Raw genomic sequence first — 52,182 nt, 5'->3', positions numbered from 1 at the left:
CTTTGGCACAAACCGAAGAAACTCTGGCACAAACCGAAGAAAATTTGGAGAAAACGGAAAAAGATCTGCAGAAAACGGAAAAAGATTTGCAGAAAACCGAGAAAGATTTGCATAAAACCGAAAAAGCCCTGGCCCAGGAGAAGCGAGAAAAGCAGGAACTGCTGCAAAATCTTGCTGCCAGCGGTATGTCGCCGCAGCAGATCGCGCAGGCCAGCAAGCTGCCGCTGGAAACTGTGAATCGGTATCTGAAAGACTAATCTATACGATGCAAAAACAAAAGCTATGGATCTGACAGACAGTTTCATCAGACCCGTCTGGGCCGCTCACCACGGCCAGTATCACATAACTTGTAAAACAAGCGAAAGGATAGTTCCTCCTGGATTGCCGATTCAGTTGTCCAGGATAGTACTCAGGCTATCCTTAAGCTTGTCCAGCTGCCGCTGATTTTTGATGACAATCAGCTTCTCTTTATACTGCTCTGCGATTCTGCTGAAATGTTCCTTGTTGTCTTTGTTTCTCTGCTCGATCAATACCCATTTGACGAACTCCCAGTCCAGCTTTTCTTCGCAGCCCGGCGCCATACTTTCCCTCACAGCTCCCCGGTTTTTGAAAAACCGCCTGCACACACGCGCAAAACAGGCTGCTCTGGAAAAATTCAGGAAAAAGATCAGATCCGACTGGCAGAGCCGCTCCTCCTGCAGGAAAAACGTGTAATTTCCCTCAATGATCCAGTCATCCTGCTCCATGAACGTTTTCACCATTGCCAAAGCTTCTTCTCTGTTCCGCTCCTGCCAGTGGGAAGTAAACTGAACCGTATCCAGAAAGAGGACGGGCAGTTGACGCATCTGCCCCATAAGGGCGGCCAGTGTGGATTTGCCGCTGCCGCTGTAGCCGATAATGCTGATCTTCATGCCCTGCTTTCCTCTTTCCCGCACAGCTTTCTGGCAAACTCCCGGGCATGCCGTTCTTTTTCCTCATCCATGAATACCGTCTGATAGCCCATATGCCGTTCCGCCAGCATACCCAAGTATCGGAGCTGCGAATGTTTGCAATAGCGCCTGATCCCTTCTTCAAGAAGGTCGGCGCCCTTTTCCGGAGGGTAGCCGCAGGTGGTGATAAGCGCCGCCGGTTTTCCCTTCCAAAGTGAAGGGCCCTTTTTTTCTCCGTAATACTTGTTCAGTCCGTACACCATCCGGTCCAGCAGAGCCTTCATGGGCGGCGTACAGTACCAGGAATACACCGGCGTCGCCAAAACGATCACATCGCAGGCCAGCAGTTTTTCCGCCAGCTCCGCCGCATCATCCGAAAAGCGGCAGGCAAAAGCCGACCAGTCGGCCTGACAGGTCCGGCAGGCTGTGCAGGGCTTTATCTCTTTATCATAGAGATGGATCAGATCATATTCATGGCCGCAGGCCGCAAGCTCTTCTGTGAAAGGCTTAAGCAGCGCGGCCGTATTTCCGTTCTTTCTCGGGCTTCCCATCAAAATACAGTATTTCATGACTCCCTCCGTTGTTTTTGTCTATTGTACCACACTTCCGGGCAGAGTTAAAAGCCTACTGTTCCTGCCTGCGAAAACATTGCACGGCCAGGAAAGTGCCCAGTATGCCGCAGACTATAATCGAGGCCAGACAGATCCCAAAATAACCGCTGAAAACAGGTACCATCCCTGAAATCGCTACGGCTGTCCAAGGACAGATACTGCCTGGTAAAATATACTCAGCGGAAACCTGACTTCCCGCCATCTGGATCATAGCCATAAAAAGCGCTGTCAGCACGGCCGGATAAAAGATTTTTCGCTGCCGGAAGGCGACGGCCAGAACAGGAATTCCCGCCAGAAAACTGAGAATCCCATTGCGGGCCAGCAACCCGGCCGCATAGCTCACTTCCCCGCCGTGCAGCATCAGATATCCACAAAGGCTTATGGACAGCGATACGACCAGAGTAATCAGATACCAGAAAAACCAGACTGCCAGCTTTGCCAGGGGAAAATCAGTTTTGGAAACCGGCGCAGTGAGGACATTTCGCAGGGTGCCGTCCTGGTATTCCTTCTGCACCAGGCTGGTAACAACAAAGCCGCTCACACAGGGAAGCATCAGCGTGTTTAACATGACCACTGTATTCAGCCACTCTGCCGGCGGAGTCATTCCTTTATCGAGCGTAAAGGCTTTCACGATGAGCAGCGCCGGAATCAGCCAGAGAACAGCAGACCCGACCAGAACCATTTTATTTTTCCTCAGCTTCATCAATTCCGAGCAAACAGCATTAAGCAATGCCCTCACCTCCTGTCAGTTCTTGAAAGTGTCTTTCCAGGCTGCTGTGCAAAATCCAGATCTGCGAGACTTCCAGCCCGGCCTGAAAAAGTCTTTTGTTAATTTCCAGGCTGCTGCAGGTTTGATCCCGGACTTCAATTTCATTGTTTCCTAGGATGACGCACTTTTCCAGTCCCATTTTTTCCGTGAGAAAGCGAATGACCCGATCCCTATTTGCCGTGCAGATACGGACGCCCGATCTTTCTTTCTGCTTTAATTCTTCATAGCTGCATTCTTCTAAAAGTTTGCCTCTGTGGATAATCCCAATCCAGTCCGCCAGCTGTTCTATCTCAGACAGCTGATGACTGGAAACCAGAACGGTCTTTTTGCACTCGCAGCTCAAGGTTTTGATTAGCTGCCGCATTTCAGCAATTCCAATGGGATCAAGACCATTGGTAGGCTCATCCAGAATCAGCAGTTCCGGGTCATGCATCATGGACCGCGCCAGAGCCAGCCTTTGCTTCATTCCCAGAGAATATTCAGCGAACTTCTTTTTATTTTGGGGCAGTCCCACCAGGTCCAGCACCTGCGATATGGCTTTTTTGTTTACCTTTCCCCGCAGTCTGGCAAATACAGAAAGGTTTTCCGCAGCTGTCAGTTCCGGGTAAAAGCCCGGTGTTTCGATACTGCTGCCGATACGCAGATAAGAACTCTGATCGCTGTTTGCCAGTTCCCTTCCAAAAAGCTTGATTCGCCCTGACGTAGGGGCTGCCAGCCCCAGAATCAGCCTCATAGCCGTAGTCTTTCCGGCTCCGTTTCTGCCCAGCAGCCCGTAAATTCGTCCGCAGGGTATGTGCAGACTGACATTTTCCAGGGCAAAACTTTCGCCGTACTTCTTTGAGAGATTTTCCGTTTCAATCGCATAGTTCATCGTATGACTCCTTTCAAAAAACAAATGTACACTCTCTGTTTAAAGAAAGTGTACATACAAAGGTTCAACTTTTTATCTGGTTCTGCGATTTTTGTATTCGCATGGTTACACAGCATCCCACCTGACGGTTTTCAATCTCCAGCGTTCCCTTGTGTATCCCGCACAGCACGCGGCTGGTATAAAGGCCCAATCCCATATGCCGGCCTTGTTCCCGGCTGCGCTCCGTATAAAATGGTCTTTGGGCATTTTCGAGAGCAGTCCGCGAAAACCCTTTGCCATCATCCAGGACCCGGATCAGCAGAGACGCCGCTGTCTCTTCCAGCAAAACGGTCACTTGTGATCTTGCGTGTTCCGCAGCGTTGTCCAGCAAATTTTCAAAAACCCGCATGAGAATTTCCAGGTCCAGCTCATAGGTCTTTTCTGTAAGCTGCGAATGAAGGGTAAACGTTCGCCCTCTGCTGCCGCAAAGAAGCTCCCCAATCTGCATCAGTTCTTCTTCCAGCAGCCGGCGCTCTACGATTTTGGGTTTGAAAGGAAGCTCCTCCATTTTATGCAGATTGTTGATTTTTTCTACATACTGACTGATTCGTTTCAAATGCTTTTCCATGACTGCCGCTTTTTCGCGAATTTCTTCCGGCTCTATAGTGTCGCACTCCAATTGCAGCATTTCAAGATGGCCGCTCACAATAGACAGCGGTGTACGCATGTCGTGGGAAAAAGCAGCATTGAGGCGTTTGCGTTCCTGCATGGTTTGCCAGACAAGGCGCTGATTGTCCAGCAATGCCTGCCGCATCTGCTCAAACGCATGACAGAGCCTGCCCATCTCATCCGCGGAATCATAATTTATGGAAAAATCCAGATCGCGTTTCCCAATGCGCCCCGAAGCCTGTTCCAGCAGACGCAGCGGTTTTTTGATCTTTGTTTCATAAAAAATCCCGGCGGCGGCGGCAAGGCACATCAGCGAATACACCAGGACCATGGCCAGCATCACCGTATTGCGGGCCGGTATCGTCCACAAGTCCAAAAAACGCGAGGTCAACAGGCAGAGCAATATATCCGCTGCCAGAAAAAACACTACATAAAAAACAAAACTCCTGCGGATCGGCAGATCACGCAGTTTCCCTTTTATTCCATCCATTTATATCCTACTCCCCACACCGTTTCGATCATCTGCCCGCAGCCATAGTCCGCACAAATCCTGCGTATCTTGCGCACATGCTCGGCCACCACGGAGCTGCTGCCTTCGCTGTCATATCCCCAGATCCTCTCATAGATCGTTTCCTTATCAAAAACCAGCCGCGGGTTTTGGGAAAGCAGTTCAATGATGGCAAAATCCTTCTTGGCAAAGGGCAGGGAGTTTCCCTTGTAAAAAATTTTATGCTTTCCGTAATCAATGGACAGGTCTCCGGCAAAGCTGACCTCTGTTCTGCCGCCTGCCCGTTCTTCTCTGCGCAGATGGGCCGCCACCCGGGCTTCCAGCTCCGCCAGGGAAAAAGGCTTTAAAATATAGTCGTCCCCGCCTGCGGCAAAGCCTCTCACTTTATCCATATCATCGTCCTTGGCCGTAAGAAAAAGGATCGGGCAGGAAAGGAAAGGTCTGATTTTTTCGCAGACTGAAAATCCGTCCGCCTCCGGCATGTTCATATCCAGAAGGATCAGATCCGGCTTCTTTTCGGTTTCCCTGACTGCCTGCTCCCCGTCGTAGGCGGTCAGAACCCGGTAGCCCCTTTCCAGGAAAAAGTCTTTCAGCATTTCCACAAGATCGTATTCATCATCTGCAATGAGAATTTTCTTTTGCATGACAGCTATGCCCCCTTTGTCAGCCGCTCGTTTTCTTGGCTTCACTTAGTTTAGCGCACAAAGTTCAACTTTTTATCTGCTTTTTTGATCTTCCGGCAGAATCAGATGGGCTTTGCTGTCTTTTTCTGTGATGGGGCGGATGGGACGACAGGGATTTCCGTAGGCCAGATAGCCGTCCGGGATATCCTTTGTCACCACGCTTCCGGCGCCGATCACTGCGTCCTTTCCAATATGAACGCCGCCAATAACCACCGTGTTGCAGGCGATCCAGACATTGTCGCCGATGTGGATTTCCTCTGCGTATTCGGCCATTGTCGTGTTTCCCTGCTCATCGATACCCATGCGCTCACCGGCTATGAGGGGATGATTTGTCGCCATCAGGGAAACGTTGGGGCCAAAACAGACGTTATCGCCGATATAAATGCGGGCGTCGTCCATAACGGTGAGATTGAAATTGGCGAAGAAATTTTCACCGATAAAGGTGTGGCTGCCGTAATTGAATTGGATGGGGCCCTGAAAATAGTAGGTGCTCCCGATGCTGCCGATAAACTCCCGGATGATGGGCAGCCTGTCCGGGTCGTATTCGTCCATGGCATTATATCTCTGGCAGGCCTGGTGCGCCTTATGCTTGATATCCTTCAGCTCTTTTTTTCGGGGATCAAACATATAGCCTGCGAAGATTTTTTCTTCTTCCTTCATATCGCTCAACTCCTTTTCCTTACAGCCCAAAGAACCAGTATCAGCAAAACCGTACAGCCCACACTGATGAGAAATCCCATCAGCTGTTCTGTCCTGCGGCCCTGCCATTTTTCAAACCCCTCTTGTGAAATGCTTTCTTCTGTGATTTTCACTATATAAGCATGCCAGCCGCCTGCCAGTACGATGTGATCTTCTTGATCCAAGGGCTCTTGCATTTCAATTCCATATCGTTTTATGAGGGGCAGCTTTTCAAAGGCAGCATAATGCACCGCACCGTCTTCCGCCGGGTACACCGCCACAATGGAATCGCCTATTTGTTTTACAGTGCTCCGGCCCACAACTCCGCCGCCTTCTTCAATGATCTTCTCAATTCCGGCCTCCGTCACACTGGCCTTATAGCTGTAAAAAATGGCTCCTGCGGTTAAAAGCATCAGCAGACACAGGAAAATCAGCAGCCCGGTTCTGAGGCGCGTTTTTACTGTCCCTTTTTGCTCCGCGGGATTTACAGATTTATCTCTCATGGCATTACCTCTCATCTGCGTCCAGGGATATCATTATTCCGCTACTTTTCCGCACCCATTTTGGATTTAGCTGAAATCAGACGACTGCGGCCTTCCACCTTCACCAGGTTTTCCAGTTCTTTCAGCGCGTCTTTGGCGATCCAGACCTGGGTTTTATCGCCACTGGCCTTTAATTCGTGGGCCAGTAGAATAGCCTTTTCGTTGTAATCAAAATCCCGTTTTCCGATCTCCCGCAGGGCCCAGGAAACAGCTTTCTTCACGTGCTCCCGCTCGTCAGCCGAATGCTCCGAGATTAATTCCAAATAGTGGTCCAGCGTCTCGCCTGCAAGCTTTTTTTCGTGGATAGCTGCCGAAGCGATCAGCGTAAAGGCAGCCCGTTTTTCATAGGTCTTTTCCGATTCACCCCATTGAGGGATCAGGCATTCATAGCCCTTAAGCTTGATAATTAAATTCTTGCAGAGGTGGTCGCAGAGATCCCAGGAAATCACATCCTCCATCAGCGCCGCAGCTTCCTCCAAAGAAGTCTGCTTCTTATCAAAGAGGAGCACGGCTAAAAGTTTTGCTTCGTGGTATCCTGTTTCCCATAGCTCATGGGCCAGCTCATTGGATTTTGGCACGTCTTTAGCCAGCTTGCGCACATCGCCCGTAGAAACGCCGATGCTGCATTCTTCGGGAATTCCCATTTTCACAACATTGGCCTTATACTTCTCCGACGCCATTCCTTGCAGCTTCTCTATTATTTCCTGTGTTTGCATCTGTTTTACCTCCTGCTGTTAAATCATATTTCATGATATATTCTTCTGTATTTTCACCGACAATCTGAAAGCCCAGAAGTCGGTACATATTGAAAGCGTAATTATCCTTTTGCACGGCCAGCGAAACTTTCGTATAGCCGGCGTTTTGCAGAACAGCGAGCATCCGCCTCATCATGGCGGTGCCGATCCCCTGCCCGCGGTAAGGCTTGTAGAGGGAAATCGCCAGTTCCGGGACAGCATCGTCGATGCTCCCATATCCCTTGATCGTTCTCGCCCACACAGCGCCCACTAGACGGCCTTCGGCCTCGGCGCACAGACAGTAGTCATCCGGCCCTTTTCCGAAATTTTCAATATATATTTGAAGCTCGGGTTTTTGGATAATATCCTTCGGCGCCGGATTTTCCCCATCCCGCTGGAAGATGGCTTCGTACAAAAAATCGGCAAGCCTGGGATATTCGCAGGGTTTCATATTTCGTATTTTGTAATTTATTTTTTTCTTTGCTGTCATCGCATTATTTCCTTTATTCATGTGGCGATTTCTCCTGCGCCTTTTGCGACCCAACCCGCTTTTCTCCCTAAAATCCCGCAACCATTTTCCGAAAAAAAGGCTCTTGGTCGCAAAAACAGCTTCCTTTTCATTTCGTCAAATCATAGCTCAGATCGATCAAATCGCAGATTTCTCCCTCAGGAACCGGGCCGTTGAGAAGGATCGTGATCCAATGCTCTTTGTTCATGTGATAGGCGGGCAGGTAGCCCTCCTGATTTCTCAGGGTGCCGATCAGGAACGGATCGCATTTTACATTCAAAACATCGACCATCCGGCTCCCGGCAAGACCCAGCTTGTCCTGAGGCACGTTCATAATCAGGCCGAACCATTTGCCTGCTGCCTTATGCCGCAACACCGCATGTTCAGGCCACTTGCCCCACGGATAGTCCGGCTCGACCGCGTAGGTTTCTTTTACATATTGAAAAATTTCATTTCGATTCATGATGTATCACCGCCTTTCTTGCGCTACAGCCATATGGCAAAATCGCCGTACTTGAATGATATGGGTGTCCCCATCAATTTGTTCTATTGTAAACCAATCATTCATATTTTTTCTCGTCCTTTTTCATCAAATAGTTGGTCAGCTTGATTTCGTCCAGCTCTGCTTCCTGTTTGCTTATCGTTTCATAGCCCCGCTTCTCAAAAAAGGTCCTGGCTGTTATGGATGCGTGGACAGTAATGGCTTCGATGCCTTTTGTGTACACATGGCGTTCCAGTTCATCACAGATCGCCGTAGCAATCTTTTTCCTCTGGTAATCTTTATGAACAAACAACTGATCCAGGTATCCAGTGTCATCAATGTTGCCGTATCCGACAATCCGATTTTCTTCTGCGGCCACAATCGTATATGTGTCCATAAATTGCTGTCTGTTTTGCAGCAGCCTGTCACACCGTCCCGACCATGCCTTGATTTGTTCCTGGGAATAATCTTTTTTATTGACACTGCTGATCGTCCCTGAGAAAAGCCTGGCAATTTCCTGCAAATCATCTGCTCTGAATCTTCTTAATTTCATATGATATTCTCCGTATTCGTAGGTTACTAGCCTCGATGGGCCCGGGTATTCCTACAAGTGTGCGGTAACTTTTCATAAAATTGATGTAAAGTTACGCAAAGTTGTGGGTTTACGGACGCCCGGAGCCGTACAGAAGTGAAAATTTGTGCTATCGGTCGTTCTAGGGGCTGCGGGATCGTTGAAAAATGCGTAACTTTTCGCAAAACCCGGGATAAGTTACCGAAACCGCCTTCTTCCAGTTTCGCCAATCCGACCGGCTCTGCCAATCCGGTCAATCCCGCCAGTTGGGCCAAGGGGAAACGTCTATCCGCTTTCACATTGTAATGCGCTAAACCATTTCCGGATCTTTTATATGAAAAAACAGGGCAGAGCGGATCTTTTTTCAACGTTTCTTGCTCCTATCGGTCAATTTCAGGTGGAAATTTCAAAAAAATAAATCCATAATCCCCGCAAATCCACATATTTTGTCCGCTTCAGTTCAGTTTCAAAGCAAAAAGCGCCAGGCCATTTTCTTGCCGCAAAGTAGAAAATAGTGAAAGCTTCTCCCCCCGGCCCCCCTGCGGCCGTCACCTCGTTTCCGCCATATACATTCTGCTTTCTTCGCCTCCGTCACAGCAAACCATGGTAAAAAAATCCCAGCCGCATTTTTCGTAGAATTCTGTGTGATCGGTTATCAAATACAGCTTTGAGAATCCCAATCGGCTCAAATCCCTGCGGGCAAAATCCAAAATGCGGCTGGCAATCCCCTGGTTTCGATAATCTTCTTCCACATAGAGCGCACAGAGATTGGGAGCCAGATCTTTTCGCTGGTGAAAATCATTGTCAATCACACCTGCACCGGCGATGATTTCCTGCTCTTCATTTTCTACGATATACCACTGAGGGATTCCTGTCTGCTGGCTGATGCAGGCTTCCATACTTTCCCGGTACGCTTCTTCCGGAACGTCCCACTTGCGGCTGAACCAGCAGGAAGCCTTCTCCAGGGCCTGCGCATAATCTCTGATGGGCTCTATTTCAAACCCGTATCTGTTTTTATACTGCCGCTTGGCCATATTCGTGTAAGTTTCCACCAGGTCCGCCTTGCCCTCCGTGTATCCGTCACGATCGTATTCAAACTGCTCCCAAAGCTCCAGCTTTCGAGCTTCATACATCTTGGCGATATCGGTATGCTCTTTCAAATAATCGCGAAAATACAGCTCATCATGATCTCCGGCCCGCCGCAAATGCAGGTGGAACACCTTCTCCGCAAATCCGGCTTTCGTATAGCCTTTATTGAACGAAATCCGCCGCCTGTCCTTTGCCATACAGATGTAGCCGTTGGCTGTCAGACGCCTTTCCATGGCTTCCCAATCGCAGGAGGGATCTGTTTCCACCAGAACGTCGATAGTCGGTTTCGCCCATATCGTTTCAATGGCCGTGCTCCCGATGTGTTCGATCCTGACGATTTTTTCTTCCGGCAACGCAGCCTCAAGGCAGGCCTTTTCCTCCTCATACCAACTTTTCCAGCATGGCCTGTGCTCCGTCAGGGCGATGGGAAACATCTGCCACAACTCTTCCAAAGTCAGTTCAGATAATTCCTTTTCCACGATTTCCCCCTTTTTCCAGTTTACATTCATTTTACCATTATACCATCTATCAGCCGGCCCCGCACCTGGTTATTGCCGCAAAATCCAGGGCCACATCTTCCACCCTCTTTCAAATCAGACGGCGGTTTTTCCATTTTCCTTTGGCAAAATAGATTAGGCCGATCAAGGCGGGAAGTAGCGGGGAAAGAGCCTGGCCGACACAAATTCCAACAAAGCCATAGCCAAGAATACTGCTGAGTATCCAGCCGAAAAGCAGACGTACAATTACCGAATCAAGCAGCGAGTTGGTCATCGCCAGCATAGCGTTTCCTGCTCCGATGGCAAAGGAGTCGCAGGTATACATAACACAATAAACCAGCGAATTGAGCGAACAGCACACCCGCAGATACAGCACTCCGTTTTCCAAGACCAGCCGGCTGGACGGATCAAACAGAGAAATAATCGGGGCCGCAAAAAACTGCACCAGTATCACAACTACTGCCGTGACCGCCAGATTCAGCCACAGCCCGGCAGTTCCGGCTTTCTTCGCCCGCCAGAAATTTTCCGCTCCCATATTCTGACCGACAATAGCTGTCACAGCCTGACCGATGGCCCAACAGGGCATAGCAGCAAAGGTATTCACCTTCAGACCGATTCCGGCGGCTGCCGCCGCATCTACGCCATATACATTTATCATCCCTGTTATGATCAGATAGGAAAAATTTACGATTACCATTTGCGCAGCTGAGGGCAGGCCTGTCCTCAGAATCTGTTTTAGGGAAAGACGGTCGATGCGAAAACTCCTGAGTCGAAAGTCAAAGAGGAAGCTTTGTTTTTTCAACAGCATGGCTGCTGCCAGAAAGGAGCCGCCCTGTGCCAGGATCGTAGCCCAGGCCGCGCCTTTTGTTCCCAGGCCCAAGGGTCCTACCAGCAGAACACCCAAACCAACGTTGAGCGCTGCGGCAACCGCTGCGAAGATAAGGGGATTTTTCGAATCACCGAGGCCTTTCAATACGGAGCAAACCGCATTATAGCCAAAGACACAGATAGTCCCCAGCAAATAGATCCGCATGTAGTCATAGGCATCCGCCATGGCCGCCTCCGGGACGCGAAGCAGCGATAGCACTGACCGGCAGCTGAACAGGCCTGCCGCTATAACCAGCAGAGCTGTAATTGCCGAAAGAGTGAACAAAGTTCGGGCAGCTTGTTGCTGTCCCTGCTGATTTGCCGCTCCCTTATATTGGGCAATAATAACCGTACCTCCCATTGTCAGACCTATGCACAGGGAACTGATTACAAAACCGATCATCGATCCGTTGCTGATGGCCGCAAGCCCTGTCTTTCCCACTATCCTTCCGACTACCAGCATGTCCGCTATTCCGTAGAGAGATTGCAGCAGATTTGCAAAAAACACCGGCAGGCTGAATCGGATCAGATGCCCGGCAACGCTGCCTTCTGTAAACGATTTTTTATCTTTCATATGAATATATCCTTTCATTTCATAACAATTTTGGCGATTTGTGTTCCAGAATCGCGATTTATCGGCTCATGCGGAACGCAGGATTCCTCCAAAAGAAAAAGGCAGCAGGCCATCCGCGGACCTTCTGCCAATATAAAAAGTTTAGCACAACGCAAAAGACCGCAAAGCAAACACCTGCGGTCTCTTCATCACAGTTCTTTATTTTATCTCAGCGGCACACAAATAAGGCGTTTTATTACGCCCTTTCGCTGTTGTCTGCCGATGAGAAAATGAGCAGGTTCTCTGCTCTTCGCTGCCCCGCATAATGTCTCATCTTATCCATTTATACGGAGCCTTTGCTATTGTGAGTTTCATAAAGTTTTCCTTTTATCTGTTTATTATACTGGGGCCGCACATACCCAGTCAAGAGCCTTTCATCATGTATAATCTCAGAGAGTAAATATTGCATCCATCCACAGCTTCAAAATTCTCCCCCTCATATTTTAAACTGGCTGACCAGCTTTTCCAATACCTGCGCCTGAGAGGAAAGATCTTCGCTGGCAGCCGCCAGTTCTTCTGATGTCGCAGAATTATTCTGCACGACATTGGATATCTGTTCCACTTCATCTGTAATATGTGAAATGGACTCACTTTGATATTGGGTTGCGCTGGCTATCATATCCACGGTCCTTACAACCTGCTTTGTGCTTTCCACGACATCGGCCAGCGCCTCTGCCGTTGTGTGAGCAACGGTTTTCCCTTTATCAACCGCTGCCACTGTTTCCTTTATCAACGTTGTTGTATTTTTAGACGCAATAGATATTCTGTCAGCTAAATTGCGAATCTCCTTTGCCACTACAGCAAAGCCCTCTCCGGCTTCACCTACTCGTGCAGCCTCTACAGAAGCATTTAAAGCCAGGATATTCGTTTGAAAAGCAATGTCCTCTATTGTTTTTATGATCTTGTCAATTTGATTGGACTTTTCACTGATTTCTTTCATTGCTAGGATCATCTTCTGCATCTGCTGATTACTCGTAGCAACCTGTGCGCCGGCCTGATCCGTCTGCACGCGTGCATCATTTGCATTTTCCTCTGTTTCTTTTACATGCTGTGATATATTATTTACGGCGGCAGCAAGTTCTTCGACCGAACCGGCCTGTTCCGCCGCCCCTAAAGCAAGTGCCTGCGCTCCCGAGGATATCTGTTCGCTGCCGTCAGCAACCTGTTTTGCCGACTGGTTAATCTGCAACAGGATACTGCTGAGGCTGCCGCAAAGACCTCTCATTGATATTAAGATGCGATCGTATTGACCCCTATAATAATCTTTCACTTTGGATTTAACCCTAAAATCTCCTTCAGACATGGAGCCAAGCATATAGTCGATATCTTCAATAATCGTCTTCTGGTAGTTGATTAAATCCTGTATACTGTTCGACAGTCTGCCTAATTCATCCTTCGATGTATAGGTAATGAGCGCGCCGTCCAATTCTCCCTTTGCCAGTTTCTGGGCCGCATCCTCAATCTCCTTTACAGGCCTTCTGATACTTTTAATAATATAGAGGCCAAATAATAATGCTAACATGATACTCAAAACCAGGACCACAGAAACGATAATGATTACCGTTGTCTGGGCGCGCTCTCCCTCTTTCACCATAAGCAGTGCGTTCTCGCCCGCTACATCTGCTATCGCTTTCAGAGTATCTGCCATCTGGTCCAAAATTGGAACATAACTGGATTCCAGAATTTGATAAGCTTCCTCGCGCTTTCCTGCCTCTATCAGATCAAACACTTGGTCGCGGTGTACGATCGCCTGCTGCAAAAGGGAATCAACCTGATCCACCATTGCCAGATCCCCTTTGAACGATTTACGAATCACAGGGAATGTTTTCCGCATATTCCCAAGACTATTGCTCGCTTCTTTAATGGAATTCTCCGCTTCATTCTTATCCGGAGCCATTATGGCACTCAGGATATCCGCCCGTGCGGCCTGCATTTCCTTCCTGGCCAGCCATACATTAACCGTGACCGTGTAATTATTATCATAAAAGGAAGCCATGTTATTGCCAATTTTATTAAGCATGAATAATGCAGTGATGCTTGCAGTCAGACATATTACGACTATCACTGCATATGACAATAACATTCTGGATTTCAATTTCATATTCCGTATATTTTCTAACATAATTCCTCCAAGCTGTAGCCAAATAGTTTTCCTTTTATGTATATTACTTCTCTTTGTCATCCGTTGCTTTTAAATAGCTCGTTTCGTATTCCTCCATGGGCAGAGGTTTGCTGAATAGAAATCCCTGGGCCAAATCCACGCCGCAGGAACGGAGGGCCGCAAACTGTTCCTCATTTTCAATTCCCTCCGCAACCAGGTTGACTCCCAGGCTGCGGCAGACATCGGAGATAAGCTCTACAATCGTTTTGGTTTTAGGATTGCAGGCAATATTATCGATCATGCTCTTATCCAGCTTGAGTACGTCAAAATCAATCTCCGAGAGAAGCGCCAGGCTGGCATACTCGGTTCCGAAATCATCGATTGCGACTGCGAAGCCTGCATCATGCAGACTGGAAATCAACGCCTTTATATCCAAGCCCTCCATATCATGTATTTTCTCCGTAACCTCTATTTCCATATAATGCGGAGAAATGCCATACGTCTCACAGATAGTCGTGAGATGTTCCACAAAAGAAGGCTGCATCAATGAGGACATAGAAAAGTTTACCGATACCGGGTAAGCCTGTTTTCCCTGATCCATCCAGTCTTTCAGCTTCGCGCAGACAAACCGGAATACATAAAAATCCACCAGACTGATCGACTCGTTTTCCTCCAGCAATGGAAGAAAGTTGCCTGGGAGCACCAGAGTATCGGATTTCGAGCGGTACCGGATCAGCGCCTCGGCGCCGACGGCCTCCTGATCGGATGAGGACACCTTGGGCTGGAGATACACTTCAAAGCGGTTCTTTTGCAATTCCTCCTTCAGAACACTGGGATCGGCGAGGCGCAGAATTTCATCGCTGTGATGGCGGTAACGCTGTGAAACAGGATGCAGCTGGTAAAATTCTTTCTTATCCTCGTACATCTTTGCATCTGCGTTGGCAATCGTCTGTTTTAAATTGCTGACAGATTCGGCCCACTGGGAACCGATGGCCGCCCGATAAAGCGGGTCCTTGTGGAACTGGGATCTCAGTTCGCGCAGCCTGCTGTGAAATACATCCTTTTTGATATCCGGGCAAATAATCACGAACTCATCACCACCGATGCGATAGAAATCCGCTCCCTCAAAGACCTGCTTCATTCGCTTCGCACACTCAACCAAAACCATATCGCCAAACTCATGGCCGTACTGATCGTTGATGTCCTTTAAGCCATTGACATCCAGATAAACAACTCCCACCGGGCTGTTTGGGTGAGCCGGAGCATTGGTGTCTTCGATATAGCGGTTTCTATTATAAAAGGAAGTGAGGGTATCAAAGTAGCTTAAATGCAAAAGCTCGCGCTGGTTCTCTGCATTGTTGCGCGCAAGCAGCAGAAAATAGCACAAGGTTTGAAGCAGAGAAGCAACATTCATGATTTGTTCGGCCGGCGGGTTGTCGACGGCCAGATAGCCCTGCAATTTTCCGGCGCTTGCCAGCGGCGCTGCCACAAGGCTCGTGATGGACTGTCCGCGCATGAGCTGGTATTCAGCCGGACTCAGCTCTTTAATCTCTTCCAGGTCCTGGATTACAATACATTCCTGCTGTTCAAAATATGGAAGCCAGCGTTCAATCAGCGAAAATTTAATGCCCTGCATTTTATCTTTATGGGCAGGCACACCGTCGGCGCACCATTCAAGCCGGTTGTACAGCTTTCCATCTTCAATATCAACAATATAGGTGCGGTCCGCGGAAAGAAAAGATCCGAATTTTTTCAGAACCTGTGAAGTTGTCTTAACGATGTCATGCTGCCGATACAGCATACTTACACATTCTGTAACCATTTTTTCGGCTTCCAGAGTGAACTTTAAGATTGTTTTTTCCCGTTCAGCCTTGGTAGTATCAAAGGCAATCTCCATTTTTGCCGGCCGGCCGTTCCATTCAAGCAAACGGTCCTTCAATATGTAATGACGTCCGGTTATGGGGTTTGTATGCTCCCATGTATAGTTTTCACCTTCCCGCAGCATCTGAATGGGACAGAATTCACAGGGTGCATCCTCCCCTTGGATAACGCGGTAACATTTTTTCCCCTCCAGCGAATCCACATGAAAGGATTCCATACCGGCCTGATTTAAAAACAGCAAATCATAATTTTCCGTATCCGTCACATACATCATTTCAGAGATCTCATTCATGGGCGCCTGTAAGCTCTCCTCCAATTGGGACAGCTGCTGCATCTTCCTTTGATTTTCCTCCCCGGCTTTCTCAATCTCCCTCCGAAGCCGTGCCTGCCTCGCGTTATAAATGCAGATCAGGATGACAAGCAAGGTAAACGCACAGTTGAGAATCAGCAGGCTTTGTGCTGCGGAGCGCACTCGTTTTTCGGAAAACTGCTCCGCAGAAGCTACCGTCCTGTCCGCCAGGTCAAAAAAGGATTCACTGTCGGCAAACAAAGCCCCGGCATCCTCTCCGCCGCGAACCCGGTAGATCTCTTTTTTCAATTGTTTCCATTCCTCCTGCATTTGGACAAGCAGATCCTGAAACTCATCGCTATCCAGGCGCGTAAGACCATAATCGCCTTCTCCGGTGTACAATTCCTTTAAAATACCGTCGATTTTTGCAATCAGAGCATCATTTGGCTGATGATTCAGCTCCTGTTTTATCAGCCTCTGAGTCGCTCCTCTTACAACGCCTGTATAATTGATCACTTTGGCATTTCCCTGAAGACTGTAAATGAAAAAGAAGGAAATCAGGCTCGATGCCAGCATGGCGATAACTAAAATAATTGGAAATACTTTTTTTTGCACAGCAGCCTCCTTCTCTTTAATACCGTCCTGTGCCGGGAAAGGTGTCTTCACCTTTTCCACTGGCCGCTTCACAGCGAAAAATTCGAATAGAAAAAGTTCGTTCTGTCCTCAATAAATGACTGCCATTTTTCAGCAAATGCGGTCAAATGATCGGTCTGTAAATCCCTTTCTAACTGACTGATAAAATCAGTTAGATCCATATCCGGCTGTCTTCCTGTACCCCTCAAGACGGCAAAGAAAATGTAGCCCCATGCCGCCAGCTCACTCAGCTTGCCATAGCATTCCCGTATGAAGGCAGACGGGCATTGGCGGGAAATAAACTTTAAAAGAACATCTATGCAAAGGATATTGTTGTTTTTTCCATGGAGTTTACTGATTTCCTGTAAAAGGTTTTCCCTCTTATCTTTCGCAGCCGATTCCAAAGTGTAAAGTGTTACATTGCGGACCGTCAGGGCCAGAAGCTGCATCGCTTCTCCGTGCAGCCGCAGATTTTCCTGGATTTCAGACTTGTTGATTATATCTGGGTCTATGGGCTTTAGGCAGACCTCAGTGCCGACTCCCATGTGGGTTTGGGTCACTCCCAGAGCTTGCAGCACTTCCAATGTCCGGCGCACCGTGCTTAGGGAAACCTGATATTGCTCTGCCATTTTAGGCAGGGACGGCAGATAACTGCCTGGCGGATAACGTTCCCACAGAATCTGACGGATAATCGCAGAGGCCAGGGTATACCGCACCTGGGGCCGCCTGCGGTAGATTATCCATGTAAAGGGAATCTGATCGACCTTTTCCAGGCCCTGTTTCCCATACATTGACTCGGCAAAGTCCAGCACTTCCCACAAAACCCGCTCATAATAGACATCCGTTTCCTGCTTGAGTCTGTTGGCTTTCTCCTCCGACAATAAATCCTCCGTCACATAATTGGCCTTTCTGTCATTTCTTTTGGGGTAAAAATAGCTGAGGTAACGCAGGCACTGCCAATAAAGGCCCCGCATTAAATCATTGTCAAAGCTGTTCAGAACATCCATATATAACTTCGATGGTTCTGAGGGGACTGCATCCCCTTTTCCGCAGACAGCATTTTGCCTGTTCATTTTTATATTCCGCAGACCCTTCTCCCATATCGGTAAAAACATCAGATTGCCGGCATGGCGAAAATCCAGGAATCCCTCTTTACGCGGCGCAAAATACTTTGCGGCGTTTTCCCTGAACAGATCCTCCGTTCCCTGATAAACAACCCTGGCAACTTTCCGTTTTTCTGTTTTTATATATCCGTTTTTCTCTAATTTTCTTAAGGCGGTCTGAACTGTATTGCGCGCTAATCCAAAAGAAGCGCAGATTTGCGGCACCGACTTCAATTGTTCACCATACCGGTAAATGCCAAAGAGGATACGCGATTCATAGTATTCGTAAATCAGTTCATTCAGCCCATTGTTTTCTTCCATTCCCGCCCTCCGATCAGAAACCATCCCAAACCCTGTTCACGTTGGGTATTGATTTGATTGTACCACTCTTTATACCGGCATGCAATAAAATTACCTGCATATTGTTGCCAACTTATAATTGGTATTTTAAACATAATTTGCGGGCTGTCTGGCAAGAAGATGACCTGGCGCTTTTTGCTTTGAAATTGGGCCAAAGCGGACAAAATATGTGGGTTTGCGGGTTTCACGGATCTATTTTTTTGAAACTTCCCCTTAGAATTGACCGGCAAGGGGAAGAAACGTTGAAAAAAGATCCGCTTTGGTCTAATTTTTTGGATAAAAGATCCGGAAACGATTTAGCACGTTATAATGCGAAAGCGGGTCGGCGTTTCTTATCGAGCGAAAGATGCCCGCCGCTCACCAAAAATGCAGGTCCGGTAACTTATCCCGATTTTTTCAAAAAGTTACGCACTTTTCAACGATCCTGCGGCCTTCGGAACGGCCGGCAGCACAAATCTTCATTTTCCACAGTTTCGAGCCCCCGCGAACCCACAACTTTGCGTAACTTTGTATGATTTTTTTGAAAAGTTACCGCAATACCCCATGGCGCGCAAACCACAGAAAAGACCACCGCCGCCGGTGGTCTTAATGAAAATCATATAAATGGTAATTACGAAGTCTTCCCTCCCTCAGACTCTCTTCCTCCGCGAAAGATTGACAGCCGCAAGGACAAAGAATAAAGCGCCAAAGCAGAGCAGAATAAGCAGGCTCAAAAGTGCCGATATTTCATAATCTCCAAACCAGAAGTGAATTCCCAGCATCTCCTTAAAGTCGGCCGCATGGGCGTCCGAAGCTCCCGCAAGGCTTTCGGCCATAGGCGCCGCCATCATCGTCTGCCGCATCAGAGCGGCCGCATGGGAGGTTGGAAACAGTCGCACGAGCCACTGCACCCCATCGGGAAGGATACCGATCGGCAGATAAATCCCTGTGATGAAACCGATCAGCGTGCCGATAATCGTACTGGCTGTGGAAAAGGCATTGTTGCTTTCAAAGAACGAGGTGATAAAAAAGATCATTGCCGTGTTAGCCAGATCAGCTGCCAAAATCAAAAGCAGCAGCTTGAAGAGCGCGGGCAGCCCCAGAAGCTCACCGCCCCGCGCCGCGATATAGATTTCTGCTGCGATCAGGGTAATGATGGAAAGTATAAAGCCCACAATGGCGGCGCTCAGCACATATCCGCCCGCCAGATCCCTTCGCCTCATGGGGGAAACGTAAAAATCCTTGCTGATTTTCTGCGCCCGGTCGCCGACCATGATGCCGAAAGCGCCCAGGGTAGTTGTCACAGAAGTGACAGACAAAAGCCCTGCCATCACCCAGTTGTCCATCAGCTGCTTTACATTTTCCAGGCCTTCAAAGTTGGAGGCCCAGGTATCGCCCAGAAACAGGACATATAAACCTACAATAATCAGGGAAGCCAGCAGCGAGAAGAAAACCGCCGACCGATCCCGGAAAAACACGTATAAATTCCTTTTAGTAAAAGCGATCATTCCCTCAGCTCCTTTCCGGTGATTCCCATAAAGGCATCGTCCATGGAACCGGCCGTCACCTCAAAACTTTTGATATATGGCCGGCACTGATCGAGGATCGGCAGCGCGTCGGTCGTTTTCCCCAGCTTTACGATAATTTTGCCTGAGTCCTTTGCGTAGTCCGCATCTAGGGCGGAAAGCATTTCCGCGGCTGCCGCCTCATCGCTCAAAACCATCTTGAGCCGATCAGCCGCATAGGTTTCCCGCAGCTGTACAGGGATCCCCTTGGCCGCGATTTTGCCATCATCGATCACCAGCACATAATCGGCGGCAGCAGCCTCCTCCATATAGTGGGTAGTCAGAAAAACCGTCATGCCCCTCTCCTTTTGCAGCCTGCGTATGGTTTCCCAGACCACCGTCCTGGTCTGCGGGTCCAGGCCGGTAGTCGGCTCATCCAGGAACAAAATTTCCGGCGTATTGATAAGCGCCCGGGCAATATCACAGCGGCGGCGCTGGCCTCCCGACAGCTTGCCGTAAGGACGCTTTCCATACTCCTGGACACCTACGGAGTCCATGGCCTTATCCACCGCCTGAGCAAGGGCCCTGCCCCTGAGGCCGTACAAAGCACCCCGGCAGTACATGTTTTCTTCCACAGTCAGCCGCTGGTCCAGCAGACTGTCCTGGAACACTACGCCGATGGATCTGCGTATTTGCTCATCTTCCCTGCCCAGGGTAAAGCCGTTTATCATGGCGGTCCCGCTGTCAGGCCTGAGGAAAGTGCAGATCATGTCAATCGTCGTACTCTTTCCCGCTCCGTTGGGCCCCAGAAAAGCAAACAGCCCGCCTTCTTCCACGTAAAAGCTGATCCCCTGAACCGCCCGAACCGCGCCATAAGCCTTTTGCAGATTTTCCACTTCAATGATGTGTTTCATGTTCTTTCTCCCTGATCTTACGATTGATTTTATTAGCGATAGAGCTTGCCTGCCAGAATAACACGGCAGAGGTAATGATGAAAACTGCCACGAATATCAGGCAGGCCTCAAAAATATATTTTCCTTCCCAGGGAAACCATCCGAAACTACCGCCGAAGCCAAGAACGCAGACAGCGACATCAAGCAGCTTCGCAGCTTCCGCCATAACAGCGGACCGAAAGCTGATCCTGGAAATCGGGTACATCAGTATACTAATCAGAGTCGTGCAAGCGAACACTTCCAACGCCATAGTATGGTCAAAACCAGACATCAAATCCTCGTTAAAGGACAGCAGTGAAAGGATCACCGAAACCGCCGTAAAGGATACGCAGTCGATGAGTACGCACTCTTTCAGGTTTAATTTATCCATAATGAAATCCCCCTTCATATTCCAAATTTTTCGCGAAAACCGCGCACATAGTGGCGATTTACCACCTGTTTCTCGCCATTGGACAATTGCGCTTCCAGCTTACCGCTCAGAAGCGGTCGTACAGAGCTGACCTTATCCGTATTGAGAATAGTGGATTTACTGATACGGACAAAGGGCGTATCCCGCAGCTTCTCTTCCCATTCGTACAGTCGCAGCGGCGTTTCGTAAACCTCTGAATTAAGGTAGAAAAACGTTTTTTCATCCACAGTTTCGATATAAAAGATGTCCTGCCGGGCCAGCTTATGGGATGCTCCGTCCCGATATCCCATTACGGTGCCTGCATACAGGCTGAGCTGCCGTAGCAGCGCCCGGGTCTCCTGATCGGACGACTTACTGCAGCGAACGGTAATCTCCGTCTCACAGGGGTCATCGACCCGCTCTACTTTTATCTTCAAGAAAACACCTCCCATCCGCTTTCCTCGGTTATTTTATCCTTTCCAATAAAAAAAGCAAGTACCCTGACGGTATCCTGCTTTTTTTCATGGGTCAAATGCGCGCCCTTATTCAATGTCAAACTCAGAGGACACGTTGTACTGCTTGTAATCCCAGTCTTTTTCGTCGGCAAAATAAGCAATGCTCTTAATGATACGATAATGTCCTGGCTCAAGGCCTTCTCCGTAACAGGCGCCAATATCCTGGATGATCCGCTTCTTCTGGCCCGGCGGAATGCGAATCTCCGGCGAATCCTCCTTCCCATCCCCGGTCTGAGTCAACTGATACCAGACTCCGTCTTTTTCCGCTTCCAGTTCATAATAATCGGAATATCGGTATTCTTTCTGCGAATTGTTTTCCACAGTCAGCTCAATTTGTTCCAAACTGGCGGAATCGTAACGCTCTTTATCCGCATGAAGGGTAAGGCCTGGCAGTGTATCCAGCTTTTCCTCGTTTCCATATGGGGAAACCGCGTACTTCTCGCTATAGTCTGCGGCATCCGGGCTGTCCTTCTCAGCAGAACAACCGGTCAGCACTGCCAGCAGCATAAAAATTACAATAATCCGTTTCATAACTCCTCCTTTACAGAAGCGGGCCGGCCATACCGGCCCATTTTTATTTCAACACACATCATTTTGGTATTACAAGGCTCATCACCCGTTTCAGGGACAAACGATACATCAGATACTGGTATAGAGCTATGATCGCGCAGAGAATCAGATCCACACCCAGCGTCAGGTACTCATTATACAGCAGCCGTCCATCGTTCTGCCACAGCAGCAGAATATAGTAGCCAAGCATCAGCGCCGCGCCTAAAGAGGTCGGTAGAACAAAGATCTTTTTCAGCTGAGACACGATCAGCCTGCGGATGTAGCGGTTGTTTGCCCCCAGCTTTCTCAAATCATCGAAAACCTGCTTGCCGGAAAGGCCGGTATTGATGCTTCTGGTATAACTGATGATGCCCACCGCCGCCAGGCAGATAACAGCCACATAGATAAACAACATATAGTAGAGGATGAAACTGAAAAAGGCGTTCTTTTGGTTGAGGATTTTGAAGTTGGGCGTGTATTTCCAGCCCAGATCGACTTCCGAATGATCCGGCAGAAGCTCTACCTGGATATCATAACCGTATTCTTTTCCCTGGGCCAGCGCTTCTTTTTTCTGAAAATCATCGTAAGCGCTCACGACTTTCATTTCCTCCGAAGCCCGCAGACAGTATTCCCGGTACAGCCCTTTGGCAAAATCATAGGACTTTTCCGCATTTCCTGCATTGAAGAGGATTTGCTTTATTTTCTGGTCCCTGGAAAGTCCCTTTTTCATTGTGGAAAAATCCGCGTCGTTGAGAACACATCTGCCGTTGACTACGAATCCGTCATTTTGAACCAGCGCCTGATAGCTGACCGTGCCGCCGTATTTCAGATCCAGACTTTGGCCGGTAGCCGTATTTTTTACATGATCCAGATCGTCAAAACGGTACCACAGGTTTTCCTCGGTTTCAGGCTTTTTGATCAGCTTGTAGGAACCTCGCTCTACCCTTTCCTTTTGACCTGTTATGCGGTTGTACTCTTTCTGGCTGATGAACTCCTGATAACACAACTGTTTTTTGTAAATTTCAATCAGATTTCCTTTGCTGTCATAGTTTTCCCGCTCAACGCCGCTGGCCAGCAGCCGGATGAACTGGCCTTCCCGGTAATCGCGGATATCCACGTTATGCTGCTCTGCCAGCTCTTCAATGTCCGCCCGTTTGACCTCATCGGCATTTTCCGGGTAGGTCAGAGCAAAATCCACCGGATTGCTTTCATTGTCAACCTTCCCGTTGATGTAGTTGGTGGGTCCGTAAAAACAAGCAAAGAGACTGGCGATAATCAGCAGTGTGATTACCAGCATATTTCGAACCACAGATGCTCCCTGAAACTTCATCATGCCATAGGAAATCATGTTTTTGTAATATTTCTGGGGATTCCTGCCCTTTTTATGCACAGCTATGGAATAAACCAGCAGCATGTAAAGACCGATCAGCGCCAGCACGTAAAAGAGATTGGGCATAGCTCCCAGATTCTTTTCAAATACTCGGGCTAATATGGATGGGATCAGCAATCCTCCCAGGATTCCCAGAACCACAAGAATACTTCCTATGACCGCATAACGGGCAGTAACCATTTTTTTGATCGGTTCGCTTCGCCGCTGTTCATTGATAATATCCATCAGGTTGCTGCGTTTCATAAAACGAACGCTCATAACCATCAGGCAGATCAGGACAATGCAGCCAAAGAGCAGACCTGTGCCTATGCCCGCCAGCGACATCATGCTGTCGTTTTCCACAGGAGATACTGCCAGCGCCTTAAATCCTTGCCCGATCAGCAATGCAAGAACCGTTCCCGCAGCCAGTCCCGCAAGGGTGCAGATACCTGTGAGCAAGGTTATTTCTGTCAGAAGCGCCCGGGACAGTTTGCCTTTTTTTGCGCCCAAGGCTAGAAACACGCCGGTTTCCCTGCTCTTGTAGCGGAGAAACAATCCCGCCGCATAGATGGAAAACAGCAGGCATCCCACTACCGCCATGGCAAAGATCATATAGACCTGCTTTTTAGAGTCGCCGCCCACCGGCAGTACGCTTTGGATCAGCGGGCTGAATATGACTTCCGAAAAGGAAGCGATTAGAATTACGGCAAAGGTGATACAGAAGATAAACTGTCTGTAGTTTCCCTTGTTTCTTTTGCGCAGCTTGGAAAACAGATTATTTAATGTCATTGCCTTCACCGCCATTCAGAATTTTTAATACGCCCAAAAGCTCCTCCAGAAATTCCCTTCTATCGCCTCTGCGAACCAGCTCTTTGTAAACAGTTCCGTCTTTCATAACGATCACCCGGTTGCAGTAGCTGGCGGAAAAGCTGTCGTGAGTTACCATGAAGGTGGTCGCGTTGAGATGCTGCTGCGCCGCAAGAAAGGCGCCGATCACAGCTTCGCTTGCCCGGCTGTCCAGATTTCCTGTGGGTTCGTCGGCCAAAATTAATAGCGGATTGTTCATCAGCGCTCTGGCTACGGCCGTTCGCTGTTTTTGCCCTCCGGAGATCTCCGCCGGAAATTTATTGGCAATGTCCTGAATCTCAAAGAGGGCCAGCAGATTCTTGGCCTTTTTCTCCATGGCTTTATAGCCCTCTCCTTTTATAACCTTGGGCACGCATACGTTTTCAAAGACCGTCAGTCCGTCCAGCAGCATAAAATCCTGAAAAACAAATCCCAGCTGTTCGTTTCGCACCCTGGCGATCTTCTCCTCGTCCAGGGAAGCCAGGTCCATGCCGCTGAGCATAACCTTTCCCTTTTCATAGGGAATAAAGCAGGAAATGCAATTGAGCAGCGTCGTCTTACCGCTCCCCGATGGCCCCATTACCGCCACAAATTCCCCTTTTTCTATCTGAAAGGACACGTCCTTCAATACCTTGTAGGTCATGTCTCCCGATTTGTAGTTCTTATACAAATGCTCTACCTTTAACATCGTCATTCCTCCTGATTTCTTGTGATAGCTTTATTGTAAAGCATCGCACGGGCACGCGGCTACCTGCGCCGCTGTCAACTTTGGCTGAGATTTTGTAAAGTTTTGCCTGCGCATCTTGCTTTCACAAAATGGCAAAAAGATGGTATACTATTCTGGCCGGCGAGCTGTGCGAGGTGCGGTAACTTTGGGAAAAATTAATGCAAAGTTACGCAAAGTTGTGGGTCTGCGGGGGTTCAAAACCGTTGAAAATGAAAATTTGTGCTGGCAGCCGTTCTGAAGGCCGCAGGATCGTTGAAAAGTGCGTAACTTTTCGCAAAAACTAGGGTAAGTTACCGGAACTGTCTTTTGGGATGCGGCCCGCATCTTTCGGTGGAGAAGAAACGTCTATCTGATTTTTCATGGTAACGCACTAAAGTATTTCCGGATCTTTTATCCAAAGAAATCGGCAAAAGCGGATCTTTTTTCAACGTTTTTTATCCTTGGCAGTCAATTTTAAGTGGGAATTTCAAAAAAATAAATCAGTAATCCTCGCAAACCCACAAATTTTATCCGCTCTGGTCCAATTTCAAAGAAAAAAGCGCCAGACCATCTTTTTGCCAGCCAGCTCACAAGTTATACGGATTTGTATTGGCGTTGCCGAGAGGTATGGAAGAAGCTGCCTGTTTCTGCTATGAAACAGGCGCAGTGGGAAAGGAACCTTCACCATGATAAAAATTGCGATTTGTGATGATGAAAAAGAGTTACGGCAGGACCTGTCTCAGATCCTGTCCCGCAGCCTGGATCTGCGGGGAATCGAATATGAAATTTTGAAATTTTCCTGCGGCGAGCAGCTTTTGGCACAGGCCAAGCGCCAGGGTCCGGACATTCTTTTTCTGGACATTGAAATGGACCAAATGGACGGCATGACCGCAGCCAAGGAGCTGCGAAAAGCCGGAAGCAGAGCGGTTATCATTTTTATCACGGCTTATCCGGACTATGTTTTTCAGGGTTACGAGGTACGCGCCCTCAACTATATTCTGAAACCGTATAAAGAGGAAAAGGTACTCTCAGTCCTCTATCAGGCGCTGGAGGAACTGCGGGTCAGCGCGGACCTGTATTATGTAGTTCGCCAGAAATCCGGAACCATTCGCTTGCTGCTCAATGACACCCGGTATTTTTTCAGCGAACGCCGCATGATTACAGCGGTGACCGGAACGGGCCCCGTCCTGTTTTATGGTAAGCTGGACGATCTGGAGCTGGAGCTTCCCCAGTTTTTTGTCCGCATCCACAACCGCTATCTGGTAAATCTCAATTATATCTCGGCCATTGAAGGGAACGCAGTCCTCTGTAAAGAAGAACAGCTTCCGGTCAGCCGCGCGCGCAGGCAGGATTTAGAAATAGCTTTCGCAAAATACATATTAAGGTAGGTGTCATCTTTGATCCAATTTTTCGACTTGCTTCCAAAACCAATATCTTTGATATACGGTGCGTTTTTTTATATGCTGCTGAGCTCCTTCTTAACCGTAAGGCCGCACTTTGTTTGGAAACTGCTGGCTTTCATCGGCTGCTGGCAGACAGGCCTTATCATTATTTTCCCCAATGATCCTTTCAACCTCTTTGCTCTGTTCGCAATATTTTTTGCTACGCTGCTCCTCGCCTTCAAAGGGGCTCTGATTGAAAAGGTTTCTGCGGTCATCATCCTTTCTTCGGTCATCATTGCTGTCAATTACATGACTTATGAGATGGGACGCATGCTCTTTTTTGCTCTGGACAGTGGCAACAGCCAGCTCAGCTATTCTGTCACTTACGCGATAGCTTTAACCGTACGGATCCCCATCTGGGCGGCGATCTACGTTTTTTTCCGCAAACGTCTCGCCCAGGCCTGCCTGCTCCTTACTCCCCGCATGTGGTTTGTTGTGGATATCGTATCGCTGGGTTCACTTGTCGGCATTATCACAGTGCTTAACCTGATTCCCGATAAATGCCTCTGGCCTTCTTATCCGGCCTGCCTGGCCTGCCTGCTGACCAACCTGGGATGCATCTATTTAATTTCCTACATTGCCGACTCGATCCGCACAAAGATGGAGATCGACAATCTGCGCTATCAGGAAGCTTATTACCACGAGTTGCAACAAAATCAGCAGGAAACGAGAAAACTGCATCATGACATGAACAACCATTTCAGCGTTATACGTTCACTGTTAAAAAGAGAGGATTATGGGAAGGCAACGGAATATGTGAACGATCTTGCTAAAAAGCTTCCCTCCAAAAACCGCATCTTCTGCCAAAACAGTGTTGTCAACGCAGTAATCAATGCTAAGTATGAGCTTGCCCGGCAGAATCAGATCGACTGTTTTTTCAATATTGACCTGGACCACATGCCGGAGGTGGATTCCACCAGCCTTTGCTGTATCTTCGCCAATACTCTGGACAATGCCATTGACGCCGCCTGCGCCCTGTCCGATGCCGGGGACCGACAGATCTCTCTGAAAGCCCGTTTTGACAGCCCTTATTTCAGTTATGAAATCGTCAATACAAAAGAAAATCCGATCCGGCAGCTGGATAACAAATTCATATCCCAAAAGGCGGATCGGAAAGAGCATGGGTTTGGTCTGGAAAATGTAAAGGATGTGGTGGCGAGACTGGGAGGAACGATCGACATTTCTTACACAGAAGATACCTTTACTGTGGTGATTCTCATCAAACTGCAGGCCTGATTTGTTTCGACACTTTTCAACATCGCAGGCCGCCCGTTTTATCGGCCTTCCGCCACTTTTCCACAGGATTTTTAAAATTGTATACAATTTTATCCAACATATGCTGTGGATAAACAATTTTTTACAAACCCCTGGATTTCAACATTTATTCCTGATCTGCGCCGCAGGTTATCCACAAGTTTTATATTTCTGAATTTAAAGTTGCGCAAGGTGTACGCTGCTGGGTGCGGCTTGCACCCTATACAGGGCTGAATTGACAAAACGCGGACTGGTTGCAGCAGAAAATTCTACAGATCTGCGACCAAATTCCGATTTTCCCGGTAAATCCCGCAACCATTGGCCCAAAAGAAACACCTTGGTCGCAAATCTAAATTTTCTTGCTCAAAGAAGCCTGCTATTCATAAACCCAACCCTGATCTGAGTAGCGAACAGTCAGCCTGGATTTTCCAGTCATTTTCGTTACGGTCAGCCTGAGAACCTTCGCAGCTTTCTTGGCGGCCTCGCAAAACTTAAAATTCTCAGGCAGCGGATAATGAGCGGCGATGCAGTCCAGCGCCCGCAGCCGTTCCCCCTGGTCAGTCACTTCCTCCAGGACGCCCTGTCCAATAATGCTTTCATAATTCATCCCTCCGCGACCGGCTTCTTCATCGACCACAAGGCCGTACTCGACATCCGTCTCAAAACCCACTTTATTATTTTCTTTCATCAGATCACGCTTCTTCCCCACATGGGCGCCATGAAAATATAGGTACACCTGTCCGTCTTCCGTCCGCACGCCGTAATTCAGCGGAACGATATAAGGATATTCTCTGTCGAAAAAAGCAATCCGGCATACCTGGCCTTTCTCCAAAACCTGCAGCATTTTCTCAAATTCTTTTATCTCCTGTTTCTGTCTTCGCATTTTTCCTCCTGAACGTATACGTTTAATAATTGCAGTCCTCCGCTCCCATATTTTCATTCTACCATATCCGCCTTCCCGCGCCAAAGGCTCCTACAAATTTCTTGCCCATCCATCGGGGAAATGTTAAAATTGATTATAAAATTCAGAAATTATTTATCAGGCAAACGACTAAGGAGGTAAACTTATGTTCCGCCAAATGCGACTAAAAGAAGAAAATCAGCTGCCCCGGGAGGAGGCTGTAAAAATCCTGGAAAACAATACCCACGGTGTCCTGGCTCTGGATGGCGATGATGGTTATCCCTATGCAGTTCCGGTAAGTTATGCCTATGACAGCGGCAAGATCTATTTTCATGGTACGTCCGAGGGCGGCCACAAACTGGATGCCATCAAAAGAAACAGCAAAGTTTCATTCTGCGTGGTAGAAAAAGACGATATCCTTCCTGCGGATTTCAATACTTTATACCTCAGCGCCATTGCTTTCGGTCAGGCCCGTATCATCGAGAATGACGAGGAAAAGCAGCAGGCATTGGAGCGAATCCTGGAAAAGTATTCAGCAGATTTCATGGAAAGCGGCAGAAAATATACGAAAGCCGTCTGGGATGAGGTCTGTACAGTGGAAATCACCATCGAACATCTAACCGCTAAAAAAGGCGTTTAACTGTCAGCATATGAAAACCGGTTCAGCATCTGCCGAACCGGTTCTTCACATTCTCTATTGTCCCGCTTCCCGGACAATCCGATATTCTTCTGAGTTCAGGAACTGCTCTAAGAAGGATTTTACCTTTGGACTGACTTTATATGAGGGAAGCCCGGCGAAGATCGCTGACATATCGTCGATCTTTTCCATAGCGCTCTTGCATCTTTCCAGCATCCCGCCTTGGGCCTGCTGACGATTCTGGTAATCCAGGCGTTCAGGGCTGATACGATGGGAAGCAATCGCATAATTGACCCTTCTGCTGCAGCTGCACACGCCCTTTCCGGAAAGGCCGCAGTAGGTACCTAAAAACTCAGCCATTTTTCCTCTGATGCGGGACAGTCTTTTGCGGTAAGCCTCCGGAGTCATTCCCAGGATATCTCCCGCTACATTGCTGTCCACTTTAAACATCGTACCCAGAATAAAGATACAGCGGCTTTCAGGGTCCAGACACTGGAGCATTACATTGGTGCAGGACATTTTCAGCTCCTCCTCAAGAATCGACACATCGACCCCCTGCGTCAGATCCGGTACGTCTTTTTCCTTCCCGCTCATAATATCGGCACCATAGAATTCGAAGCTCAGAGGATGTTTTGCGAACATGCCCTTCCTGTAATCCCGCAGGTGGTTCACTGCGATGCGGAATACCCAGGTGCTGAAGCTGCTTTCCTTTCTGAAAGAGGACAAGTGGGTCATGACTTTGATGAGAATTTCCTGGGATGCGTCTTCTGCGTCAGTAACCATACCCAGCATGCGCAGAGACAGGTTGAATACCAGATCCTGCACATCCATAAGCACCTTCTCCAGCGCCACCCGGTCGCCATCCATCGCTTTTTCGATTAATTGCAATATCTCTTGTTTTTCCATAGATTTCTACCTCCTGTATAATTAGACGGGCAGAGACAGCTTTTGTGACAAGCTGTTTATATATCACTCAACGTTTCGGAAAGCAGGGACCTGACTTCCTCCTCGTGAAGAAAGAGGGTGCATCCTCCCGGGGGCCGGTGTGGAAAAAACCTCGTCCTGAGGCCAGGCATCCGCCAGGTACTGCCTGTACATTTGCGCGCTAGGAAAGGAATAAGGATGCGATCTGGTAAACGGCGAAGGTCACTGCCCAGGCGACAGCGATCTGGAACACTGCGGTTTCCAGCATTTTTTTCGTGCTGCCCGTCTCTTTTCTGACAGTTGCCAGGGTTGCCGCACATGGCGTATAGAGCAGGCAGAACAGCATCATACAGAATGCGTTGAGAGGGCCAAAGCCCATGCCGGAAAGTACCTGCCCCAGCTGCGTCATACTGCCGCCTCCCAGATTTTCCAGCCCAAAGAGCACAATGAAGCTGGAAACCACGACTTCCTTTGCTGAGATTCCGGCGATCAGCGCCACGCCCACCTGCCAGAAACCCAGGCCCACAGGTGCCAGAACCGGAACCAGTACTGTTCCGATTTTCGCCCCGAAGCTGGCCGTCATATCCGCAGCGTATCCCGCGGGGCCCAGATTGAGAAGGAGCCACATAATGATCGAGGCTACGAAAATTACCGTGCCTGCCTTTGTCAGATAGCTTTTGACTTTTTCCCATACATAGATGGACACCGTGCGGAGGCTCGGCATCTTGTATTCCGGCAGTTCAATCAGCAGCATATCTTCTCTTTCTTCCCTGTCGAACCGATGAAGAACCAGCGCCACCAAAATCGCCACCACGATTCCGATTAAATACATGGAATAGGCTACCAGCATGGCATGATTTTCAAAAAACATACTGGAAAAAAGGATATAGATCGGCAGTCTGGCGCTGCAGGACATAAAGGGTGTAATCAGCATGATTCGATAGCGGTCCTTTTGGCTTTCCAGAACGCGGGAAGCCATGAGCGCCGGAACCGTACAGCCAAATCCCAGGATCATGGGAATGAAGGCCCTGCCTGAAAGGCCCAGTTTTCCCATCATACCGTTCATGACATAAGCAACCCTGGACATGTATCCGCTGTCTTCCAGAAAGGCCAGAGCCAGAAACAGAATGGCAATATTGGGCAGAAAGGAAACAATCCCTCCTACCCCTGCGATAATGCCGTCTATAATCAGGGAAGTCAGCCACTTTCCCGCACCCGCGGCGGCCAGGCCCGCTCCTATGGTATCGGAACCCCAGCCCACAAACATTTCCAGATAACCTTTCATCCAGTCGCCGATGGTAAAGGTCAGAAAAAACACCAGAGCCATGATCCCCAGAAATACGGGTATTTCCAGCCAGTTATGGAGCAGGAGTTTATCCGCCTGGTCAGTAAGGGCGGCTTTGCGGTCTTTATTTACCAGCACTTCGGAAATGATCTCTTCTATGAAATCGTACTTTTCATTGATAATGTCGCTTTCATAGCTCCGGTCCAGTACCTCCGGCAGATCCAGCGAATATTTCCCGCAGATTTCCTGATCACCTTCCAGCAGCTTGATCGCATACCAGCGATAATTTTCCAGTTGGGGATACCGCTCCTGCAGGCGTTCGCAGAGCAAATCAATTTTCTCTTCCAGAAAATCGCTGTATACCATTGCGTATTTCTGGTGCTTCTCTTCCTTGCTCATACCGCAGTCATGATGGTGGATCAGTCTGTCCGTACGCTTTTCCTCTTTATGATGGGCGATGGCGTGAAGTAAAATATTGAGACCTTTACGCTTCTGCGCGGATACAGGGATCACCGGTATGCCCAGCATCTCCGGCAGCCTGTGCAGGTCAATCTCCATGCCTCTTTTGGCAACAATATCCATCATATTGAGCGCCATTACAACCGGTTTTCCCAGTTCCAAAAGCTGCAAAGTCAAATACAAGTTTCGTTCCAGCGCAGAAGCATCCGCTACGTCTACGATTACGTCCACTTCGTCGCTGAGTATGTATTGTCTCGATACCTGTTCTTCCATCGTATAAGATGTCAAGCTGTAGGTCCCCGGAAGGTCTACCAGTTTGTACAGATGTTCATGAAACTGCATGGCGCCTTCCACTTTTTCCACGGTTACGCCGGGCCAGTTGGCTACTTTCAGATTGGCGCCTGTGAAAGCGTTGAATAAAGTGGTTTTTCCGCAATTGGGGTTTCCGATGAAACCCACGGTCATTTCTTTTTCCATATCTGTTTACGCCTCCCTGACTTTAATCTTTGAGGTGACTCCCTGCCCTACGGCAAAGCGGGTCCCCCGCAGCATCAGGACCATAGTGCCTCGCGGTTTTTTGTGAATCAACTGAATCCTCGTCCCTTTCGTCATACCCAGGGCTTCCATTCGTTTTTCCAACTGTGCGGGGAGATCGGTTTCCTCTACCAGATACACCCTGCCGATGCTTCCTTTGTCTAAAGTCATAATTCCCTCTCACTCTCTTGCCTTTCCATATTTTCAAATGCTGTCGCATCAGTTAGTTAAATCTAACATAGGGGATTATACCGCATTTTTTACCAGTTGTATACTCTTTTTGGATATTTTTTTGATTCGATTGGGCAGAAAAGGGCTGTTGCATTTGTTTAGATGCGGGCGGAAGTTTGGACGAAGATTTGGTTCTCCGTATTTGGGAGGGATCTTATCCATATTCAACAGAAAAGCCCTCTTTATGGATAAAAGTCGTGGGCTGGAAAGGTCTGTTTTGGATCATTTCCAGTTAAATGAACTGATTTTAAGAAATGAACCGCCGGGGCCGTTGCAAAATTACCCATATTCTCTTAGAAACGAGAGAATATGGGTAATTTTGCAGAACATGAATAGTGTAAGGGGCATGCACATAGTCGCCCACTGGCATAACGGCTTCGGGATCCTTTCTTATCATCTCGATTAACGTTTTATCCTCCACACATTCAAGACGTCTTTCACTTTATTATACGAGAGCGCTTGGTCCTTTCACTCAAACTTTTCGTGTTTTTTCCGCCAAGAATATGCCGAACCACTGCAGAAAAAAGGAACCAGCTCATTTGCTGATTCCCTGAAAACGTATTCTTACCAATTGATACAAAGACAAGCAACCTATCCGCTACACCTTCATCGACCGGACCAACCAAACAGGTTTTGCGACTAAATCAACGGTTTTTCGCAAAATCCCACATTCATTTAAGCCCCGCTCTTATACCGGTCTATCGCCAACTCTGCAATCCGATCTTTTAAAATACCCAACAACTCACAGCGTAGGAAGTCCGGTTCGTCATCTTCACAGACGGCCCACTGCTCTCCTTCATATTTGAGGTACCTTTCAATGATGCCTTCCAGTTCCAACTCGTCGAGCTCTGCCAGGACGTCTTCGTATTTTTCATAGACCGTTTTCCGCATCCATTCCGGCAGTTCCCCCTCAAACTCCTCGGCCAATTCGCCAAGCCCCAGTTCCTGAAGCTTTCGGACCAGCGCGAGGCACACGCATCCCCTCTCTTCCCAAGAAAATTCATCGATATTATGTATGTATCGGCTTTCCGAATAAAAATACGCATATTTTCAGCTCGTCCATCTTCTCGTACTTCTTTCCTGCCTACTACTTTGCCGCAGGCACATAAGCCTTCGCTTCGATCTTTCCGTCAGCCTTGCCTTTAAAAATCCAAACCGGCTGCATATAATCTCCGGCATCCGAGTTCCAATAGCCCAGCTCCACATTCTCGATGACAAGATTATCCGCATTGCGCTCCATCTTAAAATGTGAATAATCCTTGGTAATCCGCTTCATTGCTTCCGCAGCCGATATAATGTCAACTTCGCGGTACGGTTCAAAAGGCCGCAAGCCGTTTTTCACATTCCAGATATCCCCGTTTTCACCGATGGTCATGTCAATCTCTGCATGTTCCAATGGAGTTCCATTTATTTCAAAATCAGAAAACAAAACATTCCTTGTAACAATTGGCTTCCCTGTTTCCTGGTCCAAGGGTCCCTGTTCTTTTGAGGACACCTCTGCTTTATAGGCTATAGCTCCATGTTTTTCCATGGGTGCGATAATTTTCTCCACAATCGTTTGCCCGGCCTTCTCCGGTGTCAGGCTGGCACTACCTGCGGCTTTCTCATCAATGGTAACGCCGGTTTCTTCATCAGAAGTGTAACGGTACAGCATTACTTTATCAGTTTCCTCAGACTCTAATCGCTCATTGGGGATTTCAATTTTTAAATTTTTGATCTTCGGATTTTGTAGCGTTGGCAAATCCAGCCTATATTTTTGCATAGTTATGACCGTTGCAGCTACAATTGCAACGATACAGACAGCCATCACGCTTACAGCAGCAATTGTTCTTTTTTCGATCACCCAATTTTCCCTTATTTCTGCCATTCTGTAGCGGCAGCAGCTTCTTTATCCATATCCTCCGCTTCGTCGGGATACAGTTTCCCGCAGGCCCGCAAAACCTTTTCCAGCTTTTCGTATTCGCCAGTTTTCCTATAATCGGCAGTTACATCTTCCTGGAATTTTCTCCAGTATTTTTCCCAGTCCAAACTCTCTTCATCGGTCAGCTCGCCTTGTATATACGGATCGTACAAATCGCGGTACAGTTCATCAATTGCAAAACTCTGTTCATAGAGAATTGGTTCTGCCCACATGGAATCTTCAACGGTTATTCCTGCCTTTTCGTACGCCTGCTCCATCTCTTTATAATTGTCCGCCGATTTCATATCTGCGATCTGATTTTCCAACCGCTTATTTATTTCCTCGTTGGTCAGCGCTTTTCCATGCTCCGTCCCGTACCAGAGCAAAGCCGCCCATCTAGTCTTGTCCTCCTTAACCGCTTTGATAGCTTCCCGTTTGCTTTTCCCCTTAACCCTGTACGCCTCGACAGCCGCATAAAAATCCGGGTATAGGCTGGAGTCGCCCAACTCTTTTCGCAGCGCTATCTTTTTTGCGTCGATCTCCGCCATGCTCTGCAAGTTTTCTGCATTGGCGGACGCAAGAATGTCCTCGTTAATCGACCCTATGCTTTCCTGCGCAGGCTCTCCTTTCATCTGTGAACAAGATGAGAAAATAAGCGATACGGCCAGCAGCAGAAAAACCGCAATCCGAAGTTTACTCTGTTTCATAGGTGCTACCTCCTTTTCCAACAAAAACAGACAGCAAAGGACCCGGACCTCATGCCTTGCCTCTACTGTCTTTATAAATTCGTATGCTAAAAATTAGCTTCCAAAAAACTGTCATGATTTTCCTCTTTATCTGATACACAAACCAATACATCTTTATTATACCAGAAACGGAGATCTATTTAAATCTCTAGCGCTTATACTTTTTATAAAACCTGGAAATCTGGTTAGCAATAAAAGCTGCTGCGGCAATTCAGAGGAATTTCGCGATTTGTGTTCGAGAACCACCGTTTTACGTTCCATGCCACACAAAAATGCAAAAAACTGGCTATATGGAGCAGAAATTGATAGCCAGCAGCCCGCAGGTCGTCCCCACGGCCAGGCAAAAGAACAAACTAATGAAATTCTCGCCTCATAAGTTCCGGCTTGTTTTTCCTGCGGCTGGTGGTATACTAATTGCGGAAGAGAAAACAGGAAGGAGCATAGATATCATGGACTATCAAAGCCAACTGACCGCTCTCTTTGACCGGTTATCCCGATCCAAATTCAGGAGCAGTTTTTCGCTGAAAGAAAAGGATCGAACCTATATAAAAGAAAAAGGGCTGGAGGTAATTCGCAGCCATGCCTGTGATTTTGTAAGCAAACGGCTGGCCCCTGCGGTAATTCCCAACGACGGGAAACAGACGCCCATGCGCGGCCATCCGGTATTTATCGCCCAGCACGCTACGGCAACCTGCTGCCGCGGCTGTCTGTACAAATGGCATCGGATTCCTGCCGGATCACAGCTCACCCAGGATCAGCAGGATTATGTGGTTGATGTGATTATGACCTGGATTAAAAGACAGATTAAAGACGAAAGACTTGACGATTAGAGAGGAGACGATAGCAATATGGCAGCACTATCCGATAAAAAGAAAGCAATTATTTTCATCATCTGCTCGGCATTTTTCTTTGCCCTGATGAATATGTTCGTACGAATGTCTGGGGACCTGCCTTCTGTGCAGAAAAGCTTTTTCCGCAACTTTGTGGCGTTTTTCTTTGCCCTGATTATACTGATTCGTTCTAAGGAAGGGTTTTCTTTTGATAAAAAGAATCTCCCCGTTTTCATAGCCAGGGCGGGCTTCGGCACTCTGGGAATATTGTGCAACTTTTACGCGGTCGACCATTTGCTCTTGTCCGACGCCTCGATTTTGAACAAGCTTTCCCCGTTTTTTGCCATTGTCTGCTCGTATTTTATCCTTAAGGAAAAAATCAAACCGATCCAGGCAACTGCCGTGGCCATTGCCTTTTGCGGCGCCCTGCTGGTGGTAAAACCAGGGTTTGCGGTAGCCGGGGCGCTGGTTCCATCGCTGATCGGAGTTGCCGGCGGTTTCTGTGCGGGGATCGCCTACACCTATGTGCGGGTGCTGGGTCAGCGGGGAGAACGAGGACCCTTTATCGTCCTTTTCTTCTCCGCATTTTCCTGCATCGTCACACTGCCGTTTCTGATCTTTGATTTCCACCCAATGACAGCGGCCCAGGTTCTCACGCTGCTCCTGGCCGGACTCTCAGCAGCCGGCGGACAGTTCACCATCACCGCCGCTTATACCCATGCTCCTGCCAGAGAAGTGTCTGTTTTTGACTACACGCAAATCGTCTTTGCTGCCGGGCTGGGCTTCTTTTTCTTCGGCCAGATCCCTGATATCTGGAGCATCCTCGGCTACATCATCATCTCCGGCGTAGCTGTGGCAATGTTTTTGTACAACATTCTGCGCAGTTAAAGCTGGGATACCGCACTGGTTTGGCAGCCAAAGTCCACTTTCGAGAAGATGACCGCTGCGGTAACTTTCGTCCTTTTTTTGAAAAAGTTACGCGTTTTTCAATGGTCTGGAGGCCTCAAAAGTTCCTGAAAGCACAAGTTGTCATTTTTATTCGCCAGCAGGCCTCTCAAACCCACAGCTTTGCGTAACCCGAGGCCGATTTTCGAAAAAAGTTACCACAGGATGTCGCCCCGGCACAATCTAATTTCTTAAAACTCTTTTCTCGTTATAATTCCAATACTGCATTTGTACGAAATTCCAAGTGCGATGAGGACAATCGCCGCAGCCAGAATGCCGATCTCCGTCATCCCCATATTACCCAGGAAATCCATCACTTTTGTCATATCCACGTGATCTGCCAGCAGCACTCCGCCGCCAATACCTGCCGCGATCAGCACCAGAATGGCAATTTTCCCCCTTTGCCCGCCAAACTTTATCTGAACCGGAATCATCACAGCCTGCAGTAAAAGGAATGATGCCAAAGCCGTACCGAACATGATTTGCTGCATCTCTACTGTTAAGTTCCCACTTTTATTGCCAATGAGGACTGCCAAAATTACTGCTGCGAGCCAGCCGACAAAGCCGGTGATGAAACCGAAGATATATTTTGCCCTTATATATGCCCTGCGGGAAGCCGGCAATGTGAAAAGAAAAGCGTATCCGTTGTCTGTTTCGTCGTAAGCGATGGTATTCACCACCAGAACAGCGGCAATTACCGTAATATAGCTGACGATGAAGGACGAGCTGGAGTCGCCGCCCCAAAAGGCCATAATCACTGCCACAAACAATATGATCATAATAAACATTTTAGACTCTTTCAATGTATAAAGATCTTTCAACAGCATTGCTTTCATTTTCTTTTTCCCCCTATCAACATAGTCTCCACCTGATCGATCCCGCATTTTTCCACAATGAGCGACGGATAATTTTCCTGGTAGAACTGTCTTGCGTCCGTCAGAGCGCTGTATCCGTAGGACTCTTCTTTGATGCGTAAAATATATGTTTTGTCCAGCGAATCGTACTGGCCGGCTTCTAGCTTTAAGAGCCCATAGTCGCTGAGGATCACGTCCGTATCCTCATGCAGAACGATCTTCCCATCCTGAATCATATAGATATCATCGCACAAACCTTCCAGGTCGCTGGAAATATGGGAACTGATGAGGATTCCCTTTCCTTCCGCTTCCATGTATTCCCGGAGCATATCCAGAATTTCTTCTCGTGCTACCACATCCAGCCCTGCCGTCGGTTCATCCAGAATCAGCAGATCAGCTTCGTGGGAAACGGCGCACAGCACCTTTAATTTTGCCTTCATACCTGTTGAAAACTCTTTGATTTTCTTGTCGACCGGCAACCTGTGCTCCGTACATTGACGCAGAAAACGTTCTCTGTCAAAACGGCTGTAGGACGCTGCCATAATGGAGGCAGCCGCTTTTATGTTCAAATGTCCTCCGAAGCCGCTGTCGGAAAGGACTACCCCCATCCGCATTTTATCTGCGTCAGTGATTTGTCCGCCGTCCTTGCCCAATACCTGCACGCTTCCGCTGTCCGGCTTTATCAGCCCCAGAATCGCTTTAAAAGTAGTGCTTTTTCCCGCTCCGTTCTGTCCGACCAGACCTGTCACGTGGCCTTCCTCCAGATTCAGGGAGCAATCGAGCTTAAATTGTCCGTAAGTTTTCGTCACATGTTCCAGTTTAACAAGCATCGTTTATTCCTCCATAATCAGATTGAACAGATCTAAGATCTCCTGATCTGTCATACCGCATCTTCTTCCTTTTAGAATGGCCATTTCTAAATCAGATTCTACTTCTTTTCGGTGTTCTTCCATCAAAAGCTCCGGACTGGTCCCTGCTATAAAGCTGCCTTTGCCGTGCACAGTATTGACAAAGCCTTCGTGCTCCAACGCATCATAGGCTTTCTTTACAGTCAGGGCGCTGATCTTCAGATCCTTTGACAGAGATCGAACAGAAGGGAGCATCTCGCCTTCTTCCGCCTGCCCGCTCATGATAAGTGCTTTTATCTGATCCACGATCTGCTCATAAATGGGCTGCTGAGAAGAATTGTTAATTATAAGCTTCATATGCTTTCCTCCCTTGTTCACAAACAGTATATAACAGCATATAACACTTGTCAACTGTTATATGCTGTTTATTCAAGAAAATAGTATAATAGCTTACGAACTGTCTGATAGAAAGGTGGCCTGGCGCCTGGCCTAGCTTGGCCTGGCGCTTTTTGCTTTGAAATGGGGCCGGAGCGGACAAAATATGTGGGTTTGCAGGTTTTATGGATTTATCTTGGGGAAAATTTCCCTTGAGATTGATCAGCAAGGGCGAGAAACGTTGAAAAAAGATCCGCTTTTATCTCTTTTTTTGGATGAAAGCTCCGGAAATGCTTTAGTGCGTTACTATACGAAATTGAATAGACGTTTCTTCCTGTTAGAACGCAGCCCAGGAACTGCACAGAGTATAGAACAGAGAATGGTTTTGGAGATTTGCGACCAAATTCCAATTTTGCCGGCAAATCCTGCGACCATTGTCCCTAAAGAAGCTCCTTGGTCGCAAGCCATATAAGCATATTCCATTTAATAGAATGTAGTGGTGCCATCCACCGTGAAGTTACGCATTCCTCAATGATTCTACATACTTCAAAACAGTCGGTAGCACAAATTGTCGTTTTTCACAGTTTCGAGTACCCGCAAAGCCACAACTTTGCGTAGCTTTACCTGTTTTTTCGAAAAGTTACCGCGGCTCACAAATTATAACTTACGAGCCACGTCGAGTAAGTTATTATATTTCTATTTTTCAAAAGCCGGTTCAAGATATGTTTTGATAAATTCGATCCGGTCCTTTGGCTTTGGTACGAACAGAGAAGCAATTGAGACAACCAGGCGTTTAGCTGTATTGACATAAATCACATTTCCGCCGTCTCCCATAGCTGCGTAGGCCTGCTCCTGATCGTCTATAATCCACCACAGGTAGCCGTACCGCAAATTCTCTTCTTCCCAGCAGCTATGCTCCCTTACGCTCTCGCGAACCCACTCCTCCGATACAATCCGTTTTCCATCCCAAAGCCCGCTGTCCAGATAGAGCTGTCCGATCTTTGCCATGTCCAAAGGCGATAGGGTCAAACCCCAGCCTCCGGCATGGGTTCCGGCGGCATCACAGGCCCAGCCGCTGATGGTTTTGGTTTGATTGTATGCCATCTGTTCCTCTTTACTGCCAAACGTCACACTGCCGGGAGGAATAATTCCAAGCGGCCGGAATAAATTTTCCGCTGCGAAATCAAGCACCGATTGACCGGTCGCTTTTACAAGGACCCCGGAAAGGATATCCGGTCCTATGAGGGGCGCGTATCGGAATTTTCCGATCTCACCTTTGCCTCCCAACAGATCGAGGGTAAAGGTTATCCAGTCATCGCTGGTAAAATATTTTGTGTAGGGCGCAGATCTGTACTTATACGGAGCCGTCATGGTCAGCAGGTTTTTCAGTGTGATATTCTGTATGGTTTTTTCTCTTTTTTTGATCCTGTAGTCCGGAAAAAAGTCCAATACCTTCTGCTCTGCGCTTTTGATATACCCTTTATCCACAGCAATTCCAATCAATATGGAGACAATGCTCTTTGTCACGGAATAGACATGGACCCGGCTGGCAGCCGTACATTCGTTAAAATAATTTTCATATAGGAGCCTGCCGTCTTTTTGCACGGCAATCCCTGCGATATTGCGGTAATCGCTGTCTATTTTCTGCTCCATTACCGCCATTTTTTCTTGATTCATGGTTAAACATCCTTTCTGATCGGATAATAAATCTCCGTTATGAGTTCACTTTCTTCTGACACCTGGGAAGGGTCCGTTACATATACTTCATAAAGTGCGCCGCTGCTTGCATAGCCTTCTTCTTCCGCCCACCTGCGCTGCTTTGCATACACCGAAGGCAGCCCGGAATAAGAACCGCGCAGAACTGTTTTTAAACATAACCCTGGGAAAAATTCTCTTGTACCGGCAGCTCGCTCTCTGACCGGAACGGCAAATTCCGTATCCAGACCCGATGGACTGAATTCCGCACTGTGAAACAGCACCATCGGCGGTGCGGCCATAGTCAGCCCATCCTCCGCCAGCCTTCTGAACAATTTGCCGAAGCAGTCGCCGTAAGCTTCGCTGAATTCATCTTGCCGGACCATTTTCCGAACGAACAGAAGAGACATCGCCGGTACTTCCGTGAGCGTCACGTCGATGGTTTTCATATAGGACATGATCGTTTTTCCCTGTTCTAAATTCGAGATGTCCCCATTCAATTGATCCAAAGCAGCTGCGAATTCCTGCATTTGCTTTTTTATTTCTTTTTCCTTTCTTATCAGCGCCAGATACATTTTTTCATCCCGGTCCTCTTCTGCCCAAAGGAGTTCTTTAATTTCCTCCAAAGAAAAATGATATTCCTTCAAGCGGCCGATCAGCAGCATGGTTTCCAGCTGTTCGACAGAATAATACCGATAGCCGCTCTCCGGATTCACCTCCGCAGGCAAAAGCAGGCCGATCTCCGCATAATGGCGCAGGGTCTTTGTCGATACCTTGCAGATCTTTGAAAACTCTCCAATTGATAACATGGCTGGCCTCCCTCTTTCTCAATATGTCCTCATATTACACTTTGTCCCAGGGGCAAAGTCAACAAAAAAAGTTATCCATATTCTCCTTAAAACAAGAAAATATGGATAACTTCGCAACGGCCCTGGCGGTCCATTTTTGAAAATCAGTCCGTTTAGAAAAACATTCTAATAAAACACCTTGTCCCTCTCCACGATCCGGGAGGAGTCTGCTGTCAGTTCGGCGATGGTTGCGGCACAGTTGGGCTGCCGCGGGTACTTCCACAAATCCTTTATGTCCATCCCTTCCAAAAATCGAAACAAGGTCTGGTTGACTGCGGCGTGGGCGACAATTAAAATCCGCTCTTTGTCCCCATGGTTTGCCCGCAAATCTTCCAGAAAACTGTCAGCCCTGTGGCAGACATCGTAAAACGACTCTCCGCCCTCAGGAACGCAGTATTTGTCAGGCTGATCGTAGAATCCGTCTAAAATCGATGCTTCCCCGTGTCCCGGTTCTATATAAGCGGCGCCCTCTCCGACGCCAAAGCTCATCTCCTGCAGACGCTCATCTTTTTGTATTTTCAGGTCTCGCTCTCCTTTTATAATGCTCGCTGTTTCATAGGCCCGGGACAACGGGCTGGAATAGATAAAATCAAAAGCTACGCCGGCAAGCCCCACAGCGGTCTTGCGGGCCATTTCCCTGCCCTCCTCGGCCAGCGGGATATCGGAGCTTCCCTGAATGCGCCGTTCTTTGTTCCACTGGGTTATTCCATGCCGAACGATGTATAGTTCCATGCTGATCCTCCTTTATACGGTTTACCGTCTTACCCAAGCCAAAATCCGCAGGCTTTAGTGCCATTATATCAAAGATGGGTAAAAAAGTGAATCGTCCGAAAAAGGATTTGCAGTCTGCGAAAACCAGGCAGCGCCGGTAACCGCTGCCTGGTTTTAAAAAGTTATCGAAGTATACGAACTTACCGATGGGCTCAATCCATCTGTTTCAGTTTCTTTGCCGCATCGATTTCCTTTTGTCTTTCCAGCCGGAGAACGCCCTGCGGCGCAAGCACTACGGAATCGCCGCTGGCCAGGCCGCAGCTGGCTACGCCGGAATATTTATATTCCTTCTTTCCCGTGCAGTAATCACACGTACATTTCATGTCATCCGAATCCTTGGGTTCGGTGTAGGAAGTAATGGTTCCCTCGTAATTTCTGAGGATGATCTTCTCCGGCGTCTGGGAAATGATATAGTTGGGCATTACCGGAGTCTTCCCTGCGCCTCCCGTAGCGTCCACTACAAAGGTCGGAATACACAGCCCCGAAGTATGGCCTCTCAAAGCCTCGATCAGCTGAATTCCAGCGGCCACCTTGGTTCTGAAATGTTCAATGCCCTGAGACAGATCACACTGATAAATATAGTATGGCCGTACTCTGATTTTAACCAGACCCTGTACCAAATCCCTCATAATATGCGGACAGTCATTGATTCCTCTCAGCAATACCGACTGATTGCCCAGGGGGATTCCCGCATCGGCCAGCTTTCTGCACGCTTCCTCGGATTCCGGAGTGATCTCATCCGGGTGGTTGAATTGGGTATTGAGCCAGATGGGATGGTATTTTTTCAGCATGTTAACCAAATCATCCGTGATTCTCTGCGGCATAACAACCGGCGTTCTGGTGCCAATGCGTATAATCTCAACATGAGGGATGGCTTTCAGTTCTTTAATGACGTATTCCAGGGTGCTGTCGCTTATGAGCAGTCCGTCTCCGCCTGAAAGCAATACATCGCGGATCACCGGGGTCCTGCGGATGTAGTCGATGCCCTGATCCAGAACCTCTTTACTTCTCGCGCCGTCGGTTTCTCCCACGACCCTCCTTCTCGTGCAGTGTCTGCAATACATGGAGCACTGATCCGTCATCAGAAACAGCACCCGGTCCGGATACTTGTGCGTAAGACCCGGCGTCGGTGAACTGGCATCCTCTCCCAACGGGTCCAGCATATCGGCCTCGCTCCTGTAGGTTTCCTGAATTCTTGGAACCGCCTGCATTCTGACCGGGCATCCGGGATTATCCGGGTCCATCAGGGACGCATAGTAAGGCGTAATTCCCATTCGGAAAGTTTCAATTACCTTTGTAATGTCTTTCTCCTCCTGCTCGGTCAGATTAATAACCTGTTTCAATTGCTCAACGCTGGATATCCTGTTGGAAACCTGCCATTTCCAATCATTCCATTGTTCATCCGTCACATCCGCCCACAATGGGATCTCTTTATAATTTCGTCTTTTCATTAGAAGCTCCTTTCATAAAACCAAACATAATATGAATGTAATACGAGTACAGTACAGTCCGAGTCCGAATCCGACATCGAACCTGCTAAAGCACAAATCCTGCGATCAGATATAACACAGTCGCTGCCGCTGCGGAAATTACTGCGTATGGAATCTGTGTGAGAGCATGATCCAAATTGCTGATCGAGCTGGCCTGTGAAGCCAATACCGTCGCATCGGCGTAAAAACACGCATGGGATCCGAAGGATGCTCCCGCGACCAGAGCGCCCAGCACAAGCAATGGATTCGCGCCGGAGGCAAAGGCGAGCGGCATCAGAATCGGAACCGCAATCGCAGGAACGCCCCAGCTGCTCCCGGTTACGAAGGACAGCAGTGCTACAACGATAAAGGTGATTGCCGGCAGCAACTGCGCGCTGCAGAACGGTACCGCCGCCTGCACCACATACTGGGGCATCTGAATGAGATTCATGGAATCGCGGACCATATAGCACCCGACCAGGATAATCATTACCGGGAGCATGTTGGAGATCCCCTTTGGCAGTGATTCGCAGAACTCTCCGAAGGTCATTACCTTTGTAGGAATATACATGAGAAACATGACTGCCAGGGTAACCAGCAGAGACGCGACCATATCTTCCGTAATCAGCATCGCGATTATGACAACGATCAGAGGCACGATGAAATTACGCATCTTTGGTTTAACTTTGCTGTTATCGACTTCTTCACTTTCCTGCAAATTAAACTGATCCGATGTGTCCGACCACAGCTTTCCTGTTTCCTGCACTCTCTGAAAAGCTTTTTTCATGGGACCGATCTTGGGCATGATTCCAATTGCCACTGCCGGCACCATGAGTACGGCGATCCATGAGTAAAACATAAAGGGAATGGAGCTTATGTAAGCGCTCATACCATCGCCGTAAGCCGTAACTCCGGCGGTATCGAATTCTGTCTGCGCCAGGTCCGCGTAAAAGATCGCCCAGGTGGACAAAGGAATCAGAACGCAGACAGGCGCCCCTGTGGAATCCAGCAAGTAAGCAAACATTTCTCTGGGCGTTTTATGTCTGTCGGAGAGCTTCCTCATGGCAGCCGACACTGTAAGAATGTTTAAAAAGTCATCTAAAAATACGACGATGCCCAGAACCCACGATGCTACCAATGTTTTTTTCTGCGAGTCGGCCCATCGCGACAGGAAATTCGCGAACCCGATTGTGCCTTTGGACTTTTCCAGCAGCACAACAAAGAAACCGAACAGGGCAAAGGCCACGAAAATCCATACTTCATCGGATATGACGCTCTGTACCATGTTTACAAGGGGCAGGAAAAATCCCTGTTTGTAATACATGATCAAACTTACTGCCGCTCCCAGAAACAGCGCTTCGAATGTTCGTTTTGTTATCAAAGCGAACGCCAGAATTACAACTGCGGGAATCAAACAAAAAATTCCAAAATCTACTGTTTCAGCCATTTCATCACTTCCTTTCTTTTAAAAATAACTGGTTGGATTTATACGGTCACCACGGCTCAGCCTCGCAGCTCTCTGCAAAACTGTCCAATAGCGGAAACGGCACGATCAATTTCATTTTCCGTATTATATGGGGCAAGGCCTATACGGACGAGCCCTCCGGCTTCTGTCAGATTCCAGACGTTATTGATAATTTCTACTGCGTAAAAATCCCCGTCCCATACAAAGATGCCCTTTTCTCCCAGGTATTTTCCAATATCGGCAGCGTTGGCGCCTTCTACTGTAAAGCAGACCGTCGGAGTCCTGGGGTAATCTTCCTTTGGCCCATATATCTTAATCCCCTCAATTTTGCCGAGTTCTGCACGCAGCTTTTTCGCCAGAGGCTCCTCATAGGCTTCAATTGCCAGCATTCCGGCAATAATACGTTTTCTTCTGCCATCATCACAGCCCCTCAGCTCCTCCTCAAAACAGCCTTCATATTTGGCGCCGATATCCGCAATGAATTCAACGGCTTCCGCTGCGCCGCAGGCCAGCTCCATGGGCACGGTTCCGGTTTCAAACTTAAAAGGCATTTCCGTATTATCGTCAGCCATTACCCGGATGGTTTTTACCTGATCTCCCACCTCCTTTTTTACATAGAGAACACCAAAACGCGGACCGAAAAACTTATACGGGGAGCACAGCAAAAAATCCGTGCCGATTCTCTTTACATCGATCCATTTGTGGGGAGCATAATGAACTGCGTCCACAACCGTAAGGGCACCGTATTCATGGGCCAGGTCGATAAATTTTTTTACATCGGTAATCGTCCCGCAGGCATTGGCAGCCCAGTTGATGGCTACGATTTTTGTTCGTTCCGACAGTTTTTCCCGGTAATCTTCAAAGTCCAGCACGCAATCCACCGGATCAACCTTTACGCATTTTACGACCATTCCAAAATCCTCTAAAGTCCTCCAGGGAGAACGGTTTCCTTCGTGGTCGATTTCCGTAATAATGATTTCATCCCCGGCTTTCATGGTTCTGACCAGACTCAGCGCCAGCATAAAATTATTGGAAGAAGTATTGGCGCCAAAGGTCACTTCTTCCGGGCTGCAGTTGAGGAAATCGGCGAAAACCTCTCTGGCATGCCAGTAGAGCCGGTCGCTTTCTTTTGAAGTTAAAAAAGATCCGTGGGAGTTGGCATTGTGGTAAAACAGATAGTCGTTAATTTTCTCCACAACCCGAACCGGTACCTGCGACCCTCCGGGTCCGTCCAGGAACGCAGCCGCATTGCCGTTCACCGTTTTGCTCAAACAGGGAAACTGCTCTCTCACCCGATCAACGTCAAACTTAAAATCTTTCATTGCTTCACTCTCCTTTATTTCGTTAAACGCTTTAGCTGTTATATCAATGATATATTTGTCAGATAATTTGCACAATTGGCAAGGAGTCTAAAAAAACCCCGTTCGTTTTGTAATTTCTACAAAACGAACGGGGTTTAATCCCTGCAATTTCCATAATACGATTGTCACTAGTCATGACACGATCTATGTTTCTCACACTTTCATCCCAAACCCTCCGTGTAAGCCGACCGCGCCTATCTCTCTCTGACCGTGACGCGAACCATATCTCCCGGCTGTTTTCCGATAGCCGCCCGGATATCTTTACGGACTCCCAGGATATGACATGGCGTTTTCATCCGCACCAGGCTGCCGTCATAATCCAAGCCGTCAAACGTTGCGCGGACTTTAACCCGGCCCTTGCCGAATTCCTTCTTCACGTCAAAAGGAATCTCTACATAGGCTCCGTCTATATCCGGCACTTTTTTGATCTCAGCTTCAAATTCATAAACTTTCTGATTCATCCCCTACCCCCTGTTTCATATATAGTGTTTTTAAATAGGATTCCCAGCTCCCGCACTTTCATCCCAGACAAACCTGTAATCCAGCCGCACCAGCTTTTTGCCGTTGGGCAGCTCCCTTTCCTCTTTCAGGACCATTTTATACCCGATTTCTGCCATGGCCTCCGTCAACGAATCCTCCGCCACCGGATGATGCACCTCGCATAGCCGGTCAAAGGCGTGCAGGTAGGGCGAAGCGGAAACAAAGGCTTCGCTCTCTGTGTTGACTTGAATGACGCAGGACACGTATCGCGGTCCTGCCAGTTTTACGGCCCTTTTGAAATGGTCGTATCCGATATACTCAATCAGAAGATTTGCCACCAGAAGATCGGCCCGGGGAAGCGTCAGCGCCTGGCCGGTAAGATCCGTTTCAATGGGCCGAAAAGCCGCGCCGAGCATATTATAGCGCCGCTGACATTCATCCAAATAGTCACCATTGATATCCACGCCGTAGATCCGTTCAAACTGGCCCGGTACCAATTTCCTGCCATCACCGTCTCACCCCTTCCAGGGCCGCACGCTGCCGGTCCAGCCCTTTTCCTTCCAATAAACAGAATCCGCCTCGTTGAGTCCCCGCTTATGGACCTGCCTCATGATATAAAAAAACGCTTTTGTCTTTACGGACGGGTGCACCCTGTCACCCCGGGCCGTAATCTTTGCCGCCAGTCGGTCTACGTTTTTCTCAATCTTGCCGCGCATCTTTTCCGTTACTTCTTCCCAGGCAATCGCATGTACCGCCTCCCCGTAAGAGTAAACGTTTCCCACGCCCCAAAAGAACATGCTGTGCTTTAAATCTTTACAGGTGGAGCGCATTCCGCCGCCTGCTGCTGTGGAAATGCAAACCGCCTGCTTGGAAAACATAGCGCCCTCCGGTCTATGGACGATCCAGCGATAGCCGAAATGGTCCAGGAATGCTTTCATGGAGCCGGTTACGTGATATACATATACCGGCGATGTAAAAATCATCACATCTGCGGCGTCCAGCTTTTCTGTAATTGGCTGCAAATACTTATAATGGGGGCATTTCGTCTCATTCTCCATGAAACATTTGGTGCAGCCGCAGCAAAATTCCGGCATGTCTCTGGGCAGGAAAACTTCTTCAATCTCCTGCGGAGCATCCGCCAGGCGCTCGGCCAGCATCCTTCCGATATGATAAGTCGAACCTTTGTGATTCTGCCCGTTAACAGTAATGACCTTCATTTATTGTCCTCCAGGGCCGCCCTCAGATCGCGCACATACGTCTGCTGCTGTTTCTTTAAATAGGAACCCACAAAAGGCTTCATGAACCATTTTTTAGCCGTAATATCCTCTGTGAAATCAATGGAGGTTTGCCCGCCTTCTTCTGAAAACACACCTGTCCAGTGCCCCTTCATATTGCCGTTTTCCATATCGAATTCGTAGCGACAAAGGGGCTCAAAGGCTGTAATCGTAAAGTTAGTCGCATATCCGTCTCCCGTGTATTCCACAAACCTGCGGCCATTCTCCAAAACCTCAATTCTGCCTAAATCACTCCTCCAGCTCCAATCCTCCAGCGAGGTAACGATTTTCCACACCGTTTCAATATCCTGACCCAGGGTTACTTTTATATTAGCGATTGCCATCGTTTTCTCTCCTTCTTAAAATTCCAGCTTCATATCATACCACACAGCGCCGCCGTGGACGGACGCGGATATGCCGCAGTTCTTATAACCGAACTTTTCATAGTAATGGATCAGCTCTTCTTTGCAGGTCAGAATGCAGCCCTTGCGCCCCTGTCGCTTTGCTTCGGTGATGAGACGCTGCATCAGCAGAGCCGCGCAGCCCTGTCTTCTGTACTGGGGAATGGTGTCTATGCCAAAGACCGTCTGCCATGCGCCCTTTTCATTATGTATGCCCGCATCCTCGTACATCTCGTCACGGATCACCGGTTCATCGGTCACCATTCCGTTGATGAAACCGATCAGCCTTCCGTCCTTTTCCAGCAGCCAGAAATGCTCCCCGTAAATCCGCAGCCGCTCTGCGAAATCCGCTTCATCCGCTGCTTCCTCTTCCGGAAAACAAACGGCTTCCACCTGCGCAATGGCTTCACAGTCGGCAGCCGACGCTCCGCGTATTTTGAATTCCGCCCAGCTTTGGCAGTTGTCCAGCTTTGGCTTGGGATCATATCCCTGGTCCACGCCCATATTAGCCAGCATTTCACAGGGGAAATCCCCACACTGGCCGCAGTGGTTCAGACCCTTTTCCTCACAGCAGGATTTTACCCCGCATGCTCCGCCCCAGAAAGGCATTTCCATATAAACACATCCCCTGCAGTTTACATCTGTTTTTCCCTCACACTTGCTGCAATCGATCCCGCATCTTGACTCAAACATATTCTTTTCTCCTCGCTTTCTATTCAATCGTTCCAACTGGTTGCGCCCTGCGGCATTGCTGCGGTGTAGCTTCCAAGCTTATGGAAATCATACCACTCTGAAATCACATTATCTGGAGCCGCATCTAAAGCGAGCAGCACTTCTTTGGCAAATTCCAGCGGAGCCGTACCATTTGCGGTAACGATTTTTCCATCCCTTACAGCCTGCCTCATAACATATTTCTTTTCGCCTGTATACGCTTCACCCGCCCATTGCTTCAAATCGCTTAAATCATTGCTTGTATGCGCCGCGTCATTTAAAGCGCCTACTGCTCCCAGGAAAGCCGAGGCATCGCATATACCGCCCAAAACGTTCCCAGCCTGCCGGCAGTTCTCTACCAGCGGTTTAATTTTGCGGGCCTCCTCATTTCTCCACGCCAATCCCCCAATCAGGATCAGCGCCTCATAATCCGCAGGAACCGAAGCGATATCATAATCAGGAAGTACACGAAAACCGCCGATGGAAGCGACCGGCTCCTTAGTCAGGGATACTGTCTTAACCTCATACTTTCCCTGCCCCAGCATGTGGATGGCGGAGGATAGATAAGCCGCCTCCCAGTCTGCATACGGCTCTAATATTACAAATAAAATGCATTTTTTCATATATATTTCTCCTCTACATATTATTTACTATTTTACAGCCTAAAGCCGTTTCATTCAACCGCTTTCCGCAGCAATCAGCAACTTCCGTTTCGCCAGGCGGAAATTTTATGCCGCCTGCTCTGACGGCCCTTTTGGGAGCATCCTTCGGCCAAATATCAATTATGGCATGAAACAAGCGAAGAAATGATAGTCCTGCCTGAAATTCCGTCGGAAAATGAAGGCGAGTATCAAAATACTCACTTGCCTGAGCGTTCAATGATACTTTTTAAAAAAATAGCGGCGGAATTCTCGGAAAACTATCAAAATGATACAATTTAATTTTCCCGATTGATATTCAGCCGCTTTCATCTTTCCCAATTCCCGTGAAACTATCAATAGCATGACGCTTCTTCGCTTTTAGTGATATTTTGGGGCGCCGCAGCACCCTGGTATGCGGCGCAGCACCTGCCAGCTGCCTTATCCCCAGACAGGGTTATGAAGTGTAATCTTCATAAGACATATATCATCGCCCATCTTTATACTTTTCAGTAACTCCACATCAACATCGCAGGCGAATGCCTTTTCGAAGAGAACTTTACTGTAGCCGGTCGTACACTGGCACCATGTATTGGTCTCTAATTTTTCCACTTCCGCCAGCATCGGACAGGGACAAAAACCGAATTGCAGAAAAAGTTCCCCATCCCTGCAGAAAAGCCCGGCGGCTTTCGCTTTTTCTGAACTTGCAAATTCTTCTATGTTTGCCGCATTTGCCATCAGTTCTTTTACAAGCGCAAGCTTTTCGTCCATTCCGTAGCCGCATTGACAATTCATGCGAATTTTCTTTATGACATCGGAATCAAACTCCCTTTCCAATCGGCGCGCTAGCGACTTTACCCAATCAGAATTACTTTCTGCATTGGCAGACCGATCCTTGCCATATACCACTTTATTGGCTGTATCTTCATTGCTCTCCGCTTTGACCGATTCATAAATTACATGCTCTTGCATTTTTCTTATATCGAACATCGTTTCCTCCGTATTCTTGACTTATTGATAAAACAGACCTGCATCCTAATTAGCTATATAAAAACGACCTCCTTTCTACCGAAGCGTTTTTTAACACCTCTCAATTATAGAAAGAAAGTCGCCTTGCTGACTTCTGAATTCTTGCTTTTATTCAATAGGAATGCATAAATCCATAGCAACACTATGGTTGTCCCGGTCAATGCGGTGGTAAATATTCACTCCATACCGTCTCGCCATGCTGTAACCGCTTTGGGGAAGCCAAACACTGAAAATCCCTTGCACGGTCTCAAAAATGTCTTTGATTTCACCATCGAAAGGATACACAATCCATTTTCCGCCTCTGATTTGCATGACATTTGCCAGATCGCAATCCTGTTTTACGGTCATACAAAGATCGCAGATACATTGAGCGGAATTCGTAATGGTCGGGTCATTAAAAAAACGCTCCACCAGAATGGTCTTTTCATTGAAAAACGCTTTGTATTTATCTAAAAACTGATACCAGTTTTTTTCAAGATCCGCATAGTCTCCTATAAACCGCTCATATAGCACAAACAAGTCATTGAACTCCCGGATCTCTATTCGGGCGGCATATTCCTCCGCGGTTTTAAAGTGAGCGATTCTCTTTGGAGTAAAGGGAACCGGCATACTGCTGGTTGGTATTGATTGCTTAAACATATTGGGAGAAATATCATGGCGCTTTCTGAATACTGAACTATAGTTGGAAGAGCTATATCCGTAGTCCAGCCCAATATCCGTAATTGTCTTATCCGGGTTTAGCTTCATATCGATCGCGCTTTGGTCGATCCTGCATCGTTTGATAAAGGCATAAATGCTTTCGCCGGTTTCCTCTTTGAAGATCCGGCTGAAATGAAACTTTGATATATAAAATTGAGCAGCCAGGGCATCAAGGGATAAATCCTCGTCTAAATGCTGCATGATATAGTCAATGCTTTGATTTACAAGTTTTTTCCTGTCCATAGATCTCCATTCATCCATCGTGCTTCAATCATTCGGCCAGCTTTAGAATATTTTAATTGTAGATTCTTTACCCTGTGTTGTCAACTCTACAGACATTCCTCCTGTTGTTAACTTGTGATAATGTCACTATAGGATTCACTTGAGAAAATGTCCCAAT

55 protein-coding genes are annotated in these 52,182 nt (G+C 48.1%); 7 read left to right on the top strand and 48 right to left on the bottom strand.

Annotation, left to right across the window (positions count from 1 at the left end):
* The coding region (locus NE619_RS15750) for a hypothetical protein (protein WP_330640810.1) at nucleotides 1-257 on the top strand (257 nt) is incomplete at its 5' end.
* 132 nt (nucleotides 258-389) lie between these two features.
* Here the strand turns inward: NE619_RS15750 and NE619_RS15745 are convergent.
* The 24 genes from NE619_RS15745 to NE619_RS15625 form a co-directional block, all read right to left on the bottom strand.
* Nucleotides 390-911, bottom strand: coding sequence for a DNA topology modulation protein (locus tag NE619_RS15745; RefSeq protein ID WP_256133416.1), 522 nt, complete (start codon nucleotides 909-911; stop codon nucleotides 390-392).
* Nucleotides 908-1,498 (bottom strand): flavodoxin family protein, encoded by a 591-nt coding sequence (locus tag NE619_RS15740; RefSeq protein WP_256133415.1) that lies wholly within the window; start codon nucleotides 1,496-1,498, stop codon nucleotides 908-910. The genes NE619_RS15745 and NE619_RS15740 overlap by 4 nt, the downstream gene beginning before the upstream one ends.
* 55 nt (nucleotides 1,499-1,553) lie before the next feature.
* Nucleotides 1,554-2,270, bottom strand: coding sequence for an ABC transporter permease (locus tag NE619_RS15735; RefSeq protein ID WP_256133414.1), 717 nt, complete (start codon nucleotides 2,268-2,270; stop codon nucleotides 1,554-1,556).
* Entirely contained in the window at nucleotides 2,263-3,180 is a 918-nt protein-coding gene (locus NE619_RS15730) for an ABC transporter ATP-binding protein (RefSeq protein ID WP_256133413.1), read from the bottom strand. Before NE619_RS15730 ends, NE619_RS15735 begins: the two co-directional genes overlap by 8 nt.
* A gap of 64 nt (nucleotides 3,181-3,244) precedes the next feature.
* Nucleotides 3,245-4,318, bottom strand: coding sequence for a HAMP domain-containing sensor histidine kinase (locus NE619_RS15725; protein WP_256133412.1), 1,074 nt, complete (start codon nucleotides 4,316-4,318; stop codon nucleotides 3,245-3,247).
* The gene (locus NE619_RS15720) at nucleotides 4,306-4,980 is read right to left on the bottom strand and encodes a response regulator transcription factor (RefSeq protein WP_256133411.1); all 675 of its coding nucleotides are present in this window, start codon (nucleotides 4,978-4,980) and stop codon (nucleotides 4,306-4,308) included. Before NE619_RS15720 ends, NE619_RS15725 begins: the two co-directional genes overlap by 13 nt.
* A 72-nt stretch (nucleotides 4,981-5,052) precedes the next feature.
* A complete protein-coding gene (locus tag NE619_RS15715; RefSeq protein WP_256133410.1) occupies nucleotides 5,053-5,679 on the bottom strand; it encodes a sugar O-acetyltransferase in 627 nt (208 codons plus the stop codon).
* 5 nt (nucleotides 5,680-5,684) lie between these two features.
* A complete protein-coding gene (locus NE619_RS15710) occupies nucleotides 5,685-6,200 on the bottom strand; it encodes a hypothetical protein (protein ID WP_256133409.1) in 516 nt (171 codons plus the stop codon).
* 41 nt (nucleotides 6,201-6,241) lie between these two features.
* Nucleotides 6,242-6,955, bottom strand: coding sequence for a DNA alkylation repair protein (locus tag NE619_RS15705; RefSeq protein ID WP_256133408.1), 714 nt, complete (start codon nucleotides 6,953-6,955; stop codon nucleotides 6,242-6,244).
* Entirely contained in the window at nucleotides 6,900-7,484 is a 585-nt protein-coding gene (locus NE619_RS15700) for a GNAT family N-acetyltransferase (protein WP_330640808.1), read from the bottom strand. Before NE619_RS15700 ends, NE619_RS15705 begins: the two co-directional genes overlap by 56 nt.
* 106 nt (nucleotides 7,485-7,590) lie before the next feature.
* Nucleotides 7,591-7,944: an MmcQ/YjbR family DNA-binding protein gene (locus tag NE619_RS15695; protein WP_256133407.1), complete on the bottom strand. Its 354-nt coding sequence runs from the start codon at nucleotides 7,942-7,944 to the stop codon at nucleotides 7,591-7,593.
* Between the two features lie 97 nt (nucleotides 7,945-8,041).
* Nucleotides 8,042-8,515 carry a GNAT family N-acetyltransferase gene (locus tag NE619_RS15690; protein ID WP_256133406.1) on the bottom strand — a complete coding sequence of 158 codons (474 nt, stop codon included), beginning with the start codon at nucleotides 8,513-8,515 and terminating at the stop codon, nucleotides 8,042-8,044.
* Nucleotides 8,516-9,081: 566 nt separating this feature from the next.
* Complete coding sequence (locus NE619_RS19040) at nucleotides 9,082-10,101, bottom strand: bifunctional GrpB family protein/GNAT family N-acetyltransferase (RefSeq protein WP_330640807.1); 1,020 nt, start codon at nucleotides 10,099-10,101, stop codon at nucleotides 9,082-9,084.
* A gap of 109 nt (nucleotides 10,102-10,210) precedes the next feature.
* Nucleotides 10,211-11,560: an MATE family efflux transporter gene (locus NE619_RS15675; protein WP_256133405.1), complete on the bottom strand. Its 1,350-nt coding sequence runs from the start codon at nucleotides 11,558-11,560 to the stop codon at nucleotides 10,211-10,213.
* A 475-nt stretch (nucleotides 11,561-12,035) separates the two neighbouring features.
* Entirely contained in the window at nucleotides 12,036-13,721 is a 1,686-nt protein-coding gene (locus tag NE619_RS15670; protein WP_256133404.1) for a methyl-accepting chemotaxis protein, read from the bottom strand.
* Between the two features lie 43 nt (nucleotides 13,722-13,764).
* Entirely contained in the window at nucleotides 13,765-16,485 is a 2,721-nt protein-coding gene (locus NE619_RS15665) for an EAL domain-containing protein (RefSeq protein ID WP_256133403.1), read from the bottom strand.
* 68 nt (nucleotides 16,486-16,553) lie between these two features.
* Nucleotides 16,554-17,927, bottom strand: a complete 1,374-nt coding sequence (locus NE619_RS15660; RefSeq protein WP_256133402.1) for a winged helix-turn-helix domain-containing protein — start codon at nucleotides 17,925-17,927, stop codon at nucleotides 16,554-16,556.
* A gap of 668 nt (nucleotides 17,928-18,595) precedes the next feature.
* Nucleotides 18,596-19,453: an ABC transporter permease gene (locus NE619_RS15655; RefSeq protein ID WP_256133401.1), complete on the bottom strand. Its 858-nt coding sequence runs from the start codon at nucleotides 19,451-19,453 to the stop codon at nucleotides 18,596-18,598.
* Nucleotides 19,450-20,364, bottom strand: a complete 915-nt coding sequence (locus NE619_RS15650) for an ABC transporter ATP-binding protein (RefSeq protein ID WP_256133400.1) — start codon at nucleotides 20,362-20,364, stop codon at nucleotides 19,450-19,452. Before NE619_RS15650 ends, NE619_RS15655 begins: the two co-directional genes overlap by 4 nt.
* Nucleotides 20,348-20,773 (bottom strand): DUF3021 family protein, encoded by a 426-nt coding sequence (locus NE619_RS15645; protein WP_256133399.1) that lies wholly within the window; start codon nucleotides 20,771-20,773, stop codon nucleotides 20,348-20,350. The genes NE619_RS15650 and NE619_RS15645 overlap by 17 nt, the downstream gene beginning before the upstream one ends.
* A 14-nt stretch (nucleotides 20,774-20,787) precedes the next feature.
* Nucleotides 20,788-21,228 carry a LytTR family DNA-binding domain-containing protein gene (locus tag NE619_RS15640; RefSeq protein WP_256133398.1) on the bottom strand — a complete coding sequence of 147 codons (441 nt, stop codon included), beginning with the start codon at nucleotides 21,226-21,228 and terminating at the stop codon, nucleotides 20,788-20,790.
* A 105-nt stretch (nucleotides 21,229-21,333) separates the two neighbouring features.
* On the bottom strand, nucleotides 21,334-21,837 hold the full coding sequence (locus NE619_RS15635) for a membrane lipoprotein lipid attachment site-containing protein (protein ID WP_256133397.1): 504 nt from the start codon (nucleotides 21,835-21,837) through the stop codon (nucleotides 21,334-21,336).
* Nucleotides 21,838-21,895: 58 nt separating this feature from the next.
* Complete coding sequence (locus NE619_RS15630) at nucleotides 21,896-24,013, bottom strand: FtsX-like permease family protein (protein WP_256133396.1); 2,118 nt, start codon at nucleotides 24,011-24,013, stop codon at nucleotides 21,896-21,898.
* Complete coding sequence (locus NE619_RS15625) at nucleotides 24,000-24,758, bottom strand: ABC transporter ATP-binding protein (RefSeq protein ID WP_256133395.1); 759 nt, start codon at nucleotides 24,756-24,758, stop codon at nucleotides 24,000-24,002. The genes NE619_RS15630 and NE619_RS15625 overlap by 14 nt, the downstream gene beginning before the upstream one ends.
* 704 nt (nucleotides 24,759-25,462) lie before the next feature.
* Here NE619_RS15625 and NE619_RS15620 point away from each other — a divergent pair.
* Together NE619_RS15620 and NE619_RS15615 are read left to right on the top strand one after the other, a co-directional pair.
* A complete protein-coding gene (locus NE619_RS15620) occupies nucleotides 25,463-26,164 on the top strand; it encodes a LytR/AlgR family response regulator transcription factor (RefSeq protein WP_256133394.1) in 702 nt (233 codons plus the stop codon).
* Nucleotides 26,165-26,236: 72 nt separating this feature from the next.
* A complete protein-coding gene (locus tag NE619_RS15615) occupies nucleotides 26,237-27,454 on the top strand; it encodes a sensor histidine kinase (RefSeq protein WP_256133393.1) in 1,218 nt (405 codons plus the stop codon).
* A 394-nt stretch (nucleotides 27,455-27,848) separates the two neighbouring features.
* Here the strand turns inward: NE619_RS15615 and NE619_RS15610 are convergent, their stop codons facing one another.
* The gene (locus NE619_RS15610) at nucleotides 27,849-28,355 is read right to left on the bottom strand and encodes a pyridoxamine 5'-phosphate oxidase family protein (protein WP_256133392.1); all 507 of its coding nucleotides are present in this window, start codon (nucleotides 28,353-28,355) and stop codon (nucleotides 27,849-27,851) included.
* Nucleotides 28,356-28,539: 184 nt separating this feature from the next.
* Between NE619_RS15610 and NE619_RS15605 the strand changes: the two genes are divergently transcribed.
* The gene (locus NE619_RS15605) at nucleotides 28,540-29,013 is read left to right on the top strand and encodes a pyridoxamine 5'-phosphate oxidase family protein (protein ID WP_256133391.1); all 474 of its coding nucleotides are present in this window, start codon (nucleotides 28,540-28,542) and stop codon (nucleotides 29,011-29,013) included.
* A gap of 54 nt (nucleotides 29,014-29,067) precedes the next feature.
* Here NE619_RS15605 and NE619_RS15600 read toward each other — a convergent pair whose 3' ends face one another.
* The 6 genes from NE619_RS15600 to NE619_RS15575 form a co-directional block, all read right to left on the bottom strand.
* Entirely contained in the window at nucleotides 29,068-29,916 is an 849-nt protein-coding gene (locus tag NE619_RS15600) for an RNA polymerase sigma factor (RefSeq protein WP_256133390.1), read from the bottom strand.
* 199 nt (nucleotides 29,917-30,115) lie between these two features.
* Nucleotides 30,116-32,155: a ferrous iron transport protein B gene (gene feoB / locus NE619_RS15595; protein ID WP_256133389.1), complete on the bottom strand. Its 2,040-nt coding sequence runs from the start codon at nucleotides 32,153-32,155 to the stop codon at nucleotides 30,116-30,118.
* Nucleotides 32,156-32,161: 6 nt separating this feature from the next.
* Nucleotides 32,162-32,383 carry a FeoA family protein gene (locus NE619_RS15590; protein ID WP_256133388.1) on the bottom strand — a complete coding sequence of 74 codons (222 nt, stop codon included), beginning with the start codon at nucleotides 32,381-32,383 and terminating at the stop codon, nucleotides 32,162-32,164.
* A 735-nt stretch (nucleotides 32,384-33,118) separates the two neighbouring features.
* Complete coding sequence (locus NE619_RS15585; protein WP_256133387.1) at nucleotides 33,119-33,418, bottom strand: hypothetical protein; 300 nt, start codon at nucleotides 33,416-33,418, stop codon at nucleotides 33,119-33,121.
* 112 nt (nucleotides 33,419-33,530) lie between these two features.
* On the bottom strand, nucleotides 33,531-34,286 hold the full coding sequence (locus tag NE619_RS15580; RefSeq protein WP_256133386.1) for a hypothetical protein: 756 nt from the start codon (nucleotides 34,284-34,286) through the stop codon (nucleotides 33,531-33,533).
* An 11-nt stretch (nucleotides 34,287-34,297) separates the two neighbouring features.
* Nucleotides 34,298-35,050 (bottom strand): hypothetical protein, encoded by a 753-nt coding sequence (locus NE619_RS15575; protein WP_256133385.1) that lies wholly within the window; start codon nucleotides 35,048-35,050, stop codon nucleotides 34,298-34,300.
* 488 nt (nucleotides 35,051-35,538) lie between these two features.
* On the opposite strand from NE619_RS15575, the gene NE619_RS15570 reads away from it, so the two are divergent.
* Both NE619_RS15570 and NE619_RS15565 read left to right on the top strand, forming a co-directional pair.
* Nucleotides 35,539-35,919 (top strand): DUF4186 domain-containing protein, encoded by a 381-nt coding sequence (locus NE619_RS15570; protein WP_256133384.1) that lies wholly within the window; start codon nucleotides 35,539-35,541, stop codon nucleotides 35,917-35,919.
* Between the two features lie 18 nt (nucleotides 35,920-35,937).
* The gene (locus NE619_RS15565) at nucleotides 35,938-36,807 is read left to right on the top strand and encodes a DMT family transporter (RefSeq protein ID WP_256133383.1); all 870 of its coding nucleotides are present in this window, start codon (nucleotides 35,938-35,940) and stop codon (nucleotides 36,805-36,807) included.
* A gap of 248 nt (nucleotides 36,808-37,055) precedes the next feature.
* On the opposite strand, the gene NE619_RS15560 is transcribed toward NE619_RS15565, so the two are convergent.
* The 3 genes from NE619_RS15560 to NE619_RS15550 are packed head-to-tail and all read right to left on the bottom strand — an operon-like array spanning nucleotide 37,056 to nucleotide 38,923.
* The gene (locus NE619_RS15560) at nucleotides 37,056-37,700 is read right to left on the bottom strand and encodes an ABC-2 transporter permease (protein WP_256133382.1); all 645 of its coding nucleotides are present in this window, start codon (nucleotides 37,698-37,700) and stop codon (nucleotides 37,056-37,058) included.
* Nucleotides 37,697-38,548 carry an ABC transporter ATP-binding protein gene (locus NE619_RS15555; protein WP_256133381.1) on the bottom strand — a complete coding sequence of 284 codons (852 nt, stop codon included), beginning with the start codon at nucleotides 38,546-38,548 and terminating at the stop codon, nucleotides 37,697-37,699. Before NE619_RS15555 ends, NE619_RS15560 begins: the two co-directional genes overlap by 4 nt.
* Before the next feature lie 3 nt (nucleotides 38,549-38,551).
* Nucleotides 38,552-38,923 carry a GntR family transcriptional regulator gene (locus NE619_RS15550; RefSeq protein ID WP_256133380.1) on the bottom strand — a complete coding sequence of 124 codons (372 nt, stop codon included), beginning with the start codon at nucleotides 38,921-38,923 and terminating at the stop codon, nucleotides 38,552-38,554.
* A 184-nt stretch (nucleotides 38,924-39,107) separates the two neighbouring features.
* Between NE619_RS15550 and NE619_RS15545 the strand changes: the two genes are divergently transcribed.
* Nucleotides 39,108-39,413 carry a hypothetical protein gene (locus tag NE619_RS15545; protein ID WP_256133379.1) on the top strand — a complete coding sequence of 102 codons (306 nt, stop codon included), beginning with the start codon at nucleotides 39,108-39,110 and terminating at the stop codon, nucleotides 39,411-39,413.
* Nucleotides 39,414-39,637: 224 nt separating this feature from the next.
* On the opposite strand, the gene NE619_RS15540 is transcribed toward NE619_RS15545, so the two are convergent.
* From NE619_RS15540 to NE619_RS15470, 14 genes are all read right to left on the bottom strand, one after another.
* Nucleotides 39,638-40,618, bottom strand: coding sequence for a serine hydrolase domain-containing protein (locus NE619_RS15540; RefSeq protein WP_256133378.1), 981 nt, complete (start codon nucleotides 40,616-40,618; stop codon nucleotides 39,638-39,640).
* Nucleotides 40,619-40,620: 2 nt separating this feature from the next.
* A complete protein-coding gene (locus tag NE619_RS15535; RefSeq protein ID WP_256133377.1) occupies nucleotides 40,621-41,445 on the bottom strand; it encodes a MerR family transcriptional regulator in 825 nt (274 codons plus the stop codon).
* 165 nt (nucleotides 41,446-41,610) lie between these two features.
* Entirely contained in the window at nucleotides 41,611-42,216 is a 606-nt protein-coding gene (locus NE619_RS15530; protein ID WP_256133376.1) for a histidine phosphatase family protein, read from the bottom strand.
* A 191-nt stretch (nucleotides 42,217-42,407) separates the two neighbouring features.
* The gene (gene ablA / locus NE619_RS15525) at nucleotides 42,408-43,706 is read right to left on the bottom strand and encodes a lysine 2,3-aminomutase (protein WP_256133375.1); all 1,299 of its coding nucleotides are present in this window, start codon (nucleotides 43,704-43,706) and stop codon (nucleotides 42,408-42,410) included.
* Nucleotides 43,707-43,791: 85 nt separating this feature from the next.
* Complete coding sequence (locus NE619_RS15520) at nucleotides 43,792-45,171, bottom strand: Na+/H+ antiporter NhaC family protein (protein WP_256133374.1); 1,380 nt, start codon at nucleotides 45,169-45,171, stop codon at nucleotides 43,792-43,794.
* Between the two features lie 56 nt (nucleotides 45,172-45,227).
* The gene (locus tag NE619_RS15515) at nucleotides 45,228-46,511 is read right to left on the bottom strand and encodes a cysteine desulfurase-like protein (protein WP_256133373.1); all 1,284 of its coding nucleotides are present in this window, start codon (nucleotides 46,509-46,511) and stop codon (nucleotides 45,228-45,230) included.
* 233 nt (nucleotides 46,512-46,744) lie between these two features.
* Nucleotides 46,745-47,011 (bottom strand): DUF1905 domain-containing protein, encoded by a 267-nt coding sequence (locus NE619_RS15510; RefSeq protein WP_256133372.1) that lies wholly within the window; start codon nucleotides 47,009-47,011, stop codon nucleotides 46,745-46,747.
* Between the two features lie 30 nt (nucleotides 47,012-47,041).
* Nucleotides 47,042-47,527, bottom strand: a complete 486-nt coding sequence (locus tag NE619_RS15505) for a class I SAM-dependent methyltransferase (protein WP_256133371.1) — start codon at nucleotides 47,525-47,527, stop codon at nucleotides 47,042-47,044.
* 18 nt (nucleotides 47,528-47,545) lie between these two features.
* Nucleotides 47,546-48,247: a flavodoxin family protein gene (locus NE619_RS15500; RefSeq protein WP_256133370.1), complete on the bottom strand. Its 702-nt coding sequence runs from the start codon at nucleotides 48,245-48,247 to the stop codon at nucleotides 47,546-47,548.
* On the bottom strand, nucleotides 48,244-48,648 hold the full coding sequence (locus NE619_RS15495; protein ID WP_256133369.1) for an SRPBCC family protein: 405 nt from the start codon (nucleotides 48,646-48,648) through the stop codon (nucleotides 48,244-48,246). Before NE619_RS15495 ends, NE619_RS15500 begins: the two co-directional genes overlap by 4 nt.
* Nucleotides 48,649-48,663: 15 nt before the next feature.
* On the bottom strand, nucleotides 48,664-49,398 hold the full coding sequence (locus NE619_RS15490; RefSeq protein WP_330640802.1) for a GNAT family N-acetyltransferase: 735 nt from the start codon (nucleotides 49,396-49,398) through the stop codon (nucleotides 48,664-48,666).
* Between the two features lie 23 nt (nucleotides 49,399-49,421).
* The gene (locus tag NE619_RS15480; RefSeq protein WP_256133368.1) at nucleotides 49,422-50,039 is read right to left on the bottom strand and encodes a type 1 glutamine amidotransferase family protein; all 618 of its coding nucleotides are present in this window, start codon (nucleotides 50,037-50,039) and stop codon (nucleotides 49,422-49,424) included.
* 456 nt (nucleotides 50,040-50,495) lie between these two features.
* Entirely contained in the window at nucleotides 50,496-51,044 is a 549-nt protein-coding gene (locus NE619_RS15475; protein ID WP_256133367.1) for a DUF6144 family protein, read from the bottom strand.
* 147 nt (nucleotides 51,045-51,191) lie between these two features.
* On the bottom strand, nucleotides 51,192-52,025 hold the full coding sequence (locus NE619_RS15470; protein ID WP_256133366.1) for an AraC family transcriptional regulator: 834 nt from the start codon (nucleotides 52,023-52,025) through the stop codon (nucleotides 51,192-51,194).
* Nucleotides 52,026-52,182: the final 157 nt, after the last annotated feature.

The organism is Anaerovorax odorimutans (genome assembly GCF_024459955.1).
Taxonomy (GTDB): Bacteria; Bacillota; Clostridia; order Peptostreptococcales; family Anaerovoracaceae; genus Hominibacterium; species Hominibacterium odorimutans_A.
This window is presented reverse-complemented; position numbering and strand designations above follow the sequence as displayed.

Coding starts and splice junctions, on each gene's coding strand:
- NE619_RS15745 (WP_256133416.1), bottom strand. CDS start 911: ATGAAGATCAGCATTATCGGCTACAGCGGCAGCGGCAAATCCACACTG.
- NE619_RS15740 (WP_256133415.1), bottom strand. CDS start 1,498: ATGAAATACTGTATTTTGATGGGAAGCCCGAGAAAGAACGGAAATACG.
- NE619_RS15730 (WP_256133413.1), bottom strand. CDS start 3,180: ATGAACTATGCGATTGAAACGGAAAATCTCTCAAAGAAGTACGGCGAA.
- NE619_RS15725 (WP_256133412.1), bottom strand. CDS start 4,318: ATGGATGGAATAAAAGGGAAACTGCGTGATCTGCCGATCCGCAGGAGT.
- NE619_RS15720 (WP_256133411.1), bottom strand. CDS start 4,980: ATGCAAAAGAAAATTCTCATTGCAGATGATGAATACGATCTTGTGGAA.
- NE619_RS15715 (WP_256133410.1), bottom strand. CDS start 5,679: ATGAAGGAAGAAGAAAAAATCTTCGCAGGCTATATGTTTGATCCCCGA.
- NE619_RS15710 (WP_256133409.1), bottom strand. CDS start 6,200: ATGAGAGATAAATCTGTAAATCCCGCGGAGCAAAAAGGGACAGTAAAA.
- NE619_RS15705 (WP_256133408.1), bottom strand. CDS start 6,955: ATGCAAACACAGGAAATAATAGAGAAGCTGCAAGGAATGGCGTCGGAG.
- NE619_RS15700 (WP_330640808.1), bottom strand. CDS start 7,484: ATGAATAAAGGAAATAATGCGATGACAGCAAAGAAAAAAATAAATTAC.
- NE619_RS15695 (WP_256133407.1), bottom strand. CDS start 7,944: ATGAATCGAAATGAAATTTTTCAATATGTAAAAGAAACCTACGCGGTC.
- NE619_RS15690 (WP_256133406.1), bottom strand. CDS start 8,515: ATGAAATTAAGAAGATTCAGAGCAGATGATTTGCAGGAAATTGCCAGG.
- NE619_RS15675 (WP_256133405.1), bottom strand. CDS start 11,560: ATGAAAGATAAAAAATCGTTTACAGAAGGCAGCGTTGCCGGGCATCTG.
- NE619_RS15670 (WP_256133404.1), bottom strand. CDS start 13,721: ATGTTAGAAAATATACGGAATATGAAATTGAAATCCAGAATGTTATTG.
- NE619_RS15660 (WP_256133402.1), bottom strand. CDS start 17,927: ATGGAAGAAAACAATGGGCTGAATGAACTGATTTACGAATACTATGAA.
- NE619_RS15655 (WP_256133401.1), bottom strand. CDS start 19,453: ATGATCGCTTTTACTAAAAGGAATTTATACGTGTTTTTCCGGGATCGG.
- NE619_RS15650 (WP_256133400.1), bottom strand. CDS start 20,364: ATGAAACACATCATTGAAGTGGAAAATCTGCAAAAGGCTTATGGCGCG.
- NE619_RS15645 (WP_256133399.1), bottom strand. CDS start 20,773: ATGGATAAATTAAACCTGAAAGAGTGCGTACTCATCGACTGCGTATCC.
- NE619_RS15635 (WP_256133397.1), bottom strand. CDS start 21,837: ATGAAACGGATTATTGTAATTTTTATGCTGCTGGCAGTGCTGACCGGT.
- NE619_RS15630 (WP_256133396.1), bottom strand. CDS start 24,013: ATGACATTAAATAATCTGTTTTCCAAGCTGCGCAAAAGAAACAAGGGA.
- NE619_RS15625 (WP_256133395.1), bottom strand. CDS start 24,758: ATGTTAAAGGTAGAGCATTTGTATAAGAACTACAAATCGGGAGACATG.
- NE619_RS15620 (WP_256133394.1), top strand. CDS start 25,463: ATGATAAAAATTGCGATTTGTGATGATGAAAAAGAGTTACGGCAGGAC.
- NE619_RS15615 (WP_256133393.1), top strand. CDS start 26,237: ATGCTGCTGAGCTCCTTCTTAACCGTAAGGCCGCACTTTGTTTGGAAA.
- NE619_RS15610 (WP_256133392.1), bottom strand. CDS start 28,355: ATGCGAAGACAGAAACAGGAGATAAAAGAATTTGAGAAAATGCTGCAG.
- NE619_RS15605 (WP_256133391.1), top strand. CDS start 28,540: ATGTTCCGCCAAATGCGACTAAAAGAAGAAAATCAGCTGCCCCGGGAG.
- NE619_RS15600 (WP_256133390.1), bottom strand. CDS start 29,916: ATGGAAAAACAAGAGATATTGCAATTAATCGAAAAAGCGATGGATGGC.
- feoB (WP_256133389.1), bottom strand. CDS start 32,155: ATGGAAAAAGAAATGACCGTGGGTTTCATCGGAAACCCCAATTGCGGA.
- NE619_RS15590 (WP_256133388.1), bottom strand. CDS start 32,383: ATGACTTTAGACAAAGGAAGCATCGGCAGGGTGTATCTGGTAGAGGAA.
- NE619_RS15575 (WP_256133385.1), bottom strand. CDS start 35,050: ATGAAACAGAGTAAACTTCGGATTGCGGTTTTTCTGCTGCTGGCCGTA.
- NE619_RS15570 (WP_256133384.1), top strand. CDS start 35,539: ATGGACTATCAAAGCCAACTGACCGCTCTCTTTGACCGGTTATCCCGA.
- NE619_RS15565 (WP_256133383.1), top strand. CDS start 35,938: ATGGCAGCACTATCCGATAAAAAGAAAGCAATTATTTTCATCATCTGC.
- NE619_RS15560 (WP_256133382.1), bottom strand. CDS start 37,700: ATGAAAGCAATGCTGTTGAAAGATCTTTATACATTGAAAGAGTCTAAA.
- NE619_RS15555 (WP_256133381.1), bottom strand. CDS start 38,548: ATGCTTGTTAAACTGGAACATGTGACGAAAACTTACGGACAATTTAAG.
- NE619_RS15550 (WP_256133380.1), bottom strand. CDS start 38,923: ATGAAGCTTATAATTAACAATTCTTCTCAGCAGCCCATTTATGAGCAG.
- NE619_RS15545 (WP_256133379.1), top strand. CDS start 39,108: ATGTGGGTTTGCAGGTTTTATGGATTTATCTTGGGGAAAATTTCCCTT.
- NE619_RS15540 (WP_256133378.1), bottom strand. CDS start 40,618: ATGAATCAAGAAAAAATGGCGGTAATGGAGCAGAAAATAGACAGCGAT.
- NE619_RS15535 (WP_256133377.1), bottom strand. CDS start 41,445: ATGTTATCAATTGGAGAGTTTTCAAAGATCTGCAAGGTATCGACAAAG.
- NE619_RS15530 (WP_256133376.1), bottom strand. CDS start 42,216: ATGGAACTATACATCGTTCGGCATGGAATAACCCAGTGGAACAAAGAA.
- ablA (WP_256133375.1), bottom strand. CDS start 43,706: ATGAAAAGACGAAATTATAAAGAGATCCCATTGTGGGCGGATGTGACG.
- NE619_RS15520 (WP_256133374.1), bottom strand. CDS start 45,171: ATGGCTGAAACAGTAGATTTTGGAATTTTTTGTTTGATTCCCGCAGTT.
- NE619_RS15515 (WP_256133373.1), bottom strand. CDS start 46,511: ATGAAAGATTTTAAGTTTGACGTTGATCGGGTGAGAGAGCAGTTTCCC.
- NE619_RS15510 (WP_256133372.1), bottom strand. CDS start 47,011: ATGAATCAGAAAGTTTATGAATTTGAAGCTGAGATCAAAAAAGTGCCG.
- NE619_RS15500 (WP_256133370.1), bottom strand. CDS start 48,247: ATGAAGGTCATTACTGTTAACGGGCAGAATCACAAAGGTTCGACTTAT.
- NE619_RS15495 (WP_256133369.1), bottom strand. CDS start 48,648: ATGGCAATCGCTAATATAAAAGTAACCCTGGGTCAGGATATTGAAACG.
- NE619_RS15490 (WP_330640802.1), bottom strand. CDS start 49,398: ATGTTTGAGTCAAGATGCGGGATCGATTGCAGCAAGTGTGAGGGAAAA.
- NE619_RS15480 (WP_256133368.1), bottom strand. CDS start 50,039: ATGAAAAAATGCATTTTATTTGTAATATTAGAGCCGTATGCAGACTGG.
- NE619_RS15475 (WP_256133367.1), bottom strand. CDS start 51,044: ATGTTCGATATAAGAAAAATGCAAGAGCATGTAATTTATGAATCGGTC.
- NE619_RS15470 (WP_256133366.1), bottom strand. CDS start 52,025: ATGGACAGGAAAAAACTTGTAAATCAAAGCATTGACTATATCATGCAG.